Raw genomic sequence first — 54,817 nt, 5'->3', positions numbered from 1 at the left:
CGTCGAGAACGGCCCGTTCCCGCTGGGGTCCTGTACGATGAAGTACAACCCGTCGTTCACCGAGACCATCGCGGCCCGCGAGGACGCCGCTATCCATCCGGACCGCCCGGAGAGCACGATGCAGGGGACGCTGGCGCTGTGTCATCGGCTCCAAGACTATCTGGGCCGCATCGGCGGGATGGACGCCGTCACGCTCCAGCCGCCCGCGGGCGCGGCCGGGGAGTTCACCGGCATCCAGATAGCTAAGGCCTACCACCAGCACAACGACGACGAGCGCTCCGAAGTGGTCATTCCCGACTCCGCGCACGGGACGAACTTCGCCACCGCGGCGATGGCCGGGTACGAGGTGGTCGAACTCCCGAGCGACGACGACGGCCGGGTCGACGTCGACGCGCTCTCGGCAGCCGTCGGCGAGGAGACGGCGGCGCTGATGCTCACGAACCCGAACACGCTGGGCCTCTTCGAGCGCGACATCGAGGAGATCGCCGACGTCGTCCACGACGCGGGCGGGCTGCTGTACTACGACGGCGCGAACCTCAACGCCCTGCTCGGCCGCGCGCGCCCCGGCGACATGGGCTTCGACGTGATGCACTACAACGTCCACAAGACGTTCGCCACGCCCCACGGCGGCGGCGGACCGGGAGCCGGCCCCGTCGGCGTCACCGAGGAACTGGCCGAGTTCCTGCCGGACCCGCACGTCAGAGAGGTGTCGGGCGGCTACGAGCACTACGCGCCGGAGCACTCCATCGGGAAGGTCCACGGCTACTACGGCAACTGGCCGGTGCTCGTCAAGGCGTTCGCCTACATCGCCCGCCTCGGCGACGCCGGCCTCGCCGACGCGAGTGCGAAGGCCGTCCTGAACGCCAACTACCTCGCCGAGCAGATTTCCTACGACGTGCCCTTCGGTCCCTTCCACCACGAGTTCGTCGCCAGCGCCGCGCCCCAGGACGCCGCCGACGCGGCCAAGCGGATGCTCGACTACGGCGTCCACCCGCCGACGACGAAGTGGCCGGAGATCGTCGACGAGGCGCTGATGACCGAGCCGACCGAGGCCGAGAGCAAGCGCTCGCTCGACCAGCTCGCGGCGGCGTTCGACGCCGTGGCCGAGGAGGACGACGCGACGCTCGCGTCCGCCCCGGAGCGCCCGGCGGCGAAGCGGATCGACCAGGTCGTGGCGGCGCGCGAACCGCGCCTCTCCTGGCAGGCGCTCGGGGAGTAGTCCGTTCTCGGGGGAGACGCCCGTTTCGTCCCGTGATAATCCGCGCGTGAGTTATATGTGATTCCGTTGCAGAGAGAGTGTATCTTCGAGTATGTCTGAGAAACCGGCCGTCCTCCACGTCCGCCCGGAGCGCGTGGCCGACGGCACGCAGTCGCTCTCGCTGGAGCGCGGGGCCGGCCTCTCGGTGACGGCGGTCACGTCGCGGGACGCGGCTCTCGAAACGCTGTCGAGTACCGACCCCGACTACCTCGTCTGCGAGCACCGTCCCGACGACGGCCTCGACGGTCTCGCGGTGGTAGACGCCGTCGGCGACGCTCGGCCGGACCTCCCGGCGCTGCTGTGCACCGCGGAACCGGACGGCCGGGTGGCGGCCGAGGCGACCCGCCGCGGCGTCGCCGAGTACGTGCCCAGAAGCGAGACCGATCCGGGCGAGCGTCTCCGGGCGCTCGCCGCGGACGGGGACGTCACGGCGCGCTCGGCTATCGACGCCGTCGAGGCGACGACGGGGTCGCTTCGGAAACTGACTCGACTCGCCGCGGACGACGGTCGAACCGACGCCGAGACCATCGAGGGGATCCTGCGGCTCGGGGCCGACAGACTGGGCCTTTCGCTCGGCTACCTCGGCCGCATCGAGGGCGACACGTACGCCGTCGAACACGTCGTCGGCGACCACGCGCTCGTCGAAGCGGGGGCGTCTTCGCCCCTCTCGGCGACGTACTGTGAACACACCTCTCAGAGCGACACGCTCTTTCCCCTCCACGACGCGGCGGCGGAGGGCTGGGCCGACCACCCCTCGTATCGGGTCGGCGGGATCGCCTGCTACCTCGGCGGGAGGGTGTCGGTCAACGGCGAGACCTACGGGACGGTGTGTTTCGCCGACGAGGAACCGCGAGCGACGCCCTTTACCAACGCCGAGCGAGCGTTCGTCGAGCTGCTCGTCCAGTGGGTCAGCGACGAACTCAAGCGCCGCCACCGCGAGGCGGAACTGGAGCGTTACGAGGACATCATCGAGGCCGTCGACGACGGGGTGTACGCGCTGGACGACGAGGGGAACTTCGTCTTCGTCAACGAGGCGATGACCGCGCTCACCGGCTACGACGCCGAGGCGCTACTGGGCGCTCATACGGGCCATATCAAGACTCCCGAGGTAGTCGAGGAAGCCGAGGGCATCGTCCGGGAGATGATCTTCGAGGACCGCGACGACGAGGCGACGTTCGACCTCTCGATCCAGCGGGCCGACGACGAGAGCTTTCCCGCCGAGGACCACATGACCGTGCTCTGGGACGACGGCGGCCGCTTCGAGGGAACTGCCGGCGTCATCCGCGACATCACCGACCGGAAGGAGCGAGAGCTCGAACTGCGGGAGGCCAACCGGCGCATCGAACAGATCCTCGGGCGCATCGGCGCGGCGTTCTTCGCGGTGGACGACGACTGGAACCTGACGTACTGGAACGCGCAGGCCGAGGCGGTGCTGGGCCGAGACGCCGAGGCGGTGATGGGCGAGAACCTCTGGGAGGCGTTCCCCGACGCGACCGAGTCGGCCTACTTCGAGGCCTACCGCGAGGCGATGGACTCCCAGGAGCCGGTCGTCTTCGAGGAGTACTACCCGCCGGCCGAGAAGTGGTTCCGGGTCAACGCGTACCCCTCGACGGACGGCCTCTCGGTGTACTTCCACGACATCACCGACCAGAAGGAACGCGACCGAAAGCTCTCCGGCCTCCTCGAGACGACGCGGTCGCTGATGCACGCCCACACCGACGCGGACGTCGCGGAGACGGTCGTCGAGGCCGCCGAGTCCCGACTCGGGTTCGACCTCAACCTCGTCAGGCTGTACGACGGCGAGGCGGAGACGCTGTATCCGGTCGCCTGGACCGACGGCGTGCCCGACCGCCCGGTCTACGACGCCGACGAATCGTTCGCGGGCGAGGCCTTCCAGCGCGGCGAGACGGTCCGGATCGACGACTTCGACCACGTTGATAACTACGACCGGGACGCGAACGCCGCGATGTGCGTCCCCATCGGCGACTACGGCGTATTGAGCGTCGCCACGACGGAGAGCGACGTCTTCGACGACGCGGACGTGTCCGTCGCCGAGATCCTCGCCTCGAACGCCGCCGCGGCGCTCTCCCGCGTCGACCGCGAGGAGGACCTCCGGCGGTACGAGGCCGTCGTCGAGAACGTCCGCGACATGGTGTACGTCATCGACGAGGACGGCGAGTTTCAACTCGTCACCGAGCCGCTGGCCGAGTGGCTCGGCTTCGATCGCGAGGCGATGCTCGGCGAGCGTCCGGCCGAGTTCCTCGACCGAGACGACGTCGCGACCTTCGAGCGACACATCCGCGAGATGCAGGCCGATCGGGGAGAGCCGAGCCGGCGGATCGAGACGTCGCTCGTGACGGCGGACGGCGCGGAGCGTCCCGCGGAGGTCGAGGTCTCGCTCATCGACCACGACCGATTCCGCGGCACCGTCGGCGTCGTCCGCGACCGGACCGAGCTCGAGCAGGCCCGCGAGGACCTGCGGGACGAACGCGACCGCTTCTCGTATCTGTTCAACAACCTCCCCGACGCCGTCGCCGAGACGGAGAGCGGCGACGACGGGTCGGTCGTCCGCTCGGTCAACCCCGCCTTCACCGACGTCTTCGGCGTCGACCACGCGACGGCCCTCGACGAGCGGCTCGGCGAGTTCGTCCAGCCACCGACCGAGGCATCGAGCGAGGAGTCTTCGCGCTTTACCGACGCCGACGGGAACGAGACGGTTCGAACGGCGGAGATCCGCCGCCGCACCGACGACGGCTTCCGCGATTTCCTCTTTCGGGGGATCCCTTACCGCCGGGACGACGGGCGCGTCTGGGGCTTTTGCATCTACACGGACATCACCGACCAGAAGGAACGCGAGCGCCGACTGGAGGTGCTCAACCGCGTCCTCCGGCACAACCTCCGCAACGACCTGACGGTGGTGCTGGGACTGGCCGACGCGCTGGCCGCTCGATTGGACGACGAGGACCACCTCTCCCTGCTCGACCGGCTGCAGCGAAAGACAGCCGACGTCGCCTCGCTCAGCGACCGCGCCCGCGAGATCGAACGCTCCATCCGGCGGGGGGACGCCGACAGCGCGCCGGTCCCGGTCGTCGAGGCCGTCGCCTCGCTCGTCGAGACCTACGAGCGGAGCCACGACGTGACCGTCGAAACGGCGTTCCCGGAGACGGACGCTCGCGCGGCCGACGGCCGGTTCACCCGAGTCGTCGAGGAGCTGCTGAACAACGGCGTCGAGCACGCGGGAGCGGACCCGGGTCTCTCGCTGGAGATCGGGGTGACGGAACGGGAGGTGTCGGTCACGGTCGCGGACGAGGGACCCGGCATCCCGGCGCACGAACTCGACGTGTTGACCGGTGAGGAGCCCATCACGCAACTGAGTCACAGCAGCGGACTGGGGCTGTGGCTCGTCGTCTGGCTGACCGAGTCCTACGGGGGGACAGTGACCTTCGACGGCACGGACGAGACCGGGACGGTCGTGACGCTGACGCTCCCGCGGACGGGCGGTTAGAGCGACTCTCGGATGCGCTCGGCGAGGACGTCGTACTGCTCGGTCCCCGTGCCCTTCTGGACGAACGCGGTCACGCCGGCGTCCGCGGCCTCGGGCCGGACATCCTCCGGCTCGCGGGCGCTGAACAGGAAAAACGGGAGCGCTTCGTCGCGTTCGCGAACCGCCGTACAGAGTTCGACGCCGTCGAGCCTCGGCATCTTGTAGTCGCTGACCACGGCGTCGTACTCGCCGGAGAGCGCCATCTCGAGGGCCCGCTCCGGGTCCGCTTCCATCGTCACCTCGAAGTCGTCTTCGCGCGCGAGGAAGGTCCCGACGATCTCGAGCACGTCCCGGTCCTCGTCCACCACTAGTACCTCCACACTCATCGACTAGCAGTCGTCGCTACTGGCGTAAAATACCTCTGTCACCGCATCGCATCCAGTTCGACGAACACCGAGCGGTCGGCGCTGAGCCACGTCGACATCCGAGCGACGCCGGAGAGCCCCGGCGGATAGACGGTGCAGCGGTCCGGCCCGTCGCTGTACTGCACCACGGTCATGGACAGTTCCACGTCGGGCCGCCTTGGGGAGGTGTGGGTGTCGTCAGCAACCCGGTCCGGTTCGGTGCTCATTGCCTCTACGCGTGACATCGGTGACTGCGCCTAAAACGGCTGCTAAGAACTCTCGGTAGGGCTATTGATACGGGACGCCGTAGCCCGTGGGAATCGTCTACGCGGCCTGTCCGGTGTCGACCTCGCCGTCGATGCGGACGAACCCGTAGTCACACTCCGGACAGTGCCACTTGACCTTCGTTCCGAGGTGCATCGTCGTGCTCGCGACCTTCCAGAAGTTGCGGTACTCCTCACACTCGGGACAGTAGTGCTCCAATTCGAGGCTCATGCACGCCGGTTTCGAGCGAGACCAATTGAAGTTCCCGGTTTCGTGGGCGGGGAGACCCCAACAGGCAAGCCGACGGGGCACCGAGCGGGTATATGGCATCCGATTCGCCGCGACCGTCGGCGCTCTCACTCGACGCGGCGGCTCCCCCGCCCGAAGAGACGGCGACTGCGACGTTCGGCATGGGCTGTTTCTGGGGGCCCGACGCCCGCTTCGGCGCGATGCCGGGCGTCGCCCGCACGCGCGTCGGCTACGCCGGCGGCGACGACCCCGAGCCGAGCTATTACTCGCTGGGCGATCACACGGAGGTCGTTCAAGTCGAATACGACCCCGAGGAACTCTCCTACGACGACCTGCTGGACGCGTTCTGGGCGAACCACAGCCCGTTCTCGGCTCCGCATAAGCGACAGTACCGCGGCGTCGTGCTGGCCCACGACGAGAGCCAGCGCGAGGCCGCCGCCGAATCGAAGGCGGCGCTCGAAGATCGAACGGGAAAGACCGTACAGACGGAGATCGAGCCGCTCGACGGGTTCTACCCCGCCGAGGGCTACCACCAGAAGTACGAGCTCCGCTCGACGCCCGTCGCGAGCGACGAGCTCGAATCGCTCTACGGACCGGCGTTCGTCGAGTCGACGGCGGCCGCCCGCCTCAACGGCTTCGTCGCGGGCCACGGCGACGAGGAGCGACGGCGCGCCGTTCTCGCGGACGTGGACCTCTCCCCGGCGGCCCTCTCGGAGGTCCGACGACGGTTCTGAACGGGCTCGGCGGCCGCCCCCGGCTATAAGGCCGTGGCACGCCCATCTCCGGGTATGCCGATCTACACCGGCCGGGGCGACCAGGGGCAGACCGACCTCCGGAACATGGAACGCGTCTCGAAGGACTCCCGGCGCATCGAGGCCTACGGCACCGTCGACGAGGTGAACGCGCTGGTCGGCGTCGTCCGCCCCACCGGGCAGGACGACATCGACGAGCACCTCCGGGAGATACAGAACCACCTCCACATCGTCCAGGCGGACTTCGCCAACCCGCAGCCCGAGGAGGGCGACCCGCGGATCACCGAGGACCACGTCGACGAGATCGAGGCCATCGTCGACGAGGCCAACGAGGAGCTCGACCCGCTGGAGTCCTTTATCCTGCCGTCGGGGTCCGAACCGGGCGCGAAACTGCACCACGCCCGGGCGGTCTGTCGGCGGGCCGAGCGCCGAGCCGTCTCGTTCACCGCCGAGGAGGCCGGCGTCAACGAGACCGCCATCGTCTACCTCAACCGGCTCTCGGACGCGCTGTTCACGCTCGCGCGTCTGGTCAACAAGCGCGAGGGCGTCCGCGAGGAGAACCCGGAGTACTGAGTCTAACGCTTTTCCAACTCCGGCACCGAGTGCTAGCCGTCGATGCCGAACACAGTTTCACCGGACGTGACGATGCGCGGCCCGACCGGCGAGCGGCCGCTGACCGTCGTCGCCGGCGTTCACGGCGACGAACAGAGCGGCGTCCGCGCCGTCGAACGCGTCCTAGACGCGGGCCACGAGTTCGAGCGAGCGGTCCGGTTCGTGACGGCGAACCCGCCGGCGGTCGACGCCGGCGAGCGGTACCTCGACGTAGACATGAACCGGGTGTTCCCGGGCGACGCCGATAGCGAGGACAGAGAGCGCCGGCTCGCGGCGGAGCTCCTCGATATCATCGGCGACGCGCCGGCGATCGCCCTCCACGCGACACACGCCACGTCGGAGCCGATATCGCTGGTATCGCGTGAACAGCCCGGGGCGGTCGAGACGGCCGCCGGGATGGCGACGACGCCGGTGGTCGATACGACCGACACGGTCGAGGGCGGACTGAATCGGTTCGGGCAGGTCGTCACGGTCGAGACCGGGAAGCAGGGGACCGAGGAGGCCGTCGAGACCGGCGTCTCCGTCGTCGAGGCGTTCCTCCGCTTCCACGGCGCGCTCCCGGGAGAGACGCCGGACGCCGCGCCGACGTTCTATCAGGAGGACAGCGTCATCGAGAAACCGGACGACGCGCCCGAGGACGCCACCTGTGAGGACCTCTACGACCTGCACGTCGAGAACTTCGAACGCGTCGACGAGGGCGACGTCTGGGCCACCGTCGACGGCGAAGAGCTGATCGCCGAGGAGGCGTTCATCCCCATCCTCATGTCCGAGTGTGGCTACGACGACATCTTCGGCTACAAGGGCCACGTCGCCGGTGAGACGCTTTCTACGGCCCGCGAGCACTGGGACCTTGAGTAAGCCGGGCGTGGGCATTTATCCGTCGCCCGGCAACGACACGTATGGCGAATCGACCGGACGCGGCGGAGTTGCCGACGAGCAGCGACCTCCCGGACAGCCCGATCCACACGACCGGCACGGACCACCTCACGATCGTCGGTAGCAACGCGGAGGACACCATCGCGTTCTACCGCGACCTGCTCGGCATGCCGCTGGTGATGCGGGAGCCGAACCGCGACGACCCGGACTCGACGCACCTCTTCTTCGACGCCGGCGACGGCCGCATCCTGACGTTCTTCGTCGGCGACCGGACCTCGGACCCGCGGCCGATCCGACCGACGGTCGGCGGCGTTCACCACGTCTCTTTCAGCGTCGACCCCGAGAAGTTCCGCGAGATGCGCGACGCGCTGACCGAGGCCGGGAGACATTTCAACGAGTTCGACCGCGGGATCTTCCACTCGGTGTACACCCGGGACCACAACGGGTTACTGGTCGAACTGGCGACCGACAGATACGAGGTCCCCGACGACCGCCGGGGCGAGGTGATGGCCCTCGCCCAGCGCCTCCGCGAGGAGGACGAGGCCGACTACGCGAAGGACGAACACATCGAGGGGGCGCTCGAAGAACTCGGCCTGCCGGCCGAAGCCCACGACCTCCCCGACGCCGACGGCGGCGCGAGCAGCGTCCAGTAGCTCCGAACGCCGGATCGCCCACAGTTTCTTATCGGACGGACACTTCCCACAGCCTATGACCGCTACTTTCGAACTGTACAGGGACTCGGCGGACGAGTGGCGGTGGCGACTGCGCCACTCGAACGGGAACGTCATCGCGGACGGCGGCGAGGGGTACGCGAGCAAGGCGAAGGCCAAGCAGGGCATTCGGAGCGTGAAATCCAACGCGCCCGACGCCGAAATCGAGGAGCGGTAGCGCGTCCGGCGGCCGCGTGGGTTCGCAATAGCAAAGTGAGCGGCCCGGAAGGGTGAGGTATGAAAGCGACCGCGAAGGCCCACCCGATCCAGGGACTGGTCAAGTACCACGGGATGCGAGACGAGGAGCTTCGGCTCCCGTACCACGACAGCATCTCCGTCTGTACCGCGCCGAGCCACTCGAAGACAACGGCCGAGTTCGACCCCGACCGCGAGGAAGACAGCTACGTCATCGACGGTGAACCCGTCGAAGGCCGCGGGGCCGAACGCATCGACGCCGTCGTAGAACACGTCCGCGAGTTGGCGGGCATCGACCACGCGGTCCGCTTCGAGTCCGCGAACGACTTCCCCACCAACATCGGCTTCGGCTCCTCGTCGTCCGGCTTCGCCGCCGCGGCGATGGCGCTGGTCGAGGCCGCCGGACTGGAGATGACCCGCCCGGAGATCTCGACGGTCGCCCGACGCGGCTCCTCCTCCGCGGCCCGCGCGGTCACGGGCGCGTTCTCGCACCTGCGGACCGGGATGAACGACGAGGACTGCCGGAGCGAGCGCATCGAGACCGACCTCGAAGACGACCTGCGAATCGTCGCGGGGATGGTCCCCTCCTACAAGGAGACCGAAGCCGCTCACAAGGAGGCCGCCGACAGCCACCTGTTCGAGGGGCGGATGGCCCACATCCACGGCCAGATCTCAGACATGCGCGACGCCCTCCACGACGCCGACTTCGACCGGGCGTTCGAACTCGCCGAGCACGACTCGCTGTCGCTGGCCGCGACGACGATGACCGGTCCCGCCGGGTGGGTCTACTGGCAACCGCGCACGATCGAGATCTTCAACGCCGTGCGGGAACTCCGGAACGAGGAGGATATCCCGGTGTACTTCTCCGTCGATACCGGCGCGAGCGTCTACGTCAACACCACCGAGCGGCACGTCGACCGGGTCGAGGAGACGGTCGCCGACTGCGGCGTCGACACCCGCGTCTGGGGCGTCGGCGGCCCCGCCCGCGTCCTCGACGAGGACGAAGCGCTGTTCTGAGTTCCAACTTCTGACGCGGGCTGGAACAGGACTATCCCGCTTCGGACCGAATCTCGGGCCATGCGTGTCGCCGTTCTCGGTGCCGGGTACGCCGGTCTCACACTCGCCAGAAAGCTCGAACGGTCGCTGCCGGACGAGGCGGACCTCGTCGTCGTCGACGAGCGGTCCGACCACCTCGTCCAGCACGAACTCCACCGCGTCGTCCGGCGACCGTCGCTGGCCGACGACATCACGGTCGAGCTGGAGTCGGTGCTCGACTGCGAGGTCCGTCGGGCGTCGGTGACCGACCTCGACGCCGACGCGGGCGAGGCGACGTTGGCTCCCGCGGACGGCGACGAGGAGACGCTCGGCTACGACGTGGGCGCGGTGTGTCTCGGCGCGGAGACGGCCTTCTACGACCTCCCGGGCGTGCGCGAACACGCGACGCCGCTGAAGCGCCTCGACCACGCCCGCGAGATCCGCGCGGACTTCCTCGCTCTCGGCGACGGCGACCGGGTCGTCGTCGGCGGCGCGGGTCTCTCCGGCGTCCAGGTCGCCGGCGAACTGGCGGCGCTGGCCGACGAGGAGGGCGTCGACGCCGAGGTGCTGCTCCTTGAACAGTTGGACGCCGTCGCCCCGTCGTTCCCCGAGTCGTTTCAGGAGGCCGTCCACGAGTCGCTCGTCGACGCCGGCGTGACCGTCCGCACGGGCACCGGCGTCGCGGCCGCCGCGGACGGCGCGATGATGCTCGACTCCGACGAGAAACTCACCTACGACCAGTTCGTCTGGACCGGCGGCATCCGGGGACCGAGCGCGCTCGACGACGAGCGCCCGGTCGTCAGGGCGGACCTCAGACTGGGCGAGTCGACGTTCGCTATCGGCGACGCCGCCCGCGTGGTGGACAGCAACGGCGAGGGCGTCCCCGCGAGCGCCTCGGCGGCGATCCGCGAGGCCAGCGTCGCCGCAGAGAACGTCGAAGCGCTGGTCGAACACCGATTGGATCGCGAGGACGGTGCGTTCGAACCGCGTCTCACGCAGTATCGGTTCGAGGTCCCCGGCTGGCTGGTGTCGGTCGGCGACGACGCCGTGGCGAAGGTCGGGCCGACGATCCTCACCGGTCGCGCCGCGCTGGCGCTGAAGACGACGGTCGGCGCGGGCTACCTCGGCAGCGTCGGCGCGAGGAAGAACGCCTCGGACCTCGTCCGCGAGGAGCTGGGCATCGACGTCTCCGGGGGAAACGCGACCGACGACCTGACTGACGACCTCACGGAGGAACTCCCCGACGACGTGGTGGACGCCGCTGAGTCGGACGACCGGCGGGACGGCACGTAACCATGTCTGCTCTCAGCACGCTCTTCCCGATAGCGTTCGCCCTCGGCCTCGCGCTGGTCCACCTGTTCGCCGGTCGGCTCACGTTTCTGGACGTGATACCGCGGAGTCGCTGGCTGTCGCTCTCGGGCGGCAGCGCCGTCGCCTACGTCTTCGTTCACATCCTACCGGAGATTCAGAGCGCGGGGACGGACATCGACCAGACAGCGAGCCTCCTCGTCAGGTTCGAACACCACGTCTACCTCATCGCGCTCCTCGGTTTCACGGGATTCTACGGCATCGAGCAGTACGTGCGAAAAGCCAAGGCGCGAAGCGAGGACGAGGGGGGCGACGCCGAGGCACACGGCGTGTTCTGGGTCCACATCGGGACGTTCACGCTCTACAACGTCCTCATCGGCTATCTGCTCCTCCATCGAGAGGAGAGCGGCGTCGCGTCCCTGGCGATCTTCTTCGTCGCCATGGCGCTGCACTTCTTCGTGAACGACTACGGTCTCCGCGAGTACCACGGGAGCGCGTACCGCCGGTACGGTCGGTGGGCCCTCGCCGCGGCCGTGTTCGCCGGCCTCGGACTCGGCTACGTCGTCGAGGTGAGCGAACTCCTGCTGGCGGTCCTCTTCGCGCTGCTGGCGGGCGGGATCGTCCTCAACGTCATCAAGGAGGAACTGCCCGCCGAGCGGAAGAGCCGGTTCTGGGCGTTCCTGGCGGGCGTCGTCGGCTACACCGCGCTGTTGCTGTCGATTTGAGCGGCCGGATCGAGCGGACGGTTCAGTCGTCCGCGCTCGTCGCCGCGTCGAGCGCGTCGTCGGGTTCGACCCAGATGACGAACTGGTCGTGGTCCTCGCGGTCGACGACGCCGTTGACGTACTCCCCGTCGACCGGCGGGTCGTTGACCTCCGACTCGGCGACGGGGACGACCTGTCGGACAGCGTCGACGACCCACCCGACCGCGCCTTGCTCCCCGAACATCCCCGGGTCGAAGACGACGATGAGGGTCTTCTCGCCGTCGGCGTCGACGTCCATCATCCGCTTGGGGTCGAGGATGGTCGTTATCTGCCCGCGGAGGTCGACGACCCCCTCGACGTAGTCGGGCGTGTTGGGGACGCGCGTGACCGCGTCGCGCTTGACTATCTCCTCGACGTACTCGATGTCGAGGCAGTAGTACTCCTCGCCGAGCGCGAACTCGAGGACGCGAACCATCTCCTCCTTCTGGCCCGTCTCTTCCCCGATCGCCGCCCTGGCCGACCCTTCGACTCGATCGCCGTCGCCCGTCGCCATCGCTTCTTCCAGAAGCTGCTGGTCCGGGAGTTCGACGCCGGTCGGTCCCCGCATCGGCGAGGCCGTCGCGGCGATATCGTCGGACTGCACCCCGCCCGCACCGCCGGTCGCAGGAGCGTCGTCGGCGACCTGCGCGGCGGCCGCCGCGGCTCGTTCGGCGGCCGCGGTCGCGTCCGACTGGGCACCGGTTCTCTCGGCCGAGTCGATTCCGTCGCCCGCCTGCTCGGCCGCCGCAGCGGTCGGCTCGTCGGAGTCGGCCGTCGAGTCATCGTCATCCGGACCGGAGGCTGGCTCTGGCTTTGCATCCGTGTCTGCCGCTACGTCCGTCTCTGCACCCGAAGCGGCCTCTCCCGCCCGGTCCGACGACGCTCCGTCGCCGTCCGTCGTCTGCTCGTCGTCCGCTCTGTTCCCCTGGCGCATGTCGCGGATGCGCTCTGCTCTGTCCATACGGTCGTCGTCGCTCATGCTGGTATCTCCGTGTAGCCGAACTGCCTGTCCAGATCCGCGGCGATGTCCTCGAACACCGCGCTCATGTCGCACTCCTCGTCGCTCCCGAACAGCGAGTTGCCCCGCGTGTACGCCCGCTGGAGGGCCACGCGCTTGCGGACCCGCCAGACCGGGCTGTCGGGGAACGCGGCGTCGAACCACTGGAGCATCGTCTCGTCTTCCGAGGTCGTCTCGATGCGGTTGGCCACCACGCCGAGCGTCCGCACCGAAGTGCCCGTCTGTCGCTCCAAGGCCGCCATCTGGTCCATCAGGAGCTCGATGGCGCGCTCGGAGGTGGCCTCCGCGAGCGCCGGGACGAGGATGTTCCCCGCGGCGAAGACGGCGGCGTCGGTCAGCTTGCCGTAGAACGGCGGGGAATCGATGACGACGTAATCGTACCCGGGGACCGTCGAGAGCGCGCGGTCCAGCGTATCGAGCGCGTGGTCGCCGGTGACCGTCTTCGGCGTGACGTTCAGCGCGAACGCCGAGAGCGCCGCCGGGTCGACGTCGTGATCCCCCGTGCGGACCCGGGCGATGAGATCCGCGACGGTCAGTTCGTGTTCGGCCTGTAGCATGTCGATGCTAGAGGGGACGACGTCCATCTCCTCGTGTTCGACCACGAGGTCGGCGAGGCCGTTGGGGTCGCCGGTCAGCACGTCGAACAGCGTCGGCGGCTGCGCGTCGTAGGCCTCGGCGAGGCCCAGTCCCTCCGTGGCGTTGCCCTGCGGGTCCAAGTCCACGAAGAGGACGTCCCGCCCGCGGTCGCTCAGGGCACCGGCTACGTTGATCGCTACCGTCGTCTTGCCGGTCCCGCCCTTCGCGTTCGTCACGCAGATACGGGCCGGATCGGACGTGGACTGGCGGTTCATCGTCGAAGTGAGCGAACGTCTGTGACGGGTGCGTATAAAAATACGCCCCCGATTATCAACGGCGGAACTGAGGGGCGACGGCCGAATCGGCGGCGAGAGCCCGGTGAACGGCGTCTGACGACCGTCGGACGAATGTAAGATTTAACTTCACGTAGTTGAAACACAAGTGGCAATGACCATCAACCCGCGCGACTACGACCTGGACGAACTGCGGAAGATCGCCCGCCAGCGCGGCGACCGGGAGAACGGAAACGGCCTCGGCGAGGGCGGGATACCCGACCCGGGCGATCTCGACGTGGGGTTGGAAGACGGCGACGAGGAAGTCGTGGCCGGCAGTTCTCTCCGGTCCGGGCTGTACCGCGAACTGCTCCCGTTTCTGGCCGGTGACAGTCAGGAGAAGCCGTATCTCGGTACGCTTCCGGAGACGTACGCCGCCGAGTTCGTCGTCTTCGAGTGGCTGGAGTTCCTGTTGATGCACTCGGGTTATCAGGGGGCCGACGAGGCGCTGGCCTACTACGAGTCCATCGACTGGATCACCGAAGAGGTCGAGGCCGACCTCTCGGACTACTTACTGGGAATCGACGAGTCGGCGACCAACGACGGCAACGACCTCAGCGTGGACGACCACATGCTGAGTCTGGTGTACGTCGCGAAACTGGCCGCGATGACGTAGCGCAGTCCGCGGGTGGTCACTATCAACGCTGATTCTTGACGAGAGGATATATATCGAGGCGGGGATAAGACGGGAGACATGAGTGACGACGACGCGGCCGACTCGGCGTCCGGCAGCGGTCGGTCGGTGCCGGTGGGTGTGAAACTCGGCAGCACCCGGACGGTCATCGCCCTGCCCGACGACCACGGGACCGAGAACCGAATCATCAAGACGCTGACCTGCATGGCGACCTACGAAGACGCCCTGACCGGCGAGGAGAAGGTCCTCTACGGCGAGGAGGCCGCCCGCGAGTACCCCGACCGCGTTCAGTACATGCTCCGGTCGGGCCTGCCCGAAGACGCTGACCGCGCGGAGATGACCAAGACGTTCTTCGAGGCCCTCATCGAGGAGAACGACATCCCGGCCGACAGCGGCGTCGTCTACGCCATCCCGACCATCGACAACCCCGCCGGGCTGGACAATCTCCGAGCGGTCATCGAGGAGTCCTCTATCGGTATGCGCCTCGTCGAGAGCTATCCCGAATCGCTGTGCGGTTCCATCCCCGCCTTCGGCGAGGGGTTAGAGGCCATCGACGAGATCTTCATCTCGGTCAACATGGGGTCGACGAACCTCGAAGCCTCCGCCTATCGGCGCGGCGAGCAGTTAGCGCCCTTCACGACCGGCGCGGTCACCGGCAACGAAGTCGACCGGATGATCGCGAACTACGTCGAGGAGGAGACGCAGGGGAGAGTCAACGTCGACACGCAGACCGCCCGCGAGTACAAGGAGGAACACGCCGACTTCGTGGAGTTCGAGCCGTTCACGGACATCATCCAGCAGCCCGGCGGCGGCACCCACGAGTTCACCATCGAGCGCTCGGTGATGGACGCCGTCGACGAGTACCTCGACGATGCGGTGGACGAACTCGCCAACACCTTCCTGCCGGAACTGGCCAACGACTACATGAAAGTCTACCAGCTGGCGCTTGACCGACCCATCGTGCTCACCGGCGGGATGGCCTGCATCCCCGGTATCGTCGACGAGTTCGAGGCGCGCCTCAGCGAGGAACTGAACCGCGAGATCGAGGCGACCGCCGCCGAACAGCCCGACGTCGCGCCCACCGTCGGCGCACAGCGCATCGCGGCCCGCCTCGTCGAGAACAGCTAGCGGGCGTTCCCGCCCCAGCAGTCGAGCCACCGCTCGACGGTCGGGCGCGGTCCGAACCGTTCCAGCGCTCGCCCATTCGAGAGAACGGCGAACACCTCGGTATCTATCCGAACGTCGATGCCGGTCGACGGCCGTTCCTCGCTCGCCCCGTACAATCCTACGCGTGGCATGTGCCAGAATAATTTCCCGTCATACCTAAATGTCCGTCAGACGGGCGTCCGCTGTTCGATAGATAGGGACACACGAAGGAAATAGCGAGAGAGAGCGGCCCTTCGGATCTGATTGGGTCCGTTACCCTCCGAATCTTGTAAATACTATAGGTTAGAATCAGAATCTATACGCAGGTATCAAGACTTCCGGCGCTGTAACCCTCGGTGATGGGCGAGATTATCAAAATAAATAATTACGAGGGCGAGCTACCCTCGCTGCTCACGCAGACCGGTTCGGGCGGCGTGTTCTCGGAAGGCTACCTTCACGACCGGGCGGCCGCGGCGGCTCTCGAAGCGACGGAGACGCCGACGTTCGTCCTCACGAACCGCAAGCGCGGGGTGACCGTCGAAACGGCCGAGTCCATCGAGACAGTTCGGCCCGGTCGGGGCTATCGGACGATCGCGGTGGTCACCGACCGACGGGTTCTCGCGCTGGTCGGCGACGAGTCGGGGGACCGAGAAGTGGCGGTGTCGCTCGCGGACGTCGACGAGGTCGAGTGGGAAACGGGGCTCCGCGGCGGCTCTCTCACGGTCGTCCGGGACGGCCACTCGACGGTAGTGATTCGAACGGGGACCGACGGGCTCGAAGCGGTCGCGGAGTACCTCGACGCGGCTTCGCGGGCGTGGCGACGCGTCGAGACCGAGTTCGACGCGGCGACGGAACTGCTCGTGACGGCGACCGAACGCCGGGAGGAGGGCCGCTACGACGAGGCGGCTTCGGCCGTCGAGCGCGCCCGAGAGCGCGCCGAGACGGCTCGGGGCGTCGCGTTTCAGTTCGCCGCGGAGCACGGTGGGACCGCGCTGCAGGAACGGGTCGACTCGCTCGAAGCCCGTTGCGAGCGAACGCTCGCGGCGATACACGTCGGACGCGCCCGCGTGACGACGGACGCCGGTGAGACGCGCTGGCGAGAGGGCGAGTACGAGGCCGCCCACGACGCATACGAGCGCGCGAGCGAGGAGTACGACGCGGCGCTCGCCCTCGACCGCGACGCTATCGACGACGTAGACGGGATCCGCGCCGAGCGAGATCGCCTGAACCGTATCGTCGACCACCTGGAGAAGTCGCCGCTCCGGAAGGCCGTCACGGCGGATAAAGCGGCCGTCGCGGCGGACGACCCCGAGGACGCGATCGAACACTGGCGGGAAGCGATGGCGCACTACCGGACGGCCTTGGAGATCGACTGGGGTGCCGAGAACCGGCGCTTCGCGGGCGACACGGCGACGATTCGGGACCGACTGGGCGCCGTCGCCGAGAACCTCACGGCGGCCCAGCGCACCGTCGCCGTCGATGCGATGCGCGCCGGTGACTGGTACAGCGACGCCGGACAGACAGAGGTCGCGCTGGCGGAGTTCGAGGCCGCCGCCGAGGCGTTCGAGGCGGCGCTCGCGACGGCCCGGGACTGCTATCCCGACGCGGTGTCCCATCTGGCGGCAGAGCGGGACGCGCTCGAACAGCGACTCGAACGGACCGAGGCGCTGGTGAACGGCGACCCTGCTCCAGACCGTATCGAGACGACGGCCGAACCGGACTACGGGGCTTCGGGGACGCTCGGCGACCCGTCCGACGACGGCCCGACGGCGATCGAGGACGCCATCCGCCCGCCGTCGGAGGCCGTCGACTCGCGACGCTCCGAACCGACCGACGAAACCCTCCCGACGGGCGACGAATCCGCCTCGACGGTCGACCGACTCCGCGCGTTGGACGGGGATCGACTCGTCGACGTGGTCGCCGACGTGCTCGACGAGACGGCATGGGAGGCGGAACGGGTCGAACCGGACTCGCCGTTCGACCTGCGAGCGACGCGAGACGGCGACCGGATGGGCATCGTGGTCCACCGCTCGACCACAGACGACGTGACGAGCGACCACGTCGAGCGATGCCGATCGCTCGCCGCGGAAGCGACGGTGGACGCGGTGTTGTTCGCGACCGTCCAGCGACTCCCGGCGGACGTCACGCCGCTTCCGGCGGACGACGACGTGCGCCTGTTCGACGGCGCGAGTATCGCCGCAGTCGTGGACGCACAGAGCGTCAATCTGCTGGACGACGCCCGACCGATAGCGGGCGAGCGGGAACAAAGCTTATAGCCGCGTAAGTATCACTATCAATCATGAACTGCCCGAACTGCGACACGCGAATGACGTACAACGACGAGACGACGAAACTGACAGAGTTCGTCTGTCCGGTCTGTCACGACACCGTCATCGACTGGAAGTCCGCCGCCAGAAGCGCCCGCCTCGCCTGAGTACCTCTCTTCTCCGACTCCGTTCTGCAGTGGCGACGCCGTTTTCCGATAGGTCGAGCAGGTACGTGCACGAACGAGCACGAACGATTGCCGAACGCTTTTATATTTGAGAGGGTGAGTCCACGTAATGGCAGAGTCGCTGCGCGTCGGCTGTCTCTTCGTCGACTCGCGTTCCGACGAGCAGATCGCGGCGTACGAGTGGTGCGAGAGCGCGTTCGACGACGTCGACCGCGTCTCGCTCTCGACGGTCGAGCCGACCGCGTACGACGTTCTCTGGTGGCACCGCGACGGGGAAATCGAGCCGGAGCGGCTCGCCGACGGCGGGGACGCGCTCGCGTCGTTCGTGCGGGGCGGCGGGTCGCTGTTGCTGACGCTCGGCGCGATGGCCGCGGTCGAACCGCTCGGCTTCGACGCCGTCGGTCCCGACGCCGTCGGCTGGGAGGAGATCTCCGAGCCGGTCGGGCCGCTGTGGAAGGCGCTGGCCGCTGACCACCCCATCGCAGAGGGGTTCGACACGCTCAGAGTCCACACACGCGGCCCCGGTGTAACGGTGCCTTACGCCCGCTACGAGACGGTCGCGCCGACGGATGGGGACCTGTTGGCCAGTACGGCCCGAGGGACGACGGACGTGGTCAAGCAGATGTCGACCGTCTCCTGGCGACCGGGCGACGGCCACGTCCTCGGCATCGGGTCGGCGGTCTCCTTCCGCCAGCCCACGCACGACATCTGTCGCGGGAACCGCGAGACGCTCGTCTCGAACGCGCTCTCGGCGCTGGCCGGCAGCGAGACGGTCCCGCTCTCGGGACGGCCCAAGTCCGTCGAGGCGTTCGCGGAGATGCGCGCGGAGTTGGCCGACGACCCACACCGGCCGACGTACCACGTCACGCCGCCCGCGAACTGGCTCAACGACCCGAACGGTCTCATCCATTGGAACGGTCGCTATCACCTGTTCTATCAGTACAACCCGACCGGGCCGTTCCACAACACTATCCACTGGGGCCACGCGGTCAGCGACGATCTGGTTCACTGGGAGGACGAACCGGTCGCCCTCTCGCCCTCGCCGGACGGCCCGGACCGGGACGGCTGTTGGTCGGGCTGTGCGGTCGACGACGACGGGACGGCGACCATCCTCTACACCGGCGGCCGCGACAAGAAACAACTGCCCTGCATCGCCACCGCGGCCGACGAGGGCCTGACCGCGTGGCGAAAGGACCCCGACAACCCGGTCATCGAGGAGATGCCGACCCAGCCCGAGGTCCTCCGGACCGAACACTGGGACGGGGAGTTCCGCGACCACTGCGTCTGGCGCGAGGACGGCGTCTGGCACCAGCTGATCGGGGCCGGGATGGAGGGCGGCGGCGGCGCGGCCCTGCTGTACGTCTCCGAGGACCTCCGGGACTGGGAGTACCGCGGGCCCATCCTGACCGGCGATCGCGACACCGCCGGCACCGTCTGGGAGTGTCCCGAACTGCTCGACTTCGGCGAGCGACAGCTGCTGCACGTCTCGAACTACGAGGACGTGGTGTACTTCCTCGGAACCTACGAGGACGGCGAGTTCGACGTCGAGCGCCGCGACAAGCTCGACCACGGCGACTTCTACGCCCCCCAGTCGATGTGGACCGACGACGGCCGCATCCTCACCTGGGGCTGGATTCCCGAGGCGCGGGACGTGAGCGCCCAGTGGGACGCCGGGTGGTCGGGCGCGATGTCGCTGCCCCGCGAACTCGCGCTCGCCGACGACGGCGGCCTCTGCCAGCGGCCCGCTCCGGAGCTCAAAGCGCTTCGCGGGGCCAACGTCTGTCACGACGAGATCCGACTGGACGGAAGCGACCGCCGGACGCTCGACGTCGACAGCAGGGCGTTCGAGCTCCGCGCGACGGTCCGCCTCGAAGACGCCGAGCGCGTCGAACTCTCCGTGCTGGAGACGCCCGACCGAGACGAGTACACGCCCATCCGGTACAGCCACACCAGCGAGATATCGGTCGACCGGGCGCGGGCGAGCCACGACCCGCAGGCGACCAGCGCCACCCAGCGGATGCGAGTCACGCCCTACGACTCGCCGCTCTCGCTTCGCGTGTTCGTCGACGGCTCCGTCGTCTCCGTGTTCGCCAACGAGCGCCACTGTCTGACGACTCGCGTCTACCCGACCAGCGAGGACGCGACGGGCGTCTCGCTGTCGGCCGAGAGCGGCCGGGCGACGGTCGCGTCGCTCGACGTCTGGGAGATGGGCGGCGCGTGGTCGGCCGAGCCGAGAGAATAGCCCCGATCGGAGTCAGTCGTCGCTACCGCCGTGATACCGCTCACTCGCGCCGGCTCCGTCGTCCTCGCGCGCTCGCCGAATCAGTTCCGCTTCCGTCGGCGGCAGCGACTCGCCGGCCATCGGGATCTCCCAGTGGCCGAGCTTCCCGATGATACGCGTGCGAGTCCCGTCCACGTCGAGGCGGAGCGTCGGCGCGAGCGTCCCGCCGAAGCGCCGCATCTGCTCGGCCTCCGAGAGGTGTGCGATGTCGTCGAGGACCGGCCCGGCGAAGTCGAAGTAGTTGAAGAAGCTCTGGACGAGCACCTCGTCGCCGTGGGCGAACGCCATCCACGAGTACGACTGGAACGGCGCGTTCTCGGGGTTCGTGACGACCAGCCCCGACCCGTTCAGCGGGACGTACTCGCCGCGGAAGTCCTCGGCGACGAAGCCGTACAGCGCGTCGAATCCCTCCAACCCCGGCGCGAACGTGTGGAGGTGACTGGAGACGAAGAGGTAGTAGCGGCCGTCCCTGTAGACGACGTGGGGCCGTTCGAGTTCCTGATTGGTGCCGACGGCATCTAAGAGCGGGTCGTCGAGCTCCCACTCCAGCGGGTCGCCGGTGGGCGAGCGAGCGACGCCGACGCTGCCGTTGAACTCCTGTTGAGCGACGTCGCCGTCACAGGCGTCGCTGCCCTCGGGGACCGGGGAGTTCGCCTCGAAGAGGAGCCACGTCTCGCCCGTCTCGGGGTCCTCGAAGAACCACGGGTCCCGGAAGGTGTAGATCATCCCGCGGGACTGGTCCTCGCGCTCGTAGCGCTCGCCGTCCGGGGAGAGCAGTTCGTGGTGGGTCCACGGCCCGCGGAGAGCGAAGCCGCCGTCGGCGTCGATGGTGCCGCCGCCCGCGCCCACGATGCGCTGGGCGTAGGTGAGCTCCTCGGCGTCGTCCTGGCCCGCAGCCGTATAGAAGACGTAGACCGAGCCGTCGTCGTACAGCGCCGATCCGGCCCACTGGCGCTGGCCCAGCGCTTCCTCGAAGACCGGGCCGGCGTCGTGCCAGTTCCGGCCGTCCGCCGAGTAGAAACAGCGGATGGTCGCCACGTCGTGTCGCTTCCCCGGCAGGAGGTCGGCGGGCGCGGTCAGCGAGAAGCAGACGCGATAGCCCTCGACCTCCGCGAGCGTCCCGTCGCGCTCGCGCAGAAACCACGTGTCCCAGATGTGGACGTGGGGTATCTGATCGTTCTCGGGCGGATAGAAGACCGGAGCCACCGTCTCGTCCGTGCGTTCGATACCGCTCGCCTGCGCTCGCGTCCAGCCCGAACGAGCGCGAAACCCGGGCGCGCCGCCGTCGAGTGAGTCTTCGGTCATGGCTCCGTCTGCGTCCACGACCGGGATAGACGTTTCGGACGACTACAACAGCTGTTGTATCTGAATTTCGCAGACTCCGAGGGGACCGTCGGCGACTGCCGCGGGTTCACTCCTCGGCCGACTCGTCACCGTCGGCGCGGCCGACGCCCTCGGGCGCGTGGATGTTCAGCGGCCGGACCCACTGATACCAGACGAAGAGGATGCCGAGGCCGTACCCGAGCGCCCAGACGGCGCTGCCGACCCAGGGGTAGCCGAGCTGGGAGAGAAAGCCGTTGGCGAGACCGGGTACGATGATGATGGCGGCGACGGTTCCCGCCAGCGCCAGTGCGTCGTTGCGATTCATCGGCCGCTCACCACCGCACGCCAGGCGGTCATACGTGGAGGTAGCGCGCAGAGCGGTTTAGGCGTGGCGCTTCCTCGCCCGCTGGTTCCCGCGACCCGCGATTCGTCGCCCTCGCAGCCGCCCCATTTTTATCGCAGTACGCCCTACGCCGGATGACGGGAATGTCTCAGAACCATACTGGCCGGTCGTCACAAGAAGACATTGCGTGGTGCTACGACGCCGTCCACCGAGTGTCACGGACGTTTAGCCTCACGATTTCGGAACTCGACGAGCCGATGGCCCGCGACATCTGCGTCGGATATCTCCTCTGCCGAGTCGCCGATACCATCGAGGACGCCGGACACATCCCCCCGGCGGCGCAAGCGGAGCTCCTCCGTCTCTACAGCAGGACGCTCGACCCGGCCGCCGACGCCTCGGTCCGGGCGTTCGACGACGCCGCCGAACAGTGGCTTCCGGGGACGAGAAACGCCGACTGGGAAGTGGTCGACAACGCCTCCCGCGCGGTCGGCGTCTTCCGCTCGCTCGAACGCTCCTCGCTCGAAACCATCAGAAAGCCGGTCCGCGAACTCGTCGACGGGATGGCGATGTTCGTCGACCGATACGCCGAGGAGGGCGGCCTGCGCATCCAGACGCTCGACGAACTGGAGGAGTACTGCTGGTACGCCGCCGGGACCGTCGGCACGCTCGTCACCGGGCTCGTCTCCCACGAGGCGACCGACGAGCAGGTCGCGCGGATGGAGGAGAACGCCCGCGCGTTCGCCCTCCTCCTCCAGTTGGTCAACGTCGCCAAGGACGCCGCCACCGATTTAGAGGAGGAGAACAACGTCTACCTCCCGCTAGAACTTCTAGCTGAGCAGGGACTAGATCACAACGACGTCGGCGACCCGGCACACACCGACTCGCTGGTGCCGGTCATCGAGCAGGTCACCGATCGCGCCGAGGGCTACTTAGACGGCGCACAGACGTGGCTCAAGGCGATGCCCGAAACCCGCGGCAACAAGCTCTCGGCGTGGGCCATCCCGTTCCTGCTCGCCGTCGGCACCATCCGAGAGCTCCGTCAGCGGCCCGCCGACGTCATCGAGGAGGGGAACGTCAAGATCTCCCGCGAGGAGGTCCACGCGGTCTGCCAGCAGTTCGTCGGCGACGGGGAACCCCCGCTCGGGGAACTCCGCCGGAAGATCCGACAGCGACCGCTCCACGAGTACTGAGACCGCAACCGGCCGGTTCGACTGGTTCGACCGCCACTTTCATCGCTCGGCCGCGTAATCCTGAAACGGTAGACGCGCTTAGGTGGTGCTATGCCCGAGACGCTCGAACTGCCGAACGGCGACGTCGTCTCGCCCGAGGACGTGTTCCTCTACAACGACTACCCGTATCGCCTCGTCTGGAGCGACGGCGACCACGCCTTCGAACTCTCGCCGCTGTACTGGGGCGACAGCGGGATGGACGTCCCCTTCCCCGACCGCGAGGCGCTGGTCGACCAGTGGGAAGCCGACTCGAGAGGACTGCTGACCGACGAGGAGTGGGCCGGCTGGCTCGACGACGCCAGCGACGACCCGCGCTTCGACGACGAGGAGGTCGCACAGCTGGCCGCGGAGCTACCGACCGACTGGGAGCCAGCAGGCGACGAATCCGAGTCCGGTGGCGGCCTGCGGGACAGACTGGGCCTCTAAGGCGAGAGAAGCGGTCGTCGACGGCCGCCGGTACGTCGGATCCCTCTCAGGGCGTCTCGATGTACGCGTAGTTCTCGCGGGCCTGCAGTTTCGTGAGCTCGCCGACGCCCGCGGGCACGGTCTCGACGCCGTCGATCAGCTCGGACTCGGTGATGCTGAACGCGTCCATCGAGTTCTGACAGGCGCGAAACGAGACGCCGTCCTCGACGAGCGAGCGCACGCGGTCGGGCTGTTCCGACGTCGACTCCGCCAGTAGTTTGATACCCGCGCCGTTGGCGACGAGGACGACGTTTTCGACCTCCGTCGAGTCGTCGGCGAGCAGGTTCGCCACGTTGTTGAGCGCGTGTTGCTGTTCGTCGGTGTCCGAAGCGAAGTGAAAGACAGTACTCATCGTTGGTTCAGGGGTCGTGGTCTCGGTTTCAGTCTCGGTCTGTTCCGCCGTCGCCGTCTCTGTGTCGGTGCTCTCGGCCGGTGTCCCGCTACCGGTGTCGCCGTCGCCCGAGCAACCGGCGACGCCGACCGCGGTGAGTCCACCCGCCCACCGGAGGACCGCTCGTCTGGGATGTTCGTCTGCCACGGTGTCGCTTCGAACTGGAGCGGCCTTACTACGACGTTGCTAAACCGGGTATCCGAGTGTGAAACACCACAATCTCCACCGTAGAACGGTTCGGATCAGCAAGTAGTGTATGGGACGGAGTTGAACCGGAGCGAGACTCCCTGAATACATTTGCCGTTCACGGATTGTTCGCGACAAAATGGGGGTTGAGGCGGAGTTGAGCCGACTGAAGACTCGCTTGTGACAGGACTATATACTGGTAGTGAAAATAAGTGCGACAGTAGCAACAAGGATGATAGCAAGTGTGAGTTTCCACGATAAGCCGTTTCCATTGGTGGTTTCTTTTGGCACATCAATTGTCTCAGAATAATCTTGATAGGGTGCAAGCGTTGATGCATTACACTCATCGCATGTGAATGGTTTCCGGTCATGGACGTAGTTACATTTCTTGCAGTACCATTGTCCAGACGATGGTGAAGAAGTGGAAGAAGACGTGCTTGCCGAGGTTGAACGATGCTGGGTAAAGACCGTGCCCTCACACTTAGAACATCTCTCAGGATTCGAACTATGAATTTCACCGCAAGTATCACACTCCCACTTCAACCCTGTACCCCCGAACCTATCCAGTAGACCCATTTTATCGTAATCTCTTGTAGGTTGATAAAACGTTAGTGGTTAGAATGTCAATCAGGACAACATAGTTGGCTCGTTGCTTGTTTGGGGGATATAACTCAGCGCGGTTTCCGGCTGCTACAAAGGGGCCTCCCCGGGTTGCGGCGAAGTTTTTTTTTATTGCGCGCGGATCTCCCTAATGATAGCCTGTCTGCCGTCTGGTGGTTTCAGAGGGTACCACCCGCAGTCCGTGTGAATTGGTTTGCGAGGTGTCCACCGAATCGCAAGACGGCGGTGGTTTCACCTCTTTGATAGACGACCAGAGAATGAGTGGGTTGGGGCGGAGTTGAACCGCCGACTTCCTCCGTGTGAAGGAGGTATCATAACCGGACTAGATCACCAACCCGGTGCACCTGTGGCTATTCGACCGGTTACATTAAGAATTGCGTTCCGACTACGCCTCGGTCCGGTCTTTCTGCCGATGGACGCCCACCTTTTCGCGGGCGTCGGCGATGACGCGTTCGCCCCTCTCACCGGCCTTCGTCTGGAGGTCGGTCAGGTCGCGTTTGACTCTCTCCACTCTGTCCGGTTCGGCCTCTCTCTCCACGCCTATCAAGTCGCGGACTCGCGTCTCGACCGGTTCGAGTTCCGCTCTGACGCCTTTGCTCGCCGTTTCGACAGCGCGCTCGAGGTAGTATCGGGTGTCTTCGAAGTGCCTGTTCATATCTGTTCTTTCGCTGAGGACAGATAAATCCTTTACGCAGGGTCCCGGGTGTACGAACTGTTTTGCGTCGCCGGGCGATACGTCGCGGTATGTTCACACGGGTGTCGATCCCGACGCCGTTCCAGGTCGGTGCCGTCAACGCCTACGTCGCGGGCCGCACCGTCGTCGACCCGGGGCCGGACAGCGAAGAGGCGTGGTCACGACTGCTCGAAGCCCTGGAAGCCAGGGAACTCGCACCCGGGGACGTCACGCAGGTGCTCGTCACCCACCCCCATCCGGATCACTTCGGGCTGGCGGCGCGGTTCCGCAGCGAAGGCGCGCGCGTCGTCGCCACCCCGGAGGCCGCGGAGATTATGGACGATTTCGGCGCGCGACTGCGGTACGAACAGGCGTACTTCGCGGACTTCTTCGAGCGGTGTGGCATCTCCAGAGAGACCGCGGAGGCGGTCACGCAGCTCCCGGAGGCGTTTCTCGCCTACGCTCAGAGCGTCGCCACGGATAGAACGGTCGAGAGCGACGACACGGTGACGGTCGACGACGAACCGCTCACGGTCGACGAGGTCACCGGGCACGCCGTCGGCGAGTGCATCTTCTCGTACGATACCGACGGCCGGCGAGAGGCCATCGTCGGCGACAACGTCCTCGGCGACATCACGCCCAACCCCTTTCTCCAGCCACCGACCGACCGCGGCGGGCAGCGACCCCGGGTCCTCCCGGCGTTCAACGACTCGCTCCGCTGGCTCCGCGAACAGGGCCACGACCGATTCCTCACCGGCCACCGCGAACCGGTCGAATCGCCGGCCGAGCGCATCGACGTCATCTTAGAAGAGCACGACCAGCGAAGCGAGGAAGTGGCCGACATCGTGAGCGAGGGCGCGACGACGCCGGCGGACGTGATGACGGCGCTGTTCGGCGACCTCCCGGCGACGGAGTACTTCTCGGGAATGAGCGAGGCCGTCGGCCATCTGGACGTCCTAGAAGCGGACGGCCGCGTGAAAAAACGAGCGAGCGGCGGCGTCTTCGTCTACGAGCTACAGTAGCTCTGCCGCGCGCATCGCGAGGTCCGAGACGGTCCCGAAGCCGGGGATCAGGAGCACCGTCACGACGGCCGCGGCGACGATGGCGGTGTAGAGACCGGTCGGGTACGAGTCGATGGAGCGCTCACCCGTCGGCTCTTCGACCCACATCGCCTTGACGACCCGGGAGTAGTAGAACAGCGACAGCGCGCTGTTGATGACCAGCGAGGCAGCGAGCGTCCACGCGCCGACGTTCAGCGTCGCCGAGAAGAGGTAGAACTTCGAGAAGAACCCGCCGCCGATGGGCAGGCCGGCGAGGCTGAACAGGAAGATGGTCATCGCGGCGCAGGCCAGCGGGGCCTGCCGCCCGAGGCCGTTGTAGTCCTCGAAGCGGCGGCCGACGCCCCAGTACTCCGCGAGTGCGATGAACAGGAACGCGCCGGTGTTCATGAAGCCGTAGACCAGCAGGTGGGCCATCCCGGCGCTCATGCTGAAGGCCATCCCGTCGCCGGAGGCCGACAGCGCGGCCAGGCCGATGAGGACGTAGCCCGCGTGACCGACGCTGGAGTAGGCCATCATCCGCTTGACCTTCTCCTGGGTAGCCGCGGCGAAGTTCCCGACGAACATCGTCACGATCGCCAGGATCTGGAAGACGACGAACCAGCTGATGACGTCGCCGCTGGCGGTGAGCGCGCCGACGGGGAACGCGACGGCGAAGGCGCGAAACGCGAGGACGAACCCGGCGGCCTTCGACGCCGACGAGAGGAACGCCGCGACGGGTGCGGGCGACCCCTCGTAGGCCTCCGGTGCCCAGAAGTGGAACGGGACGGCGGCCATCTTGAACGCGATGCCGCCGAGAACCATCAGGATGCCGACGCCGAGTATCGACGCCGGCACCTGAGCCGACTGGGCCTGAATGGAGCCGTCGGCGACCGTCTGGACGGTACCGCTATCGATGGCCGCGGCGATGGCGTCGAACCGGAGGACGCCCGTCGCGGCGTACACCAGCGAGATGCCGTAGGCGAAGACGGCCGAGGACACCGCGCCGATGAGGAAGTACTTCAGACCCGCCTCGACGCTCCCGCGATTGTCCTTGAGGATCGCGACGAGCGCGTACGACGGCAGCGAGACGAGTTCGAACGCGACGAACGCCGTCGCCAGGCTGTTCGCGGCGCTGAGGATTGCCATCCCCGATGCCGAGAGTAACACGAGGGCGTAGAACTCGGCCTGATAGGCGTGTTCTCTGACGTAGTCCGTGCTCGCGAGCGTCACGAGCGCGGTGACGCTGGCGACGATGATCATGAAGAACAGCGCCATCTGGTCGACGACCAACTGGCCGTTGAACAGCGTGGCGACTCCCTGACCGCCCTCGGACTGCGGGATGCCGGTGCCGCCGAAGATGAACCAGACGGCGAAGGCCAGCGAGACCAGCGACCCGGCGACGGAGACGCCGCCAAGCAGACCCGTGTTGGTCGTGTCGGGGTCGACGCTGTCGATCAACAGCAGGGCGAGCGCCGTCACACCGAGCGCGAGTGCCGGGGCGAGGGCCGCCCACGTGGGCAGTTGAACCATCTATGCACCACCTCCGGTGAGCGGCGCGATCGCGTGTTGAATCATATCGTAGGAGAGGTCGGGGGCCACGCCGAGCGCGATGACTAACAGGAGGAGGACGGCCAGCGGCGCGACGTCGTGGAACGCCGCCGGACCGACCTCGTAGTCGGTCTCCAGGTGGAAGCCGCCGAAGAGCGTGCGCTGCATCGCCCACAGCAGGTAGCCGGCGACGATGACGATACCGAACATAGCGAGCGAGGTCAACAGCGGCGCGGCGCTACCGAGCGTCGCCGCGTCGAACGCGCCCTGGAAGATGAGGAACTCCCCGGCGAAGCCGGCCATCAGCGGCAGCCCCATGTAGCCGAAGGCCGCCGCGACGAAGATGCCGACGGTCCAGGGCATCCGGTCTGCGAGGCCGGACATGTCGCCGACCATCCGCGTGTGCGTCGTGTTGTAGATGACGCCGACGGTCATGAACATCAGCCCCGAGATGAGGCCGTGTGCGACCATCTGGAACGTCGCCCCGCCCATCCCGTGGGGCGTGAAGGCGACGAGGCCGAGGATGACGTATCCCATCGACGAGATGGAGGAGTACGCGACGATGCGCTTGAGGTCGCGCTGTGCCAGTGCCAGCATCGCACCGTAGATGACGCTGACGACGCCGACGATGGCGAGCGGGACCGCGAGCGCCCGCGCCGTCTCGGCGAGCATCGTGAAGTTGAACCGGAGCAGCGCGTAGGTCCCCATCTTCAGGAGGACGCCGGCCAGCATCACCGACACCGGCGTCGGGGCTTCGACGTGAGCGTCGGGTAGCCACGTGTGCAGCGGGAAGACGGGCACCTTCACCGCGAAGCCGACGAACATCAGGACGAAGGAGATCGTCGCGAGCCCGATGCCGGCGAACTCGGGCAGCCCGGAGGCGTTACGGAACGCCTCGGCCATCGCCGGGAGCGCGAGCGACGTGAGGTCGGTGTTGAACACCAGCGCGAACAGGCCCGCGAACATGACCAGCGAGGCCACGTTCGTGTAGACGAAGAACTTGATGGCGGCGTACTTCCGCCGGGGGCCGCCCCAGACGCCGATGAGGAAGTACATCGGGATGAGCACGCCCTCCCAGAAGACGAACCAGAGGAAGAAGTCCAGCGCCGCGAAGACGCCGATGAGACTCACTTCCATCAGGAGCATCAGGCCGTAGAACTGGGACTGACGCTCGGAGATGGGCGTCCACGCCGAGACGATCGCCAGCGAGGTGAGGACGGTCGTCAGCGTCAGCAGCGGCATGCTGACGCCGTCCAGTCCCACGTAGTAGGAGATGCTGTAGCCGGCGAGGTCGATCCACGGGACCTGCTGACCGAACGCGATGCCTTCCGGCGACAGCAGGGCGTTGCCCGCCCCGCCGTTCTGGGTCAGGAAGACGTAGTACATGTAGACGCTCGCCAGCGCGGGCACGGCGCTGACGGCCGCCGCGACTTTCCCGGCGTAGCGGTCCGGCGTCAGCATGACGCCGACGCTACCGAGGAGTGTCACCGCCAGCAGCGCGGCGATCCACATCTAGAACCACCCCCCGACGAAGCCGAAGACCGCCAACAGGAGCACGAGTCCGAGCGTCAGCAGTGTCGCGTAGTTGTTGACGACGCCCGACTGGATCCGTCGCATCCGGCTGCCGCCGAGCAGGCTGACGCTGGAGACGCCGTTGACGACGCCGTCGACGACGCCCTGGTCGAACTTGTCCATCGCGCGCGAGAGCGGGTAGGTGGCACCCGTCGCGAGCCACACCTGATACTCGTCTTGGTAGTAGTTGTGCATGAGTAGCGTCTTCAGACCGCCCAGTTTGTCCGTGTGCTCGGTCGGGCTGGAACCGCGGTACAGCGCCGTCGCGGCACCGGCACCGGCGAGCGCCAGGCCGAGCGAGACGGCGGCGGAAGCGAGCAGCGTCGTCGTCTCGCCGAGCGGGTATCCCGCGCCGACGCCAGCGACCTCTTCGAGTAGTAATTCGTAGTGGTGGAGTCCGGTGTTGAGCGCCGCCGGCCAGCCGCCCTCCTCGGGTCCGAGGAGCCACGCGTGCAGGAAGTCGATGTGCGCGCCGGTGAGCTCGGCGACGGGCTTCATGTTGATGAACCCGACCGTCGCCGCCAGCACGCCGAGCACCGCCAGCGGTCCCTTGACGTTCCAGCGAACGCCGTGGGGGTTGCGCGCGGTATCCGAACGAGCGTCGCCGTGGAAGGTGAGGAACACCATCCGGAAGGTGTAGAAGCCGGTGAAGAAGACGGCCAGTAGCCCCATCGCGTACGCGAGGAGATACGCCGTCCCGAGGCCGCCTTCGCTGCCGAACCCGTGGATGAGCGCCTCGTAGAGCACTTCGTCTTTCGACCAGAAGCCGGCGAACGGAACGATCCCCGCGAGCGCCAGCGACCCGGAGAGGAACGCGTAGTAGGTCACCGGCATCTCGTCTTTCAGGCCGCCCATGTCCCACATGTTCTCGTTGTGGTGCATGGCGATGATGACCGACCCGGCACCGAGGAACAGCAGCGCCTTGAACACGGCGTGGGTGGTCAGGTGGAAGACGGCGGCGACGTAGCCGCCGGAACCCAGCGCGAGCATCATGTAGCCGTACTGGGAGATGGTGGAGTACGCGAGCACCTGCTTGATCTCCTGTTTCACGAGCCCCATCGTCGCCGCGAACAGGGCCGTGAAACCGCCGACCAGCGCGATGACCGCGAGCGCCGTCGGCGAGAGCGCGTAGAAGCCGTACATCCGAGCGACGAGATAGACGCCGGCCGCGACCATCGTCGCGGCGTGGATGAGCGCGGAGACGGGCGTCGGACCCTCCATCGCGTCCGGGAGCCAGGTGTGAAGCGGGAACTGCGCGGACTTGCCGATGACGCCACCGAGGACGAGCAACCCGAGCACCGTGAACCACGCTTGCGGACCGAGGCCGACGGTGTCGAGCATGCCGATGGCCTCCGTCTCCCCGTCGACGATGGCGTGTTCGGCGAGCACCGGGAAGCTCTCGGCGACCACTTCGCCGCCCTGCGTGACGGGAGCGAACAGCCCGGTCCCGAAGGTCGCGAAGATGCCGACGACGCCGATGAGGAAGAAGTAGTCACCGAAGCGGGTGACGAGGAACGCCTTCTTCGCGGCGCTCGGCGGTCCGTCCTCGCGGAACCAGAAGCCGATGAGCAGGTACGAACACAGGCCCACGAGCTCGAAGAACATGAACGCCATCAGCAGGTTGTTGGCGACGACGAACCCGAGCATGCTCGCGGTGAAGAGGCCGAGACCGGAGTAGTAACGCGGGAGTCCGGTCTCGTCCTCGTCGTTCATGTACCCGAGCGAGAAGATATGGACGAGGAAGGAGATGAGACAGACGATGAGCAACATCAGCGCCGAGAGCGGATCGAGCAGGAGGCCGAAGCGGAACTGCAGCGACTCCACGCCGGCGACCCACGTGTAGATGAACTCGTTGTGGACGCTGCCGCCCGCGACGGTCAGCGCGACCCAGATAGACAGCAGTAACGAACCGCCCGTCGCGGCGATGCCCGCGAGCGCACCGCCTTTCGGCATGCGGTCGCCGGCAAACAGCGCGACGAGGAACGATACGAACGGGAGCAACACGATCGCCGGAGCGTATGTGAATGCAGCCATCTGTTTACCACCTCATCGTCGTCGCCTTCGTCACGTCCACGTCTGTGAAGTTGCGGTACAGCACGAGGATGATGCCGACCCCGACCGCCACTTCGGCGGCGGCCAGCGCCATCGTGAACAGGCTGAACACCTGTCCGGTGAGGTTGCCGTGCTGGAGCGAGAACGCGACGAAGTTGATGTTCGCCGCGTTCAGCATCAGCTCGACGGACATCAGGAAGACGAGTGCGTTCCGCCGCGTGAGGATACCGAAGAGGCCGATACAGAACACGGCCGCAGAGAGCAGCAGGTACCACTGCGCGGGAATCACGCGTCGTCACCCCCCGTCTCGACCTCCTCGCCGCCGTCGGCGGCAACGGCGGTGTCGTCGTCGTCGTCACCGACGCCCAGACCGACGATATCGCCGGCTTCTTCGCGGCGGGCCAGCATGATCGAGCCGACCAGCGCGGCGACGAGGACGACGTCGATGACCTCGAAGGCGACGAGGAACCCTTCGCTCGGCACGGCCGATTCGCCCTCGCCCATCAGCGCGCCGGGCGCGATGTCGAACATCGCCGCGCCGAGACTCTTCGTGATGGCGGCACCCTCACCGAACCCGGCCGGCGTCGGGAAGGAGACGCCGACGAAGACCGCTCCGAGGACGACGAACAGCGCGACCGCGGCGAGTCCCGCGACGTAGTTCCCTTCGGTGTTGAGTTCCGGTCGGTTCGTCATCGTGCCACCTCGATGACGGATTCGTCCTCGCGGGTCAGCATCACCGCGAAGGTTATGAGGACGAGGACGCCCCCGACGTACACCAGAATTTGCATCGTTGCGACGAACGCCGCCTGGTTCAGGACGTAGAACACGGCGACGCTGACCAGTGACACACCCAGTAACAGCGCCGAGTGCCAGACGTCCCGAACTAACACGACGCCTGCCGCACTGCTCACCGTCACCAGAGCGAACAGCGCGAACGCGATTGACTCGTACAGTCCCATCTTATCTTGAGACTCTTTGCGGCGTCCCTTTGAAGATTCCTCTTTCGTCTCGGAATCGGGAGGGGTCGGACCGCCCTATACGGTGGTCCGTGAGCAAGGAAATGACAGTTTGATTATGAAAATGCCGCGAGAGCCGGAAAAGCGAGCCGCGAGACGGGCCGACTACTGATAGTCGATTTCGCCTTCGCCCTCGCCGATCCACGCGCCTCGGTCGGGTTCGCGGGACTCGAGGGGGTCGATGTCCTTGTACCAGGGGACGTTCTTCAGTTGCTCCTTGTCGTAGGCGAACTCGTCCTTCGTGTCCGCCGTGAACTCGAAGTTCTGGGTCAGCAGGATGGCGTCGGTCGGACAGACCTCCTCACAGAGGCGACAGTAGATACACTGGCCGATGTGGAGGTTGTACTCCTCGCCGTTTCGCTGGTCGTCCATCACGATCTGGATGGTGTTGTTCGGACAGACGTTCTCGCACTGCCGACACCAGATACACCGCTCCTGGCTCCACTTGTGGACGCCGCGGAAGCGGGGACTCACCTCGGGGGCGACTTCCGGGTACTCCACCGTGAACGTCTCCCCGTCGAGGGCGTGTTTCATCGTCGTTGCCATGGATTTCAGGATGCCGATCATAGTTAGTTACCTCCGGTTGTGGTCGTCGGTGCGCGAATCGCCATCAGGCGATCACCCCGACGATGACCGCAGTCAGTAGCAGGTTCGCGAGCGAGAGCACCAACATCCCCTTCCAGCCGATCTCGATGAGTTGGTCGATCCGCACGCGCGGGATCGCCGAACGCGCCCACTGCGTGAACAGGAAGACGCCCCAGATCTTGACCATGAACCAGATGAAGCCGAGGCTCGCCGGTCCCGGCCCGGCCGGGCCGCCGAGGAAGATGGTGGCGATGATCGCGCCGCCGAGGAAGATGTGGATGAACTCCCCGAGGTAGATCAGGACAAAGTACACCGAGGAGTACTCCGTCTGGTACCCGGCGACGATCTCGGTCGGGGCCTCCGGGATGTCGAAGGGGTTCCGGCCGACCTCCGCGAGGTTCGCGATCATGAACAGCACGAACGCGAAGGGGTTGACGAACGCGTACCACGAGGGCAGCGGCCCGATGAGCGGCTGGGTCTGTGCTGCGACGATCTCGCTCATCTGGAGCGAGCCGGCGAAGATGACCACCGAGGCACCGGTCAGGATGAGCGGGATCTCGTAGGCGATGTTCTGTGCGACCGCGCGCAGTCCGCCGAGGAAGGAGTACTTGTTGTTCGAGGCGTAGCCGGCCATGATAAGCCCGATAGAGGCCATAGAGGCCGTCGCGAACACGTATGCCAGACCGACCTCGGGGTCCGCGAGGTGGAGACCGCTGCCCATCGGGATGACCGCGAACCCGAGCAGCGCCGTGCTGGCGATGATGAGTGGCGCGAGGTCCCACGCGGGTCGGTCGACGCCCTCGGGAACGATGAGTTCCTTCGAGAGCAGGCGGACCGCGTCGGCCGGGATGGTGCCCAGGCCGAACGGGCCGATGCGGTTGACGGCGATGCGGTCGGTGAACGCGGCGGTGATCTTCCGCTTCGCCCACGGGCCGGCCAGCGCCGTGTTCGTCATCATCAGCGACCCGATGAGGGCCGCTCCGATGAGGCTCATCACGATCATGACCAGCGTGTTGTTCGGGTCGAGGCCGAGCAGTTCCGCCAGCGTCTCCGGAAGCGGGGCCGATTGCATCAGCGGTCGACCTCCCCGAGCACGATGTCGAGGCTACCGAGCGAGGCGATCATGTCCGGGATGTACTCGCCTTGGGACATCTCCGGTAGCGTCTGGAGGTTCGAGAAGCACGGGCTACGGATCTTGAAGCGAGCGGGTTTGTCCGTGCCGTCCGAGCGGATGTAGATGCCGAGTTCGCCCTTCGCCCCCTCGACGGCGCGGTAGATCTCCCGGTCCGGGTCCGGACGCAGCGTCCGGGGGACGTTGGCCTGTATCTCGCGTTCGTCTTCGGGCCACTGTTCGAGGAGGTCCACGCACTGTTCGATGATGCGAGCCGACTCCTCGACTTCGCGCATGCGGACGAGGACGCGACTGAAGTTGTCGCCGCCCTCCTCGGTGACGACGTTCCAGTCGAGCTCGTCGTAGTAGCCGTAGGGGTCGTCGCGGCGCAGGTCGTAGTCGACGCCCGACGCGCGTGCAACGGGGCCCGTCGCGCCGTACTGCTTGACTTGGTCGGGAGAGAGAACGCCGGTGTCGACACACCGCATCTGGAAGACCTCGTTACCCGTGATGAGGTCGTGGTACTCCTCCAGCTTGTGCGGCATGTCGTCGAGGAAGTCCCGAGTCTTCTCGAAGAACTCCTCGCGCGGCTCCGGCAGGTCCCAGGCGACCCCGCCGAGGCGCATGTAGTTGAACATCAGGCGCTGGCCGGTGAGGTCTTCGAGGATGTTCTGGATGACTTCGCGGTCGCGGAACGCGTACTGGAAGGTGGCGGTGAAGTCGCCGAAGACGTCCAGCGCGAACGTCCCGAGCGCGAGCATGTGCGCCGCGATACGGCACAGCTCGGCGGACATCGTCCGGATAACCTGCGCGTACTCGGGCACCTCGATGTCGGCGAGGTCCTCGGCTGCGCGCGCGTACGCCCACTCGTTGAGGATACCGGCGGAGACGTAGTCCCACCGGTCGGGATACGGCATGATCTGGTGCCGGTAGGTCCCGTTCTGACACATCTGCTCCTCGCAGCGGTGGAGGTAGCCGATGTCGGACTCGATGTCGGCGATCTGCTCGCCGTCGAGCACCGTCTTCACGTGCAGGACGCCGTGGGTTGCCGGGTGGTGCGGACCGATGTTGACGAACATCGTGTCCGGGTCGTCCGCGCTGCGGTGGTCGTCCTGCAGCGGGTTGGCGTTCTCGCGCAGCGTGACGATCTGCGGTTGGTCCTGATTGTAGTCCTGGCTCAGCGGGTGACCCTGCCACGTCTCGGGCAGGAGGATGCGCCGCAGGTCCGGGTGGTCGTCGTAGTCGATGCCGACCAGGTCGTAGGCCTCGCGCTCGTGCCAGTCGGCCGTCGAGTAGACGCGGGCGGCCGACTCGTTGTGGGGGTCGTCCTTCGGCGAGGGGACGACGATCGACAGCTCCTGCGTGGGGTCGTCGTACTTCCGGAGGTGATAGATCGACTCGTAACGGTCGTCGTACTCCTGTGCCGTGACGCAGGCACAGTGATCGAAGCCGGCTTCGGTCTTCAGCGTCGAGAGGACCTCCTGCACCTCGTCGGGCCGGATGACGAACCCCTCGGCGTTGACGTGGGTCTCGCGGTCGAGCACGTGGCCGCCGAGTAGGTCGGCCAGCGCGTCGTAGTCGAGACCGTCGTCGGTGACGCCGACTTCGCTCGTCGTGCCGGGTGTGGGTTTCTCCAGGCTCATGGCGAATCGTCCCAGTTGTACCGCATCACGAGGTCGTCCTCGTCGATGTCGTCGGCGAGTTTCTGGACGAGCTCGTCCTGCTCTAAGTCACCGAACTGTTCGAGTTCGTACGGTTTGACCGTCACGGGCGAGGATTCGCCGTTCGCGATGCGCTCTTGGAGCTTGGCGATGCCGTAGATGAGCGCCTCGGGGCGGGGCGGGCACCCGGGGACGTGGATGTCGACCGGGATGACCTCCTCGGCGCCCTTGATGACGTTGTACCCCTCCTGGAACGGGCCGCCGGAGATGGTACAGGAGCCCATCGAAACGACGAACTTCGGCTCGGGCATCTGGTCGTAGACGCGCTTCATCCGGGGGGCGAACTTCGAGACGATGGTCCCCGGGACGACGATGACGTCGGCCTGTCGCGGCGACGCGCGCGGGACCCCCGCGTGGAAGCGGTCGAGGTCGTGTTTGATAGCGTAGGTGCTGATCATCTCGATGCTGCAACAGGCGATCCCGAACTGCAGCATGAACATCGAGGAACCCCGGACCCAGTTCATGAACTTGTCGAACTTGGTCAGGATGAACGGCGTCGACCCGAACGCCTCTCGCAGCGTCGAGTTGAATCGGTCGTCTGCGCCCTCACCCATTCGGGCTTCCTGCGTCGATACGTCCTCAACCGCCGGTGGTGTTTTGTCACTACTCATATGTGTCTGCCCCCTTGGTGGCGCGCGGGCTGCGCACCCACCGAACTGCGCCGTTTCGCCACGCCCAACCGAGACCGACGACGAGCACGCCGATGAACGCGACCATCGGCAGCAGAATCTTCGACATACCGACCGCACCGACCGCGTCGCGGTAGATGACCGTCCACGGGAAGATGAGGACAGTCTCGATGTCGAAGACGACGAACAGCAGCGCGACCATGTAGTACTGGATATTGAACTTGATCTCTTGGCTGCTGCCGGTCGGCACCTCGCCGGACTCGTAGGTAGCCGTTTTGCCTTGTTCGGGAACGCGCGGACGGATGAGACTCGACACCGTCATCATACTGACGGGAATGGCGAGCCCCACGACCGCGAGTGCCCCGATGGCGATCCATGGATTACTCATTCCGGAATCTCCTATCGTGCGACGGTTAGTGGTACTTCCATATAAGGGTTGATAACCGTCACGGCCCCGAAATTCGGGGGTTTCGGGCGTCCTATGCTCGGTCTAACGTGTGCGACGTTTTCCCTCCCGAACTGCGCGTTCTCAGACGGTGTACGTCCGGGAAAAACGGGGGCAGTCGAGCCGACACGGACCGCTCACTTCGCTCGCACTCCTCGCTACTGCTCCACGGCCCACTCCGTTCGCCGTTCCGCTTCAAGGGCCACGTTCGTTCCCCGCTTCACCGAGGTTTCTCCCTCCGGTCGAAACCTCGCTGCTCACGAGTCGCTACGCTCCTCGTTCGCTATTCGAGAGCCGTCGCTTCGCTCAGGCTCTCGCTACTCCCAATACTCCTCTTTGAATCCCGGCGTCCCGAGTTCGTGCAAATCCCGAGACGCGTCGCCGACTTCCTCCTGTAGCCCCTCGTGGTACTCCACGAGTCGGTCGCGCAGCTCGCCGTGTTGACGCGAGAGGATCTGCGCCGCCGTGAGCGCGGCGTTGAACGACTTGCCGGCGTCGACGGCGGTGATGGGCGCGCCCTGTGGCATCCCGATGACCGAGTCGACGGACTTCTCCTGGACGGGGACGCCGACGACCGGGAGCGGGTAGGCGATGCTCGCGGTCATGTTCGGGAGGTCCGCCGACTTGCCGCCAGCACCGGCGACGATGACGTCGAGACCGCGGGCTTCGGCCGTCTCGGCGTAGGCGTACATCAGGTCCGGCGTCCGATGGGCGGAGACGACGAACGTCTCGAAGGTGAAGCGGGCGTCCGGGGCGTCGGTGAAATCGGTCTGTTCCTCGAAGCCCAGCTCGTCGGCGAGCGCTGCGTACGCACCGGGACGCTTGCCTTTGCCGCCGGCCATCGTCGGGAGGTCGGAATCGGACCCCATCACGATGCTCACGTCGGGCGTCAGGTCGTTCGGCCGGTCCATCTGCGCTTCCTCGTGTAGCTGGTCGATGAGCGACTGGACGTTCTCTGCGGTCATACGCGACGGTCCGGCCGGCGGCGCTGTAAGTGTGGGCGGTTTCACTTCGTCAGCTATCGCCCAGTACCGATTCGAGCGCGTCGTAACACGCCTGCGGGTCGGCGGGAAAGAGCTTGAGCGGCTGCGTCTCGCCCGAGACGCCGATCCTGAGCGCGCCGCGCTTTCGGTAGGTGAGCGCGGTACTGAGAAGGCCGGCGACGACGAAAAACGCCGCGAACGCGAGGTTCCGCCCGACCGACGCGAGACCGAAGCCGACGAGACCGAGACTCATCGCCACGAGGAACCAGTCCACGTCCTGCAGCGTCACGTCGACGACGCCCGAGAGCGGAACGGCGACGGACTCCTCGTCCGGTCGGTCGGCCAGAATCCAGTCGTCGGTGACGGTGATCCGGCCGCCGCCTCGCAGGGCACCGTCGTACACCGGCTCGCTCTCGTCTCCCATCGCGGGTCAGTCGTCGCTGGAGACGGGCGGTCGGTCGCCGCCGCGACCCCGCAGTCGATCGAGCGCCGAGACGAACTCCTCGTCGTCCTCCGTGAGCTCGGCCCACGCACTGAGTCCGCGCTCCTCGCGGGTGCCGGGAATAGTGTTGTCGAGGACGAACGCGACGAGGCCGCCGACGACCATCCCGGTGCCGCCGACGACGAACAGCGTCGTCGCCACGACGTCGGTCCCCAGTACCGCCCCGAGCACCGGGACGCCGGCGAGGCCCTGCTGAAGCGCCGTCGCCCCGGAGGCCTCCAGTCCCTGTCCGACCTGGCTCATGTACTCGGGGACGGCGAGACCGGCGAAGAGGGCGAACCCGACGATGAAGACGTTGCGGTTGGCGTCTAAGTCGACGTACTTCAACTGCGAGAGGCCGACGGCGGCGATCTGGCCGAACATAACCATGTAGAGCCCGCCGATGATCGGCGCGGGAATGGTCGCGAACAGCTCTCCCATCGGACCGAAGTAGCCGACGAGAATCATCACCGCCGCGCCGATCTGGACGACGTATCGGGAGGCGACGCCGGTAATGGCGATCGCGCCGACGTTCTCCGTATAGGACGTACACCCGTTGCCGGTGCCCATGATTCCGGCGAAGACGTTGCCGACGCCCTCCATGCCGATGCCGTGGTCGATGCGCTTCGCGCTCGGCGCGCCCCGCCCGGCGATGCGGGCGACCGAGTGGTAGTCGCCGAAGCTCTCGACGACGGAGGCGAGCATCCCGGCGAACATCCCGACGATGAAGCCGGGCGTGAACTGCGGGAGGCCCCACTGGAAGGGATAGATCGGCTGGAGCAGCGGCGCGCTCGTGACGCTCCCGAGCGCGACGTAACTCACCGACCCCTCGGCGAAGACGCCCGTCACCGAGAGCACGGCGGCGACGCCCCACGCGAAGGCGATGCCGAGCAGCACCGGGAACAGCTTGAACGCCCGGTGGCGCTTATCGAGGTACTGCGAGAAGACGACGATGGCGAACATCGTGAGACCGAGCAGCCACCAGTTCTGGCCGGTCCCGGGCGCGGCGAAGTTCGGATTCGCGATCTGCGGGACGTTGAACAGCGCGAGGCCGATGAGCGCGATGACCGGTGCGATAACGACCGGTCCCATGTACCGCTTGAGCTTCCCCATCACGCCGGTGTAACCGATGAGCACTTCGACGACGCCGGCGACGATGACCGCGCCCTGTAACTCGACGAGCATCGTCTGCCAGTCGGCCCCCTGCTGCGCCAGGACGCCGACGATGGCCAGCCCCGGCGCGAGCATCGAGAACGTCCCGCCCTGCACGATGGGGTAGCGATTGCCGATGGTCGTCTGGGCCAGCGTCGCGATGCCGGAGACGACGAAGAACGTCCCGATGAGGCGACCGACCTGTCCCGGTGCCGCCTCGAACATCCCCATCGCGCCCGCGAGACCGAGCGGGATCGCGACGGACGCGCCGATCATCGTCAGGTAGTGCTGGACGCCCAGCAGCATCGACTCGCCCCTCGGCGGCCTGTCTTCGATGCCGTACTCGACGAACCCGGCGGCCGACGGCTCGTCGCCGACGCCCGGTCCCTCCGGCGCGACGTCCTGCTCCACCTCCTCGAAGTCGTCCCTGTCGTCAGAGCTCATTGGCTAACTACACAGGACGTAGCCACGGTGCCACAAATCTCTTGCCAGTTGGGCCCGCGCGGGCTATCCGCCCGCTCGTGTCCCCGTTTGGAAAGGAAAACGCTCTTAGCCCGCACCGACACACGTCCGTACATGAGCAACGGGGACGACGAGACGGCGGCCTCGAACGGGGAGTCCACCGACGAGGAACCCGCGGACGAGCCAGTCGACACCGAGGAGGAGACCGAAGCCACCGACGGAGAGACCGACGACGCGGCCCCGGATTCGGCGGACGAAGCGGACGTCACTTCGCCGGACACAGCTGAAGACGAGAGTGACGAGCAGGCGGACGCTGACGGGGAGACCGGAGACGAGGAGGGCGAAGCCGAAGACGCGGCGGACGAGGGAGACGCCGACGAAGAGACTGAAGGCGAGGCGGAAGACGAGCAAACGGACGAAGAGACCGACGAGCAGTCCGAAGGCGAGACCGAAGAGGCGGACACGGATGATGGGTCCGAGGACGAGGACGAGGGCGAAGGCGAAGACGCAGACGAAGCGGAAGCCGAAGAGAGCGGATCTACCGCCGACGACCTCAACGCGCGTCTCGACCAGGCCGAGAGCGACCTCGAAAGCGCCGAGACGGAGGCCGACCTCGACGCGATCGACCGCGACCTCGACGAGACCGAGAGCGACCTCGAAGCCGCGGACCTGCCCGAACCCGACGAGGACGAGGAGGCCGAAGACCCGCGTGCGGATCTCGAAGACCGCATCTCGGAGATTCGCGGCGACGTCGAGGCCGAGCGCGGCCCCTACGCCGAGGACGTCGTCGACCTCGTCGAGAACGCACAGACAACCGTCGAGGAGAGCGAGTGGACCGACGCGGGCGAGGGGGAGGCCCACGCGGCCGTCGTCACGTTCCTCGACGACAGCGAGGAGTATATCGATCACGACGCCGACGCCGGCGACGACTTAGACGCCGCGGCCGACGCCCTCGGCACCGTCGCCGACGCCGTCGAGAGCGCGGACTTAGACGCCGACGAGGACTCGGAGACCATCGAGGGGCTGCTCGAAGCGGCCGAGACCCTCGAAGAGAACCTCGAAGCCGCCGAGGTGTGGAGCGACCTCACGGTCCAGGAGCAACTCGACTACAAGGGGTTCTACGACGTGCTGAACAACGAGAACCGCAAGGACTTCCCGGCGGAGTGGAACGCCGCGAAGATCCACGCCGCCGAGGGGAACGTCGAGCTGGTGGTCTTCGCACTGGAGAAGGTCGGCTCGGAGTTCATGGAGGAGTACATCATCGACATCTTCCAGAACCTCGGGCGAGACGCCGAACCCGCCTTCGACGTGATGCATCAGCGCGCGCAGAAGCGCGAGAAGGGACCCATCAAGGTACTGGGGAAGATCGGCGACGACCGCGCGACCGAGACGCTGCACGACTTCATCGACGGTGACGGCGACGCGGCGCTCCAGAAGGTGACGCTCCGCTCGCTCGGCGCGATCGGCAGTCCCGAGTCCGTCCAGCCGGTCGCCGACCAACTCGACGCCGACAACTCGGAGATCCGCTCCTCCGCGGCCCGCTCGCTCGGGCTCCTCGGTGACACTCGCGCGATCGACCCGCTCTCGGATGTCCTCGAGAGCGACGAGCACGACGAGGTCCGCGCCTCGGCCGCGTGGGCGCTCCGGCAGATCGGCACCGACGAGGCCTTCGACGAAGCGGCGAAGTACGCCGACGACCGGGCCTACCTCGTGCAGGCCGAGGCCGAGAAGGCCACCGGCTACTGAGCCGCCGAGACGAGTCTTTTTGTACCAACGGGCGACCACCCCGTCCCATGCGGTCGCCCACCGCCGCCCTCGCACTCGTCGTCCTCCTCGTCAGCGCCGGCCCAGTCGCCGTTGCCGACTCGGCGCTCGATACCTCCACGGCCGATTCGGAATCGCGGCCCTCATCGACCGGTCGGACCGCCGCCGCGCCGACGATTCACGCCGTCTATCCGGACCCGATAGCCCCCGGCGACCGCGGCGAGTTCGTCGTCCTCTCCGTTCCCGAGTCGACGACACTCGGCCGGTTCTCGCTCACTGACGGCCACACCACGGCGCGACTTCCGAACCGGACTGCGAGCGGGAACGTCGTGCTTACCGACGCTCCGGCCCGCGTCCGAAACCTGACCGAACACCCCGTCTACGGGCTGGAATCCGCTCCCTCGCTCGCCAATGGGGGCGACACCGTCGAACTCCGACGGAACGGGACCGTCGTCTCCGCGGTCCGCTACCGCGACGCCGCAGAGGGCGAACTGGGCGTCGTGAACGGCTCGGCGATCGACTGGCGACCACTCGGTGCGACGGCTCGACCAATCATCAGCGGTCGCGCGGGCGAGGTGCGCGCGTTCGCGCTCCCGGACGCGCCGACCGCCCCGCTCGCGCCCATCCGCGCCGCCGAGGACAGAGTCCTCCTCGCCGGCTACACGCTCTCGTCCGCGCGCGTCGCCGACGCCCTCATCGCCGCACAGCGCCGGGGAGCGACGGTTCGCGTTCTCTTAGAAGGGGGGCCTATCGGCGGCCCGACCCGTACCGAGGCTCGAACGCTCGACCGCCTCAGCGACGCCGGCGTCGACGTCAGGGTCATCGACGGTCCGTACGCTCGCTACAACTACCACCACGCGAAGTACGCCGTCGCGGACGAGCGAGCGGTCGTCCTCACCGAGAACTGGAAGCCCGCCGGCGTCGGCGGCAACAGCAGTCGCGGATGGGGCGTCGCGACGAGTCAGCCCCGGGTCGTCGACGGGTTAGCGGCGACGTTCGAAGCCGACGCCGGCTGGCGCGACGCCGTCCGATGGCGCGAGTACCGACGTGGCCGAACGTTCGAACGCGGCGAGCGCGCCGACGCGACGTATCCAGCGCGGTTCGAACCGGAGACGGTGACCGTCGAGCGAACCGACCTGCTCGTCACGCCGGACAACGCGCAGCGAGCGCTGGTCGCGGAACTCGACGCCGCGGACGATTCGATCTCGGTGATCCAGCCGACGGTCGGCGACTGGGACGAACCGCTACTGCGCGCACTCCGTCGAGCCGCCGGTCGGGGCGTCGAAGTGCGACTGCTGCTGAGCAGCGCGTGGTACTCCCGGGAGTCGAACCAGCGAACCGTCGACCGGTTCGAGGCGTGGGCCGAGCGCACCGGCGCGCCGCTGTCGGCCCGCCTCGCCGAGCCGCGCGGCCGGTTCACGAAGATACACGCGAAGGGCGCGGTCGTCGACGGCGACCGGGTCGTCGTAGGCAGTCTCAACTGGAACGAACAGGCCGCGACGACGAACCGCGAGGTCGTATTGGTGCTCCACGGCTCGGAGGTCGCGAGCTACTTCGGTAGAGTGTTCGACGCCGACTGGTCGGGCGGGAAGCCCGCGGTACCGCTCGCACTCGCCGGTGCCGCCCTCGGAATAGTCGCCGTTGCCGGACTCGCCGCTCGGCGGATTCGGTTCGCGTCGTGACGCAGAAACTGAGGCGGGCGGTGCCGGCTGAACTTAGACTTCCTCGGGGAGCGCCGTCGAACTGCCGAGCTCCTCGTCGATCTCGGCCTCGGCCATCTTCTCGACGAGGGCGTCGATGACTTCCTCGCGCATACCCGAGACGAACTTGATGGAGCCGACGACGAGGTGGCCGCCGCCGGAGACGCCGCCGCCGTTCACTTCCTCGGTCAGTTCGGTGACCATCCGCGGGATGTCGAGTCGGACGCCGTCGCTCCGGAGGACGGCGAAGTCGGGGCCGTAGCCGATGGTGATGACCGGGTCGCCGGTCTCCGCGACCTTCTCGTCGTGGATCTTCCCGGTCGTCTTCCCCGGCGCGGGGTAGGTGAATCGGTGGGCGTGGTTCTCCACGTCGATGCGGTAGAGATGCGCGCCGTTGTCGAGGCGCTCGTGTTCGACGTGGCTCATCGCGGCGTCGAGCTGGTCCTGCACGTCGCGTTCGGCGCGCTCGGCGAGGAAGTCGACCAGTTCCGCGTGACGGTCGCGATCGTCGCAGCTGACGTTGAGCGCGTCGGTGATGAGGCGTTCGCCGGAACTGTAGCGGAGCCAGTGGGTCGCGTAATCGAGCGCCTCGCCGATGTCGCGCAGGTCGTCCTCGTCGTAGCCCTTCTCGGCGGCGAGGTCGAGGTAGTCGCCCATCGCTTCGCTCTCCGAGCGGTCGGAGAGGCCGGCGACCGCCGGGACGTGCTTGAGGTCCTCGGTGAGGTCGGGGTCGATCATCCGGGCGAGTTCGACACAGAGCATCCCGGTGGTGATTCGGTAGTCCTCGTCGTGGAGGTAGGGGTTGACGTGCTGTTCGATGAGGGGTTCGACGGCCTCCGGGTCGGGGTGGTGGTGGTCGACGACGACGACGGGGATGTCGTAGTGGCGGAGGTTGCGATAGGCCGGGGTGTCCTCCTCCGTCGACCCGTTGTCGAGCATCAGGACCATCGGGAGTTTCTGCCCGTGGCGAGTTCGGTCCTCCAGCGCGAAGTTGAGGTCCCGAGTCACGTCCTCCATCTCGTAGTAGGGGGCCTTACTCGGCAGGCGCTTGAGGAGGTGCTGGGGCGCGTCGCTGTCCTCGTAGTGGTCGGCGATGAACCGTTCGAGGGCGACTTGCAGCGGGACGCTGGCACAGAGGCCGTCGCCGTCGGCGTGGTGGCGCATGCGGATCGGGCGACCCGAGAGGACGGTCTCTCGCAGCTCCGTGGCGACCTCGCGGAGGTCGTCCCACAGTTTCTCGAAGGCGTCCCACTCGACGAGCGGCTCGATGTCGGCCGGCTCGGCGGCGTCCGCGAGCGCGTCGTCGAGATTGGCTTGCACATCGGCAGCCTCGTTGCCGTCGAGAACCGTCAGGGAGTCCGCCTCGACCTGGACGCCGCCGTCGCGGTCCTCGGCGGTCCCCGAGACGCGGACGACATCGTCCATCTCGACGTCGGGGTAGGCGCGGACGCCGGCCTCTTCGAAGGCCGCACACGGGACGATTCCGGTGCCGTCTCGGACCTGAAACACGGTCGGACCGCCGGTCTGTTTGATCTGGACGACCTGCCCCTCGACGACGACGGTGTCGCCCGTCGCGTCGCCGAGGTCGGTGACGGCGGCCGCCGTCCCGTGGGGGACGTGTTCGGTCGAGTAGTCGGAGAGCTGGACCTCCTCGAAGCTCAGGTCGCCGTCGGGGCGGATCTCGCCCAGCTCGACGACGAACTCGTCGCCCACGTCGTAGCGACCCAGCAGATTCGAGTCGTGGACCAGCCCCGAGACCTCCTCGGAGAGGTCGACGAAGACGCCGTAGTCGACCACGCCGTTGACCGTTGCATGGTAGCGTTTCCCCTGTTCGACGTCGTCTGCGGTACACTCCGCAGCAAGATCGTAGACGGTGGCTCCCCCGTCGGGAGCCTCGGCACCGTCGTCGGTGCCAGTTGGCGAAGACATTTAGCGTCCCTTCGTCACTCCCCGGTTTGTACCCTTCGAAATCGCTGGCTAGGAAAATAGGGTCTTCGGAAGCGCGGGGTCTCTTTAGCTATTCGCGGAAAACCGCTGCTCTGTTCGCCGACCGGATATGCAGAGAGCGGAACCCTTAGAACGCCGCCGGTCCCACGTTCTCGCATGGGGCTGTTTCGCTCGGGCGGCATCGTCGGTATCGCCAGATCGGCGCTGGATTTCGCGCGAGCGGCGTCCGAGGAATCCCACCCGAACGAGTACATGGGCCTGCTCAGGGGCGACGACGCCGAGAAAGTCGGACTCGACGAGGACGGGACTGTCCTCACCGACGTGCTCGTCATCCCCGGGACGGAGTCGAACCCGGTTAGCGCGACGGTCAAGACGAGCATGGTGCCGAACGACATGCGCGCGGCGGGGTCGATCCACTCCCATCCCAACGGCGTTCTGAAGCCCAGTGACGCCGACCTCCAGACGTTCGGCCGCGGCGACGTCCACGTCATCGTCGGCTACCCGTACGGGCCGGACGACTGGCAGGCCTTCGATAACGAAGGAGAACCCGTCGAGCTACCGGTGCTCGACGTCGAACCGCCCGAGGAGGCCTTCTTCGACTTCGACCAGTCCGACATCGACGCCGAGTTGCGCGAGGAGGAGTTCGACTCGTGACCCGCGTCGTCGCGCAGGGCACCTTCGACATCCTCCACCCCGGTCACGTCCACTATCTGCGGGACGCGAAGGCGATGGGCGACGAACTCCACGTCATCGTCGCGCGCTCGGTCAACGTCACGCACAAGGAACCGCCGATCGTGCCGGACGAGCAGCGCCGGCAGATGGTCGGCGCGCTCAAGCCGGTCGACGAGGCGCATCTGGGCCATCCGGAGGACATCTTCGTCCCCATCGAGCGCATCGAACCCGACGTCATCGCATTGGGGTACGACCAGCACCACGACGACGAGAAACTCCGGGCCGCCCTCGCCGACCGCGGCATCGACTGCGAGATCCGCCGCGCGAGCCCGCTCGATCGGGACGAGGAAGCGCGGTTGCTCTCGACGGGTCAGATAATCGAGAAAGTAATCGACGAGCGCTGCGAGTGAGCGGTTCGGCCGTTTCGCTTCTCAGATGAGGTCGTGTTCGGCCAGTCGGTCGACCGCCTCTTCGAGTCGCTCCTTGCTGTTGGCGTACGAGATACGCGCGTAGCCGGGCGTCCCGAACGCGCTGCCGGGGACGGTAGCGACCTGCGCGTCCGAGATGGCGGCATCGCACCACTCGGCGTCGTCGCCGTCGGGGGCGACTTCGGGCATCATGTAGAACGCGCCCTGCGGTTCGGGGACGTGGACGCCGTGGTCCTCGAACAGTTCGATGAGGAACTCCCGCCGGTCGGCGAACGCCTCGACCATCTCCTCGACGGCGTCGTCGGTGTTGGTGAGCGCCTCGACGCCCGCGTGCTGGACGAAGTTGACCGCACAGGAGACCGAGTGCGAGTGGACTTTCCCGGCCTGTGAGACGAGTTCTTCGGGGCCGGCGAAGTAGCCCAGTCGCCAGCCGGTCATCGAGTAGGCCTTCGAGAAGCCGTTGAGCGTGACCGTCCGGTCCTCCATCCCGTCGAGGGTGCCGAGGCTCGTCGCCTCGACGCCGTCGTAGGTGATCTCCTTGTAGATCTCGTCGGAGATGACGGTGATGTCGTGTTCGACGGCGAGGTCGCGGACGCCCTCCAGCGCCTCGTCGGAGTAGACGGCCCCGTGGGGGTTGCCCGGCGAATTGACGACCAGCAGTTGGGTGTCGTCCGAGACGGCGTCGGCGAGGTCGTCGAGCGCGCCCTCCAGTTGGAAGTCGTGGGCGGCCGTGTCGACCCGGGTCAGCGTGCCGCCGGCGAGTTTCGCCATCGCCTCGTAGGAGACCCACGCCGGGTCCAGCAGGGCGACCTCGTCACCGTCGTCGATGATGGTCTGGAAGATCTCGTAGAGGGCCTGCTTGCCCCCGGGCGTGACGATGAGGTTGTCCTCCTCGTACTGCGTGAGCCCGTCGTCGTGGAGCTTCTCGACGAGGGCCTCCTTGAGCTCGGGGATGCCGTTCGAGGGGGTGTAGCCGGTGTGGCCCGCATCGAGGGCCGCCTTGGCGGCGTCCTTGATGTTCTCGGGCGTGTCGAAGTCCGGTTCGCCGACCGAGAGGTCGACGACGTCCTTGCCCTCGGCCTCGAGTTCGGCGGCCTTGTTGCTGATCGCGAGTGTCGCACTCGGCTCTACGCGTTCGACGCGGGATGCGAAGTCCATAGTCATAGGTTTGCGAGTTCGATGGCGCTCGTGACGGCCGAGCCACCCTTGTCGGTGCGTGCCTCGGCTTCGTCCTTGCTCATGCCCGGTCCGATGATGCCCAGCGTGACGGGGGTGTCTCGCTGCAGCGAGACGTCGGTCAGGCCCTGTGCGGCGGCGTCGGCGATGACCTGGTCGTGGTCCGTGTCGCCTTCGATGATGACGCCGAGCACCGCGACGGCGTCCACGTCCTCCCGACGCGCCAGTCGGTCGGCCGCGAGCGGCGTGTCGTAGGCTCCCGGGACCGAGATAGTCTCGACGATATCGGCGTCTCGGTCGGCCGCGGCCGCGTTGGCCGACTGTCTCATCGCCTCGATGACCGCGCCGTGTTTGTCGTACTGGGCGACGACCAGTCCGAGCTGCACCATACCTGTGTGGGTGGCTGTCGTCCCTAAAGACCTACCGTTACGAGACGGGAAACCAGAAGGATTCTAAGCCCCGCTGTGCTTTCTGCCGGTATGGCTTCGTCGAGCGGCGTGCTGTCGCCCCTCCAAGATGTTCGCCGACGGGTCGGCGCGTGGACGAGAGACGACGACCACGCGACGCTGAAGCTCGTCACTGGAATCACGCTGCTCGGACTCGCCTTGCGACTCGCCTTCCTCGGCCAGCGCGTCGCCCACTTCGACGAGGGCCGGGTCGCCTACTGGGCGTGGCACTACGGCGAGAGCGGCTCCTTCGCCTACCGCTACATCATCCACGGGCCGTTCATCCAGCACGTCGACAGCTGGGTGTTCGCGCTCGTCGGGACCAGCGACTTCGCGATGCGCCTGCCCGTCGCCGTCGTCGGCGGGCTCCTCCCGCTGTCGGCGCTTCTGTTCCGCCGACACCTCCGCCGGAGCGAGACCGTCGCGATGGCGCTCTTGCTCGCCATCAACCCGCTCCTGCTCTACTACTCGCGGTTCATGCGCAGCGACGTGCTCGTCGCGGCGTTCATGTTCGTCGCCTTCGGCCTGTTCGTCCGGTTCTACGACACGCGACTCCCGCGCTACCTCTACGCGGCGTCGGCGTTCATGGCCTTGGGCTTCGCCTCGAAGGAGAACGCGCTCGTCTACGTCGTGACGTGGCTCGGCGCGAGCGGCCTGCTCCTGGCGAAGGTGATCGTGTTACCGAACGGCTACCGCGACGCGATCCTCTTCAGCACCGATACGCCCTCTTCCGGCGAGATTCGGGCACGGGTCGTCGGCGGCGCGAAGGACCGGATCGACGCCGGTCGCGGGGCGATCCGCTCGTTCCGGACGCGCCACGACAGCGCCGCGAAGGTAGTGGGCGCGTACGCCGGCCACCTCGTCCTCGCCGTCCTGCTGTTCGGGTTCGTCTCGCTGTTCTTTTACGCGCCCCGGGGTGCGGGCGTTCCCGGCATCGAACACCCGCCAGTCCCCGCCAGCGAGGGGACGGTCGGCTTCTGGGAGGGCATTACCAACCCGGCGCTGTTCGGCGACTTGCTACAGGTGACCGTCGACCGCGTCGCCGACCAGTGGGGTGAGTGGCTCCAGCCGGCCTCCGAGAAGACGTCGGACAGCTACGTGAGCCACTTCGGGGTGTATCTGAAGGCGCTCGGCTTCGGGTCTGCGGCGCTCGCGCTCCTCGCCGGCGTGGGCTACGCGCTCGACCGACTGGGCTACACCGCGCCGCGTCACCTCGTCCCGTTCCTCTTCTACGCGGGGTTCGTCTCCATCTTCGGCTACCCGCTGGGGACCGACATCGGCGCGCCGTGGCTCGCGGTCCACACCGCCGTCCCGTTCGCGTTGCCCGCGGCGGTCGGCCTCGCGGCGATCTTCCGCTGGGGGTTGGACGCGCTCTCCTCGGACGACGCGGAGGGCGTCGGCATCACCGCCATCGCCTTCTTCCTGGTGATCCTGTTCGTCACTAACGCCGCCGTGACGCAGGTCTACACGAACGCGACCACCGACGGGAACCCGCTCGTCCAGTACGCCCAGCCGGAGCAGTCGCTCCGCGAGGAACTGACCGAGATGCACCGCATCTCCCAGACTCACGACAGCGGCCCCGACGTGGTCGTCTACCACGGCGAATCGGGCGACGACTACGACGGCGGCAACGCCTACGTCAAGCAGAGCCGCGACGACTGGAACGAGTCGTGGTGGAACACGCAGCCGACGTGCATCAAGTGGTACAACATGCTCCCGATGCCGTGGTACTTCGCGTCGAGCGACGCGCAGGTGGCCTGCGAGAACGGCGCGACCGCGCTCGGGACGCGGATCCAGCAGAACCAGCCGCCGATCGTCATCACGCAGGAGTTCGACTCGACGGTCCCCCGCGACCGCCTGCGGGCGGCCGGCTACGAGAACGAGACGTACTCGATGCGGACCAGCGGCTACAAGAACGTCTTCACGGTCTGGACTCACGAGGAGTACGTCCGCAACGAGACGGCGCGTTAGCGAACCGTTCTCGGTCTCTCACCGTTTTCACCGCCCGCCCCACTTACCTCGTCACAGAAATCAACGCTTAAGCACGCTCCTGCGAAAGCGCGCCACATGACACGCACGTCTCCCGGCCCGACCCTCGGCGTGGTCGGCGGGGGTCAACTCGGTCGTATGATGGGCGAAGCAGCGGCGCCGCTCGGCGTCGAACTCGTCGTCGCGGACCCGACGCCGGACTGTCCGGCCAGTCCGGTCGTCCGCGACCAGTTGGTCGGCGGGTTCGAGGACGAGGAGACCTTCCGCGACCTCGCGGAGCGAGCGGACGTCCTCACCTTCGAGATCGAACTGGCGGACCCGGACGTCCTCGAACGCGTCGCAGAGGAAACGGACACGCCCGTCCATCCGAAGCCCGAGACGCTCCGGACGATACAGGACAAGCTCGTCCAGAAGCGGCGGCTCTCGGAGGCCGGCGTCCCCGTCCCCGACTTTCGCGCCGTCGAGACGGCCGACGAGCTGCGCGAGGCCTGCGAGGAACTCGGCTACCCGGCGATGCTCAAGGCCCGCACCGGCGGCTACGACGGCCGCGGGAACGTCCCCGTCTCCGGCCCCGAGGACGTCGAGGCGGCCATCGACGACGTGGCCGGGCCGGCGATGGTCGAGGAGATGATCGACTTCGAGCGGGAACTGGCCGTCATGGGCTGTCGCGGCGACGACGAGCGCGACGCCTTCCCGGTGACCGAGACCATTCACGAAGAGGAGATCCTCCGCGAGAGCGTCGCGCCCGCGCGAGCGAGCGAGGCCGTCCAGGAACGCGCCCGCGAAGTGGCGCTCGACGTGCTGGACGCGATGGACGGCCGCGGCGTCTTCGGTATCGAGCTGTTCCAGACGAGCGACGACGAGATCCTCCTCAACGAGATCGCCCCTCGGCCGCACAACTCCGGGCACTGGACCATCGAGGGCTGTCACACCTCGCAGTTCGAACAGCACGTCCGCGCCGTGATGGGTCTCCCGCTCGGATCGACCGAGCAGCGCGATCCGACGGTCTCGACGAACGTCCTCGGCGACGTGGACGAACGCCAGTCCGCGGCGCTGTACGGCGACGAGGCGGTGTTCGCCACCGACCGCGCGCACCTCCACTGGTACGGCAAGCACGAGGTGTACGAGTTACGGAAGATGGGTCACGTCACGATGACCGGCGAGCGCGACGTAGACGAGTTACTGACGGACGTCCGGGAGCTACGCGACGGGTTGACGTTCCGCGAGTGAGCTAGAGACGCGGAGAGACAGCCGAGGGTAAAACGGATTTTCCGCCGCTCGGTACGGGTATCGTTCACTCTACGCTGACTGTTCGGTACCGGTCTTCGCCGCTATCTGTTCGAGGTACGCGATTTCGGGTTCGCCCTGCACGCCCGCTTCGGTCATTTTCTCGCGCAGGTCGTCCGACTGGGCGAACGATCGGGCGTTGGCCATCGTGTCGAACTCGAACAGCATCACGAGGGCGTTCGGGTCAGATTCGGTCCGATACAGTTGATAGCTCTGCTGACCCGACTCGACGCGGAAGTCGTCGTGGTCGTCGAAGTGCGGTTTCCACTCGTCGAAGTTCTCGACGTCGTGCCGGACGAGGATGTACGCCATGTGGTTTCACCGCTAGCTATATTGTTGATGCGGCTACATAATACGGACTTGCCAGTTACACCCCGTCGTAGCCCCGGTACTCGGTCTCCGGCTCTGGCGGCGCTCGCGACGAACCGAGTCGTCTATGTCCGTCCGGTTCCGACGCCGACGTATGGAGCGACGGGCCTTCCTCCGGGCGGTCGGGTCGGCGTCGGTCGTCGGACTCGCGGGATGTATCAGCCGCGGCGCGGACACCGACTACGATATCGGCATGGGCGCGAAGGTGTTCCGACCGGAGCGCTTCGAAGTCGCCCCGGGGACGACCGTGACGTGGCTCAACACGAGCAAGCAGGGCCACTCAGTCACCGCCTACGAGGCGAGCCTCCCGGACGGCGCGGCGTACTTCGCGTCGGGCGGCTTCGACAGCGAGGAGGCCGCTCGCGAGGCGTGGGGGAGCAGTTCCGGCGGGACGCTGTTCGAGGGCCAGCAGTACGAACACACCTTCGAGACGCGCGGGGAGTTCCCGTACTTCTGCATCCCCCACGAGAGCATGGGAATGGTCGGGACGATCGTCGTCACTGACGACCCGGCGACCGAAGAATAGGCGGGTTCGAGTACCGCGAGAAACCGCTCGCGCGAAAGCGCGCTTACGCGTCTTCGACCTCGACGTCTTCCTCGTCGACGTCGACGGTCGCTTCCTCTTCCGCGGCGACTTCCTCGGGGCGCGCTTCGAGGGTCGCTTTCTGGATCTCGACGCGGCGCAGGGGATAGATCTCCTTGGCCTCGCCGTAGATGGCCGAGGAGAGGCGGCCCTCGACGACGCTGTCGATGACCTCTTCGAAGGTCCGCTCCCGAGCGGTCTCCTCGACGAGGTCGATCATCGTGCGGCGGATGGCCTTCTCCTGGGAGGCGTCGGCCTTCTTCGTCGTGACCGCGACGGGCTGGATCTGGACGCGGTAGTCGTCCGTCGTCAGCACGGTGACGAAGGCCTCGACCTTCGAGGAGCCGCGGCGGACGAGCGAGCGCAGGTAGTCCCGCGTCAGCTCGTGCTTGGTGAACTCCGTGTACGCGGAGTCGGAGGCGACCTCGTTGATCTTGAAGGTCAGCTTCGTGTTGTTCTCGCTGGCGTCGTTCTTCAGTTCGCCCAGCGTGGTTTCGATGGTGCGACCGAGCACCTTGTCCGGTTCGTCTGCGGGTGTCTCACCGAGGACTTCCCGGTCGAACTGCTCGGGAGCCTGCACGGTGTACCACCGCTTCTGTTGCTTGCGCTTGGAGACGCTTCGTTCACTCATGGTTGGATTGTGTGGGTTGGTCTGCTAGCTGTGCTGCGACCCGGAGGTTGACGACGTAATCGTCGACCGTCGACTGCAAGCCGCCCGTCGAGTCGCGCTCGACCGTAGTGACGACGGCGTCGCCGTCGACGCGAGTGGTCATCTGGTCGGTGTTGTCCGGCGACACCGCGGCCGCGACGGTCGCGGCGCGGGCGGGCGAGCCGTGCGTCGTGCGGATCTCGGCTCGCTTCCCGGTCATAGTGCCTCCCGGAACGCTTCGATGAGTTCCGACGTCGGCACGTCGAACCGCGCGCGGACGCAGTCGCCGCACTCGACCGCTCGGCCGCCGACGGCGTCCGCCGCGGCCCGCATCGTCGCGGTCAGGTCCCGGCCGTCGGCGGCGCGGGCGGCCGCTTCCCCGTCCGTGACGACGAGCGTCACGGGTTCGGGCCCGCGGAAGTCGGACACGAGGCGGGCGACGGTGCCGACCGGCATCGCGTCGCCGCGCGCGACGAACAGGCCGTCGTACCGGCCGGTCGTCGCCTCGGTGACGGCCGCGTGCGCCCGGCGGGCGTGCGTTCGCCACGCCGAGAGGGCGTCCTCGCGGATGCCCTCGTGGCCGAGCGCGAGCGCGATGCCGACGCCGGGGCGTTCCCGAGCGACGGCGTCCAAGACGTCCGCGTAGCCGCCGATCGTCTCGAAGGGACCGCCCGCGTACGGGCGGAGACCGCGCTGGACCGCGTCGGCCGCCCGCGGCGGCGCGTCGTCCGCGCCGGTGACCGCGAGCGCGACCAGCGACGCGACGCGCCGGTGGTCGTCGTCGGTCGGCTCGGCGGGGAGGTCCAGTTCCGCGAGCGTCGCCCGCGTCCGCTCCTCGTCGCCGGAAAACGGCGCGCGGAGGAGCGTCGAGTGGGCGAGACCGTCGGCGAGGTCCGCCGTCGGAATCGACAGGCCGGGGCGGCGCTCCAGCCCGGCCTGCTCGGCGGCTTCGGCGACCGACCCGTCCAGCTCGCCGCCGGCGATGGTGCCGGCGAGGGCGAGCGGCGAGGCGGTCGCGGTCCCGAGTTCGCGGGCTATCTCGAAGGCCGTCGCGGCCGGACGAGTCGACAGCGCGTGGTCGGCGCTCGAAGGCGAGCGGCCGACGGCGACGGTCACGTCGGCTTCCGTCGTTCGGTCGGGGTCGGTGAATGGGGCGACGACGCTCGCCTGGAACGGCGTTCCGGCGGCGTCGAGTGCCCGCGCCAGCACGCCGGTCCCGGCGAGCGCGTCGCCGGTCGCGTCGCTGACGAGGCGCACGAAGGCGGCCTCGGCGAGCGTCGCGGCGACGTCGCTGGGGGCGGCGGCTGACGGCTGTTCCCGACCGGTGGCCGACATTATTCGTCGTTCAGCAGTGCGACGGCCGTCTCGTAGCTGTAGGTGAAGTCCTCGTCGATCTCGTCACCGCGGTAGTAATCGACGAGACGTCGGATCTTCGACTGCGTGTTCTGGA

The 54,817-nt window shown here is 67.2% G+C and carries 55 protein-coding genes, 1 tRNA gene and 2 pseudogenes (2 of these 58 cut by a window edge); 25 read left to right on the top strand and 33 right to left on the bottom strand.

The features are described from left to right. Together gcvPB and GO488_RS17970 are read left to right on the top strand one after the other, a co-directional pair. Nucleotides 1-1,219 carry the 3' portion of an aminomethyl-transferring glycine dehydrogenase subunit GcvPB gene (gene gcvPB / locus GO488_RS17975; protein WP_162319226.1) on the top strand. It extends 200 nt beyond the left edge of the window, so the window shows 1,219 of its 1,419 coding nt (coding positions 201-1,419); its start codon lies beyond the left edge, outside the window; its stop codon occupies nucleotides 1,217-1,219. 91 nt (nucleotides 1,220-1,310) lie between these two features. Further along, nucleotides 1,311-4,763: a PAS domain S-box protein gene (locus GO488_RS17970; RefSeq protein ID WP_241692970.1), complete on the top strand. Its 3,453-nt coding sequence runs from the start codon at nucleotides 1,311-1,313 to the stop codon at nucleotides 4,761-4,763. Here GO488_RS17970 and GO488_RS17965 read toward each other — a convergent pair. The 3 genes from GO488_RS17965 to GO488_RS19740 all read right to left on the bottom strand — a co-directional run bounded on the left by GO488_RS17965 (nucleotide 4,760) and on the right by GO488_RS19740 (nucleotide 5,641). Beyond that, on the bottom strand, nucleotides 4,760-5,128 hold the full coding sequence (locus GO488_RS17965) for a response regulator (RefSeq protein ID WP_162319225.1): 369 nt from the start codon (nucleotides 5,126-5,128) through the stop codon (nucleotides 4,760-4,762). The two genes, GO488_RS17970 and GO488_RS17965, sit on opposite strands and share 4 nt — an antisense overlap. Before the next feature lie 38 nt (nucleotides 5,129-5,166). Then, a complete protein-coding gene (locus GO488_RS17960) occupies nucleotides 5,167-5,391 on the bottom strand; it encodes a DUF7511 domain-containing protein (RefSeq protein ID WP_162319022.1) in 225 nt (74 codons plus the stop codon). 79 nt (nucleotides 5,392-5,470) lie between these two features. Continuing rightward, a complete protein-coding gene (locus GO488_RS19740; RefSeq protein WP_164509658.1) occupies nucleotides 5,471-5,641 on the bottom strand; it encodes a DUF7838 family putative zinc beta-ribbon protein in 171 nt (56 codons plus the stop codon). Nucleotides 5,642-5,733: 92 nt separating this feature from the next. Between GO488_RS19740 and msrA the strand changes: the two genes are divergently transcribed. The 8 genes and pseudogenes from msrA (at nucleotide 5,734) to GO488_RS17920 (ending at nucleotide 11,872) form a co-directional block, all read left to right on the top strand. Then, nucleotides 5,734-6,393 (top strand): peptide-methionine (S)-S-oxide reductase MsrA, encoded by a 660-nt coding sequence (gene msrA, locus GO488_RS17955; protein ID WP_162319224.1) that lies wholly within the window; start codon nucleotides 5,734-5,736, stop codon nucleotides 6,391-6,393. A gap of 54 nt (nucleotides 6,394-6,447) precedes the next feature. Then, nucleotides 6,448-6,984 carry a cob(I)yrinic acid a,c-diamide adenosyltransferase gene (locus GO488_RS17950; RefSeq protein WP_162319223.1) on the top strand — a complete coding sequence of 179 codons (537 nt, stop codon included), beginning with the start codon at nucleotides 6,448-6,450 and terminating at the stop codon, nucleotides 6,982-6,984. Nucleotides 6,985-7,026: 42 nt separating this feature from the next. Then, the gene (locus GO488_RS17945) at nucleotides 7,027-7,881 is read left to right on the top strand and encodes a M14 family metallopeptidase (RefSeq protein ID WP_162319222.1); all 855 of its coding nucleotides are present in this window, start codon (nucleotides 7,027-7,029) and stop codon (nucleotides 7,879-7,881) included. Between the two features lie 41 nt (nucleotides 7,882-7,922). Then, a complete protein-coding gene (locus GO488_RS17940) occupies nucleotides 7,923-8,552 on the top strand; it encodes a VOC family protein (protein ID WP_162319221.1) in 630 nt (209 codons plus the stop codon). Between the two features lie 61 nt (nucleotides 8,553-8,613). Continuing rightward, nucleotides 8,614-8,787: pseudogene (locus tag GO488_RS17935) on the top strand (HVO_2922 family protein); the annotation flags it as partial. 59 nt (nucleotides 8,788-8,846) lie between these two features. Beyond that, nucleotides 8,847-9,821 (top strand): phosphomevalonate decarboxylase MvaD, encoded by a 975-nt coding sequence (mvaD, locus tag GO488_RS17930; RefSeq protein ID WP_162319219.1) that lies wholly within the window; start codon nucleotides 8,847-8,849, stop codon nucleotides 9,819-9,821. A 60-nt stretch (nucleotides 9,822-9,881) separates the two neighbouring features. After that, nucleotides 9,882-11,132, top strand: a complete 1,251-nt coding sequence (locus tag GO488_RS17925) for an NAD(P)/FAD-dependent oxidoreductase (RefSeq protein WP_162319218.1) — start codon at nucleotides 9,882-9,884, stop codon at nucleotides 11,130-11,132. A gap of 2 nt (nucleotides 11,133-11,134) precedes the next feature. Continuing rightward, the gene (locus tag GO488_RS17920) at nucleotides 11,135-11,872 is read left to right on the top strand and encodes a hypothetical protein (RefSeq protein ID WP_162319217.1); all 738 of its coding nucleotides are present in this window, start codon (nucleotides 11,135-11,137) and stop codon (nucleotides 11,870-11,872) included. Between the two features lie 22 nt (nucleotides 11,873-11,894). Here GO488_RS17920 and GO488_RS17915 read toward each other — a convergent pair whose 3' ends face one another. Both GO488_RS17915 and GO488_RS17910 read right to left on the bottom strand, forming a co-directional pair. Next, nucleotides 11,895-12,869 carry a chemotaxis protein CheW gene (locus tag GO488_RS17915; protein WP_162319216.1) on the bottom strand — a complete coding sequence of 325 codons (975 nt, stop codon included), beginning with the start codon at nucleotides 12,867-12,869 and terminating at the stop codon, nucleotides 11,895-11,897. Next, nucleotides 12,866-13,759, bottom strand: a complete 894-nt coding sequence (locus GO488_RS17910; RefSeq protein ID WP_162319215.1) for a ParA family protein — start codon at nucleotides 13,757-13,759, stop codon at nucleotides 12,866-12,868. Before GO488_RS17910 ends, GO488_RS17915 begins: the two co-directional genes overlap by 4 nt. A gap of 172 nt (nucleotides 13,760-13,931) precedes the next feature. On the opposite strand from GO488_RS17910, the gene GO488_RS17905 reads away from it, so the two are divergent. Both GO488_RS17905 and GO488_RS17900 read left to right on the top strand, forming a co-directional pair. Next, nucleotides 13,932-14,432 (top strand): FlaD/FlaE family flagellar protein, encoded by a 501-nt coding sequence (locus tag GO488_RS17905; RefSeq protein ID WP_162319214.1) that lies wholly within the window; start codon nucleotides 13,932-13,934, stop codon nucleotides 14,430-14,432. A gap of 78 nt (nucleotides 14,433-14,510) precedes the next feature. Continuing rightward, nucleotides 14,511-15,578 (top strand): actin-like salactin, encoded by a 1,068-nt coding sequence (locus GO488_RS17900; protein ID WP_162319213.1) that lies wholly within the window; start codon nucleotides 14,511-14,513, stop codon nucleotides 15,576-15,578. On the opposite strand, the gene GO488_RS17895 is transcribed toward GO488_RS17900, so the two are convergent. After that, nucleotides 15,575-15,748 carry a hypothetical protein gene (locus GO488_RS17895; RefSeq protein WP_162319212.1) on the bottom strand — a complete coding sequence of 58 codons (174 nt, stop codon included), beginning with the start codon at nucleotides 15,746-15,748 and terminating at the stop codon, nucleotides 15,575-15,577. The two genes, GO488_RS17900 and GO488_RS17895, sit on opposite strands and share 4 nt — an antisense overlap. 207 nt (nucleotides 15,749-15,955) lie before the next feature. Here GO488_RS17895 and GO488_RS17890 point away from each other — a divergent pair, with 207 nt between their 5' ends. The 3 genes from GO488_RS17890 to GO488_RS17885 all read left to right on the top strand — a co-directional run bounded on the left by GO488_RS17890 (nucleotide 15,956) and on the right by GO488_RS17885 (nucleotide 20,290). Then, the gene (locus GO488_RS17890) at nucleotides 15,956-17,872 is read left to right on the top strand and encodes a hypothetical protein (RefSeq protein WP_162319211.1); all 1,917 of its coding nucleotides are present in this window, start codon (nucleotides 15,956-15,958) and stop codon (nucleotides 17,870-17,872) included. Nucleotides 17,873-17,895: 23 nt separating this feature from the next. Next, the gene (locus GO488_RS20120; protein ID WP_268899418.1) at nucleotides 17,896-18,030 is read left to right on the top strand and encodes a hypothetical protein; all 135 of its coding nucleotides are present in this window, start codon (nucleotides 17,896-17,898) and stop codon (nucleotides 18,028-18,030) included. Between the two features lie 127 nt (nucleotides 18,031-18,157). Further along, a complete protein-coding gene (locus GO488_RS17885; RefSeq protein WP_162319210.1) occupies nucleotides 18,158-20,290 on the top strand; it encodes a glycoside hydrolase family 32 protein in 2,133 nt (710 codons plus the stop codon). Between the two features lie 12 nt (nucleotides 20,291-20,302). Here GO488_RS17885 and GO488_RS17880 read toward each other — a convergent pair whose 3' ends face one another. After that, nucleotides 20,303-21,634, bottom strand: coding sequence for a glycoside hydrolase family 68 protein (locus GO488_RS17880; protein WP_162319209.1), 1,332 nt, complete (start codon nucleotides 21,632-21,634; stop codon nucleotides 20,303-20,305). A gap of 106 nt (nucleotides 21,635-21,740) precedes the next feature. Continuing rightward, the gene (locus GO488_RS17875; protein WP_162319208.1) at nucleotides 21,741-21,977 is read right to left on the bottom strand and encodes a DUF7996 family protein; all 237 of its coding nucleotides are present in this window, start codon (nucleotides 21,975-21,977) and stop codon (nucleotides 21,741-21,743) included. Between the two features lie 161 nt (nucleotides 21,978-22,138). Between GO488_RS17875 and GO488_RS17870 the strand changes: the two genes are divergently transcribed. Both GO488_RS17870 and GO488_RS17865 read left to right on the top strand, forming a co-directional pair. Then, the gene (locus GO488_RS17870; RefSeq protein ID WP_174242509.1) at nucleotides 22,139-23,185 is read left to right on the top strand and encodes a phytoene/squalene synthase family protein; all 1,047 of its coding nucleotides are present in this window, start codon (nucleotides 22,139-22,141) and stop codon (nucleotides 23,183-23,185) included. 90 nt (nucleotides 23,186-23,275) lie between these two features. Continuing rightward, entirely contained in the window at nucleotides 23,276-23,650 is a 375-nt protein-coding gene (locus tag GO488_RS17865) for a hypothetical protein (protein WP_162319206.1), read from the top strand. A gap of 46 nt (nucleotides 23,651-23,696) precedes the next feature. On the opposite strand, the gene GO488_RS17860 is transcribed toward GO488_RS17865, so the two are convergent. The 3 genes from GO488_RS17860 to GO488_RS17850 all read right to left on the bottom strand — a co-directional run bounded on the left by GO488_RS17860 (nucleotide 23,697) and on the right by GO488_RS17850 (nucleotide 25,542). Continuing rightward, entirely contained in the window at nucleotides 23,697-24,227 is a 531-nt protein-coding gene (locus GO488_RS17860) for a DsrE family protein (RefSeq protein ID WP_162319205.1), read from the bottom strand. Nucleotides 24,228-25,149: 922 nt separating this feature from the next. After that, a tRNA-Val gene (locus GO488_RS17855) sits at nucleotides 25,150-25,224 on the bottom strand. A 48-nt stretch (nucleotides 25,225-25,272) separates the two neighbouring features. Beyond that, nucleotides 25,273-25,542 (bottom strand): DUF7553 family protein, encoded by a 270-nt coding sequence (locus tag GO488_RS17850; RefSeq protein WP_162319204.1) that lies wholly within the window; start codon nucleotides 25,540-25,542, stop codon nucleotides 25,273-25,275. Between the two features lie 89 nt (nucleotides 25,543-25,631). Between GO488_RS17850 and GO488_RS17845 the strand changes: the two genes are divergently transcribed. Then, nucleotides 25,632-26,582 (top strand): MBL fold metallo-hydrolase, encoded by a 951-nt coding sequence (locus tag GO488_RS17845; RefSeq protein ID WP_162319203.1) that lies wholly within the window; start codon nucleotides 25,632-25,634, stop codon nucleotides 26,580-26,582. On the opposite strand, the gene GO488_RS17840 is transcribed toward GO488_RS17845, so the two are convergent. The 14 genes from GO488_RS17840 to GO488_RS17775 form a co-directional block, all read right to left on the bottom strand. After that, nucleotides 26,574-28,130 carry an NADH-quinone oxidoreductase subunit N gene (locus GO488_RS17840; RefSeq protein ID WP_162319202.1) on the bottom strand — a complete coding sequence of 519 codons (1,557 nt, stop codon included), beginning with the start codon at nucleotides 28,128-28,130 and terminating at the stop codon, nucleotides 26,574-26,576. The genes GO488_RS17845 and GO488_RS17840 overlap by 9 nt on opposite strands. Then, nucleotides 28,131-29,660 carry a complex I subunit 4 family protein gene (locus GO488_RS17835; RefSeq protein WP_162319201.1) on the bottom strand — a complete coding sequence of 510 codons (1,530 nt, stop codon included), beginning with the start codon at nucleotides 29,658-29,660 and terminating at the stop codon, nucleotides 28,131-28,133. Beyond that, complete coding sequence (gene nuoL, locus GO488_RS17830) at nucleotides 29,661-31,754, bottom strand: NADH-quinone oxidoreductase subunit L (RefSeq protein ID WP_162319200.1); 2,094 nt, start codon at nucleotides 31,752-31,754, stop codon at nucleotides 29,661-29,663. It abuts the gene before it with no gap. 4 nt (nucleotides 31,755-31,758) lie between these two features. Continuing rightward, nucleotides 31,759-32,061, bottom strand: a complete 303-nt coding sequence (gene nuoK, locus GO488_RS17825; protein ID WP_162319199.1) for an NADH-quinone oxidoreductase subunit NuoK — start codon at nucleotides 32,059-32,061, stop codon at nucleotides 31,759-31,761. After that, nucleotides 32,058-32,465, bottom strand: a complete 408-nt coding sequence (locus tag GO488_RS17820) for an NADH dehydrogenase subunit 6 (RefSeq protein WP_162319198.1) — start codon at nucleotides 32,463-32,465, stop codon at nucleotides 32,058-32,060. The genes nuoK and GO488_RS17820 overlap by 4 nt, the downstream gene beginning before the upstream one ends. Then, nucleotides 32,462-32,731, bottom strand: coding sequence for an NADH-quinone oxidoreductase subunit J (locus GO488_RS17815; protein WP_162319197.1), 270 nt, complete (start codon nucleotides 32,729-32,731; stop codon nucleotides 32,462-32,464). Before GO488_RS17815 ends, GO488_RS17820 begins: the two co-directional genes overlap by 4 nt. Nucleotides 32,732-32,893: 162 nt before the next feature. Beyond that, nucleotides 32,894-33,355 (bottom strand): NuoI/complex I 23 kDa subunit family protein, encoded by a 462-nt coding sequence (locus GO488_RS17810; protein ID WP_135304486.1) that lies wholly within the window; start codon nucleotides 33,353-33,355, stop codon nucleotides 32,894-32,896. 43 nt (nucleotides 33,356-33,398) lie between these two features. Next, nucleotides 33,399-34,445, bottom strand: a complete 1,047-nt coding sequence (locus GO488_RS17805; protein ID WP_162319196.1) for a complex I subunit 1/NuoH family protein — start codon at nucleotides 34,443-34,445, stop codon at nucleotides 33,399-33,401. Next, nucleotides 34,445-36,127 (bottom strand): NADH-quinone oxidoreductase subunit D, encoded by a 1,683-nt coding sequence (locus GO488_RS17800; RefSeq protein WP_162319195.1) that lies wholly within the window; start codon nucleotides 36,125-36,127, stop codon nucleotides 34,445-34,447. Before GO488_RS17800 ends, GO488_RS17805 begins: the two co-directional genes overlap by 1 nt. Continuing rightward, nucleotides 36,124-36,816, bottom strand: coding sequence for an NADH-quinone oxidoreductase subunit B (locus GO488_RS17795; RefSeq protein WP_162319194.1), 693 nt, complete (start codon nucleotides 36,814-36,816; stop codon nucleotides 36,124-36,126). The genes GO488_RS17800 and GO488_RS17795 overlap by 4 nt, the downstream gene beginning before the upstream one ends. Next, entirely contained in the window at nucleotides 36,809-37,222 is a 414-nt protein-coding gene (locus GO488_RS17790; protein ID WP_162319193.1) for an NADH-quinone oxidoreductase subunit A, read from the bottom strand. The genes GO488_RS17795 and GO488_RS17790 overlap by 8 nt, the downstream gene beginning before the upstream one ends. Before the next feature lie 374 nt (nucleotides 37,223-37,596). After that, on the bottom strand, nucleotides 37,597-38,244 hold the full coding sequence (locus GO488_RS17785; RefSeq protein WP_162319192.1) for an AIR carboxylase family protein: 648 nt from the start codon (nucleotides 38,242-38,244) through the stop codon (nucleotides 37,597-37,599). Between the two features lie 49 nt (nucleotides 38,245-38,293). Further along, complete coding sequence (locus GO488_RS17780) at nucleotides 38,294-38,686, bottom strand: hypothetical protein (protein WP_162319191.1); 393 nt, start codon at nucleotides 38,684-38,686, stop codon at nucleotides 38,294-38,296. Between the two features lie 6 nt (nucleotides 38,687-38,692). Then, nucleotides 38,693-40,339 carry a uracil-xanthine permease family protein gene (locus tag GO488_RS17775; protein WP_162319190.1) on the bottom strand — a complete coding sequence of 549 codons (1,647 nt, stop codon included), beginning with the start codon at nucleotides 40,337-40,339 and terminating at the stop codon, nucleotides 38,693-38,695. Between the two features lie 522 nt (nucleotides 40,340-40,861). Between GO488_RS17775 and GO488_RS17770 the strand changes: the two are divergent. Then, nucleotides 40,862-42,103: pseudogene (locus GO488_RS17770) on the top strand (HEAT repeat domain-containing protein); the annotation flags it as partial. 47 nt (nucleotides 42,104-42,150) lie between these two features. After that, nucleotides 42,151-43,803 carry a phospholipase D-like domain-containing protein gene (locus GO488_RS17765; RefSeq protein WP_162319188.1) on the top strand — a complete coding sequence of 551 codons (1,653 nt, stop codon included), beginning with the start codon at nucleotides 42,151-42,153 and terminating at the stop codon, nucleotides 43,801-43,803. A 33-nt stretch (nucleotides 43,804-43,836) separates the two neighbouring features. Here GO488_RS17765 and han read toward each other — a convergent pair whose 3' ends face one another. Further along, nucleotides 43,837-45,750, bottom strand: a complete 1,914-nt coding sequence (han, locus tag GO488_RS17760) for a Hef-associated nuclease (protein WP_162319187.1) — start codon at nucleotides 45,748-45,750, stop codon at nucleotides 43,837-43,839. Between the two features lie 174 nt (nucleotides 45,751-45,924). Between han and GO488_RS17755 the strand changes: the two genes are divergently transcribed. Together GO488_RS17755 and GO488_RS17750 are read left to right on the top strand one after the other, a co-directional pair. Then, nucleotides 45,925-46,422 (top strand): Mov34/MPN/PAD-1 family protein, encoded by a 498-nt coding sequence (locus tag GO488_RS17755; protein WP_162319186.1) that lies wholly within the window; start codon nucleotides 45,925-45,927, stop codon nucleotides 46,420-46,422. After that, complete coding sequence (locus GO488_RS17750) at nucleotides 46,419-46,850, top strand: FAD synthase family protein (protein WP_162319185.1); 432 nt, start codon at nucleotides 46,419-46,421, stop codon at nucleotides 46,848-46,850. The genes GO488_RS17755 and GO488_RS17750 overlap by 4 nt, the downstream gene beginning before the upstream one ends. Nucleotides 46,851-46,871: 21 nt before the next feature. Here the strand turns inward: GO488_RS17750 and GO488_RS17745 are convergent, their stop codons facing one another. Continuing rightward, nucleotides 46,872-48,032, bottom strand: coding sequence for a pyridoxal phosphate-dependent aminotransferase (locus tag GO488_RS17745; protein ID WP_162319184.1), 1,161 nt, complete (start codon nucleotides 48,030-48,032; stop codon nucleotides 46,872-46,874). Continuing rightward, nucleotides 48,029-48,433 carry a 6,7-dimethyl-8-ribityllumazine synthase gene (ribH, locus tag GO488_RS17740; protein WP_162319183.1) on the bottom strand — a complete coding sequence of 135 codons (405 nt, stop codon included), beginning with the start codon at nucleotides 48,431-48,433 and terminating at the stop codon, nucleotides 48,029-48,031. The genes GO488_RS17745 and ribH overlap by 4 nt, the downstream gene beginning before the upstream one ends. Nucleotides 48,434-48,523: 90 nt before the next feature. Between ribH and GO488_RS17735 the strand changes: the two genes are divergently transcribed. Next, a complete protein-coding gene (locus GO488_RS17735) occupies nucleotides 48,524-50,461 on the top strand; it encodes a flippase activity-associated protein Agl23 (RefSeq protein WP_162319182.1) in 1,938 nt (645 codons plus the stop codon). Between the two features lie 96 nt (nucleotides 50,462-50,557). Further along, a complete protein-coding gene (locus tag GO488_RS17730; protein WP_162319181.1) occupies nucleotides 50,558-51,709 on the top strand; it encodes a 5-(carboxyamino)imidazole ribonucleotide synthase in 1,152 nt (383 codons plus the stop codon). Nucleotides 51,710-51,778: 69 nt separating this feature from the next. Here the strand turns inward: GO488_RS17730 and GO488_RS17725 are convergent, their stop codons facing one another. Beyond that, nucleotides 51,779-52,078 (bottom strand): cyclase, encoded by a 300-nt coding sequence (locus GO488_RS17725; RefSeq protein ID WP_162319180.1) that lies wholly within the window; start codon nucleotides 52,076-52,078, stop codon nucleotides 51,779-51,781. Nucleotides 52,079-52,229: 151 nt separating this feature from the next. On the opposite strand from GO488_RS17725, the gene GO488_RS17720 reads away from it, so the two are divergent. Continuing rightward, entirely contained in the window at nucleotides 52,230-52,661 is a 432-nt protein-coding gene (locus GO488_RS17720) for a plastocyanin/azurin family copper-binding protein (RefSeq protein ID WP_162319179.1), read from the top strand. Between the two features lie 43 nt (nucleotides 52,662-52,704). On the opposite strand, the gene GO488_RS17715 is transcribed toward GO488_RS17720, so the two are convergent. The 4 genes in view from GO488_RS17715 to GO488_RS17700 are tightly spaced (each overlapping or abutting the next) and all read right to left on the bottom strand, a layout consistent with a single transcriptional unit that may run on beyond the window. Then, complete coding sequence (locus GO488_RS17715) at nucleotides 52,705-53,349, bottom strand: 30S ribosomal protein S3ae (RefSeq protein WP_162319178.1); 645 nt, start codon at nucleotides 53,347-53,349, stop codon at nucleotides 52,705-52,707. Further along, nucleotides 53,342-53,587 carry a KEOPS complex subunit Pcc1 gene (locus GO488_RS17710; RefSeq protein ID WP_162319177.1) on the bottom strand — a complete coding sequence of 82 codons (246 nt, stop codon included), beginning with the start codon at nucleotides 53,585-53,587 and terminating at the stop codon, nucleotides 53,342-53,344. Before GO488_RS17710 ends, GO488_RS17715 begins: the two co-directional genes overlap by 8 nt. Then, a complete protein-coding gene (locus tag GO488_RS17705) occupies nucleotides 53,584-54,702 on the bottom strand; it encodes a hypothetical protein (protein ID WP_162319176.1) in 1,119 nt (372 codons plus the stop codon). The genes GO488_RS17710 and GO488_RS17705 overlap by 4 nt, the downstream gene beginning before the upstream one ends. Further along, nucleotides 54,702-54,817: the 3' portion of a 30S ribosomal protein S15 gene (locus GO488_RS17700; protein ID WP_162319175.1), read on the bottom strand. It continues 355 nt past the right edge of the window; the window shows 116 of its 471 coding nt (coding positions 356-471); its start codon lies beyond the right edge, outside the window; the stop codon is at nucleotides 54,702-54,704. Before GO488_RS17700 ends, GO488_RS17705 begins: the two co-directional genes overlap by 1 nt.

It is taken from the genome of Haloarcula limicola (genome assembly GCF_010119205.1).
GTDB classification, from domain to species: Archaea; Halobacteriota; Halobacteria; order Halobacteriales; family Haloarculaceae; genus Haloarcula; species Haloarcula limicola.
This window is presented reverse-complemented; position numbering and strand designations above follow the sequence as displayed.

Excerpts from the sequence above, each read along its gene's own strand:
- GO488_RS17970 (WP_241692970.1), top strand. The coding sequence starts at position 1,311 with ATGTCTGAGAAACCGGCCGTCCTCCACGTCCGCCCGGAGCGCGTGGCC.
- GO488_RS17965 (WP_162319225.1), bottom strand. The coding sequence starts at position 5,128 with ATGAGTGTGGAGGTACTAGTGGTGGACGAGGACCGGGACGTGCTCGAG.
- GO488_RS17960 (WP_162319022.1), bottom strand. The coding sequence starts at position 5,391 with ATGTCACGCGTAGAGGCAATGAGCACCGAACCGGACCGGGTTGCTGAC.
- GO488_RS19740 (WP_164509658.1), bottom strand. The coding sequence starts at position 5,641 with ATGAGCCTCGAATTGGAGCACTACTGTCCCGAGTGTGAGGAGTACCGC.
- msrA (WP_162319224.1), top strand. The coding sequence starts at position 5,734 with ATGGCATCCGATTCGCCGCGACCGTCGGCGCTCTCACTCGACGCGGCG.
- GO488_RS17950 (WP_162319223.1), top strand. The coding sequence starts at position 6,448 with ATGCCGATCTACACCGGCCGGGGCGACCAGGGGCAGACCGACCTCCGG.
- GO488_RS17945 (WP_162319222.1), top strand. The coding sequence starts at position 7,027 with ATGCCGAACACAGTTTCACCGGACGTGACGATGCGCGGCCCGACCGGC.
- GO488_RS17940 (WP_162319221.1), top strand. The coding sequence starts at position 7,923 with ATGGCGAATCGACCGGACGCGGCGGAGTTGCCGACGAGCAGCGACCTC.
- mvaD (WP_162319219.1), top strand. The coding sequence starts at position 8,847 with ATGAAAGCGACCGCGAAGGCCCACCCGATCCAGGGACTGGTCAAGTAC.
- GO488_RS17925 (WP_162319218.1), top strand. The coding sequence starts at position 9,882 with ATGCGTGTCGCCGTTCTCGGTGCCGGGTACGCCGGTCTCACACTCGCC.
- GO488_RS17920 (WP_162319217.1), top strand. The coding sequence starts at position 11,135 with ATGTCTGCTCTCAGCACGCTCTTCCCGATAGCGTTCGCCCTCGGCCTC.
- GO488_RS17915 (WP_162319216.1), bottom strand. The coding sequence starts at position 12,869 with ATGAGCGACGACGACCGTATGGACAGAGCAGAGCGCATCCGCGACATG.
- GO488_RS17910 (WP_162319215.1), bottom strand. The coding sequence starts at position 13,759 with ATGAACCGCCAGTCCACGTCCGATCCGGCCCGTATCTGCGTGACGAAC.
- GO488_RS17905 (WP_162319214.1), top strand. The coding sequence starts at position 13,932 with ATGACCATCAACCCGCGCGACTACGACCTGGACGAACTGCGGAAGATC.
- GO488_RS17900 (WP_162319213.1), top strand. The coding sequence starts at position 14,511 with ATGAGTGACGACGACGCGGCCGACTCGGCGTCCGGCAGCGGTCGGTCG.
- GO488_RS17895 (WP_162319212.1), bottom strand. The coding sequence starts at position 15,748 with ATGCCACGCGTAGGATTGTACGGGGCGAGCGAGGAACGGCCGTCGACC.
- GO488_RS17890 (WP_162319211.1), top strand. The coding sequence starts at position 15,956 with ATGGGCGAGATTATCAAAATAAATAATTACGAGGGCGAGCTACCCTCG.
- GO488_RS20120 (WP_268899418.1), top strand. The coding sequence starts at position 17,896 with ATGAACTGCCCGAACTGCGACACGCGAATGACGTACAACGACGAGACG.
- GO488_RS17885 (WP_162319210.1), top strand. The coding sequence starts at position 18,158 with ATGGCAGAGTCGCTGCGCGTCGGCTGTCTCTTCGTCGACTCGCGTTCC.
- GO488_RS17880 (WP_162319209.1), bottom strand. The coding sequence starts at position 21,634 with ATGACCGAAGACTCACTCGACGGCGGCGCGCCCGGGTTTCGCGCTCGT.
- GO488_RS17875 (WP_162319208.1), bottom strand. The coding sequence starts at position 21,977 with ATGAATCGCAACGACGCACTGGCGCTGGCGGGAACCGTCGCCGCCATC.
- GO488_RS17870 (WP_174242509.1), top strand. The coding sequence starts at position 22,139 with ATGTCTCAGAACCATACTGGCCGGTCGTCACAAGAAGACATTGCGTGG.
- GO488_RS17865 (WP_162319206.1), top strand. The coding sequence starts at position 23,276 with ATGCCCGAGACGCTCGAACTGCCGAACGGCGACGTCGTCTCGCCCGAG.
- GO488_RS17850 (WP_162319204.1), bottom strand. The coding sequence starts at position 25,542 with ATGAACAGGCACTTCGAAGACACCCGATACTACCTCGAGCGCGCTGTC.
- GO488_RS17845 (WP_162319203.1), top strand. The coding sequence starts at position 25,632 with ATGTTCACACGGGTGTCGATCCCGACGCCGTTCCAGGTCGGTGCCGTC.
- GO488_RS17840 (WP_162319202.1), bottom strand. The coding sequence starts at position 28,130 with ATGGTTCAACTGCCCACGTGGGCGGCCCTCGCCCCGGCACTCGCGCTC.
- GO488_RS17835 (WP_162319201.1), bottom strand. The coding sequence starts at position 29,660 with ATGTGGATCGCCGCGCTGCTGGCGGTGACACTCCTCGGTAGCGTCGGC.
- nuoL (WP_162319200.1), bottom strand. The coding sequence starts at position 31,754 with ATGGCTGCATTCACATACGCTCCGGCGATCGTGTTGCTCCCGTTCGTA.
- GO488_RS17820 (WP_162319198.1), bottom strand. The coding sequence starts at position 32,465 with ATGACGAACCGACCGGAACTCAACACCGAAGGGAACTACGTCGCGGGA.
- GO488_RS17815 (WP_162319197.1), bottom strand. The coding sequence starts at position 32,731 with ATGGGACTGTACGAGTCAATCGCGTTCGCGCTGTTCGCTCTGGTGACG.
- GO488_RS17810 (WP_135304486.1), bottom strand. The coding sequence starts at position 33,355 with ATGATCGGCATCCTGAAATCCATGGCAACGACGATGAAACACGCCCTC.
- GO488_RS17805 (WP_162319196.1), bottom strand. The coding sequence starts at position 34,445 with ATGCAATCGGCCCCGCTTCCGGAGACGCTGGCGGAACTGCTCGGCCTC.
- GO488_RS17800 (WP_162319195.1), bottom strand. The coding sequence starts at position 36,127 with ATGAGCCTGGAGAAACCCACACCCGGCACGACGAGCGAAGTCGGCGTC.
- GO488_RS17795 (WP_162319194.1), bottom strand. The coding sequence starts at position 36,816 with ATGAGTAGTGACAAAACACCACCGGCGGTTGAGGACGTATCGACGCAG.
- GO488_RS17790 (WP_162319193.1), bottom strand. The coding sequence starts at position 37,222 with ATGAGTAATCCATGGATCGCCATCGGGGCACTCGCGGTCGTGGGGCTC.
- GO488_RS17785 (WP_162319192.1), bottom strand. The coding sequence starts at position 38,244 with ATGACCGCAGAGAACGTCCAGTCGCTCATCGACCAGCTACACGAGGAA.
- GO488_RS17780 (WP_162319191.1), bottom strand. The coding sequence starts at position 38,686 with ATGGGAGACGAGAGCGAGCCGGTGTACGACGGTGCCCTGCGAGGCGGC.
- GO488_RS17775 (WP_162319190.1), bottom strand. The coding sequence starts at position 40,339 with ATGAGCTCTGACGACAGGGACGACTTCGAGGAGGTGGAGCAGGACGTC.
- GO488_RS17765 (WP_162319188.1), top strand. The coding sequence starts at position 42,151 with ATGCGGTCGCCCACCGCCGCCCTCGCACTCGTCGTCCTCCTCGTCAGC.
- han (WP_162319187.1), bottom strand. The coding sequence starts at position 45,750 with ATGTCTTCGCCAACTGGCACCGACGACGGTGCCGAGGCTCCCGACGGG.
- GO488_RS17755 (WP_162319186.1), top strand. The coding sequence starts at position 45,925 with ATGGGGCTGTTTCGCTCGGGCGGCATCGTCGGTATCGCCAGATCGGCG.
- GO488_RS17745 (WP_162319184.1), bottom strand. The coding sequence starts at position 48,032 with ATGACTATGGACTTCGCATCCCGCGTCGAACGCGTAGAGCCGAGTGCG.
- ribH (WP_162319183.1), bottom strand. The coding sequence starts at position 48,433 with ATGGTGCAGCTCGGACTGGTCGTCGCCCAGTACGACAAACACGGCGCG.
- GO488_RS17735 (WP_162319182.1), top strand. The coding sequence starts at position 48,524 with ATGGCTTCGTCGAGCGGCGTGCTGTCGCCCCTCCAAGATGTTCGCCGA.
- GO488_RS17730 (WP_162319181.1), top strand. The coding sequence starts at position 50,558 with ATGACACGCACGTCTCCCGGCCCGACCCTCGGCGTGGTCGGCGGGGGT.
- GO488_RS17725 (WP_162319180.1), bottom strand. The coding sequence starts at position 52,078 with ATGGCGTACATCCTCGTCCGGCACGACGTCGAGAACTTCGACGAGTGG.
- GO488_RS17720 (WP_162319179.1), top strand. The coding sequence starts at position 52,230 with ATGGAGCGACGGGCCTTCCTCCGGGCGGTCGGGTCGGCGTCGGTCGTC.
- GO488_RS17715 (WP_162319178.1), bottom strand. The coding sequence starts at position 53,349 with ATGAGTGAACGAAGCGTCTCCAAGCGCAAGCAACAGAAGCGGTGGTAC.
- GO488_RS17710 (WP_162319177.1), bottom strand. The coding sequence starts at position 53,587 with ATGACCGGGAAGCGAGCCGAGATCCGCACGACGCACGGCTCGCCCGCC.
- GO488_RS17705 (WP_162319176.1), bottom strand. The coding sequence starts at position 54,702 with ATGTCGGCCACCGGTCGGGAACAGCCGTCAGCCGCCGCCCCCAGCGAC.